The following is a 57,671-nucleotide window of genomic DNA, read 5'->3' as shown; positions in this document are numbered from 1 at the left end:
CCCACTCCGCTGGCGATGAGGCCCTTGGCCAGGGCCCGCACGTCCGCGAGGAAGTCTTTGGCACGGATGTCCTGCCACTGTCCACTGCCGTCCAACTTGGCAAAGAGTGCAGGGTTGGATGCCTTTTCCGCTTCTCGGATCACGAGGTCCGTGATGTTGGTTTCCGGGGCGATGTTCACGAGGGGAGGAACACTGATTTCACGCACGGTAGCTCCTTTGATATCCACGGGCCACGAGAGGGCTGCTTTCACTCTAGTATGCCCGCTCGCGGAGGTGTGTTCTATTTCACCTACTGGCGAGTAACTTTACGGATGTGCCGTCATTTCAAGCAACTTGGGGGCCATCCGGGGCTCGGTTGCCCGCTGGCGGCAACCGCGCGGAATAGGATGGTGGGATGCCCGCACCAAGGTCCAGTTTCCGCGCCCGACTCAGGCCGCCGGCCACAGCGTGGAAGGAAGTGCCCTGGGCGGCCCGCCGTAGCCACCTTGGCCGACGAGGCTTGGCGATCGGCATCGACATCGGCGGGACGAAGGTGGCTGCCGGCGTGGTGGACGCTGAGGGTCGCGTCCTCGCCGAGGCCCGCAGGTCCACGCCGGGTGCAGACCCCCGGGCGGTGGAGCAGACCATCGTGGAACTGGTGGATGAGCTGAGCGCGGACCATCGAATTGCATCTGTCGGGATCGGCGCGGCGGGATGGATGGACCTTGACGGCGGCACGGTTCTGTTCAGCCCGCATCTTGCCTGGCGCAACGAGCCTCTGAGGGAGAGCCTCCAGAAGCTGCTGAGGCGTCCCGTCCTCCTGACGAACGACGCCGACGCCGCCGCCTGGGCCGAGTGGCGCTTCGGCGCAGGCCAAGGTGAGAGCCGCCTTGTCTGCATCACCCTGGGCACCGGAATTGGTGGTGCCATGGTGATGGACGGAAGGGTGGAACGCGGACGCTACGGCGTGGCCGGAGAATTCGGGCACCAGATCATCTTCCCAGGGGGGCACCGCTGCGAGTGCGGCAACCGTGGCTGCTGGGAACAGTACGCCTCAGGCAACGCCTTGGGGCGCGAAGCCCGGCAGCTTGTGCGAACCAACTCTCCGGATGGCATGGCTCTCTTGGAGAAGGCCGGTGGGACTGCGGACAGCATCACCGGGGCCGCCGTGACGGCGTTGGCGCTCGATGGCGATGCGACGTCGAGGGAACTCCTGGCGGATCAAGGAGATTGGCTTGGCCTTGGCCTGGCCAATCTGGCCGCCGCCCTGGACCCTGGGATGTTCGTTATTGGCGGGGGCCTGTGCGATGCCGGTGAGCTGCTGGCAGGGCCGGCACGCGATTCGTTCGCCAAGAACCTGACGGGCCGTGGGTTCCGTCCCATGGCCAGGATCGAACTTGCGGCGCTGGGACCCCGGGCCGGAATGATCGGTGCCGCCGACCTTTCGCGGGTCAGCGGCAGGGCCCACAGCTAAGCCGCGCTGCCTGAAAGCCGACGTCGGCAGCTAGATGCGGGCGCCGTCGTCGTCCTCATTCTTTTCCTGCGGAAGCCGCATGATGAGGTAGACCACGGACGCCACGAAGGCGGCAACGATCCCCAGGATCGCCGCGAGCGGCGCTGACCGCCAGAACATAGCAGTGAAGAGCAGCGCGATGGGTCCGCCCACGGCTCCAACCCATGCCAGCATGATCAGTGGCTCAGTTCCCACAAGGCTCGGAGGGTCCTCAGGGACGAACGCATCTTCAGCATCGTCGACTTCGAAATCCCGGGGGCCCAGCGGGCGGCCCCTGGCTTCGGATACAGCCGGGACAGCTGCCGCGTCATCCGCTGGCTCCGCGGCCGGGGTGGACAAGCCCAGAGGGTCGAAGTCCCTGAATGTCTTGCCGGATTCCCGGGGTGCATTCGGGGCTTTTGGGGCATCGGGCCCGGCAGGATCGGATGCCGGGACGTCCCCTGCCGTGGATGACTCCGTTGCTTCCAGTCGGGCCACCAGATCCTGCCATACGGCGTCGTCGTCCTTGTTGGCGCTTTGATCGGCGGAATTGGGGTCAGGCCTGTTCATGGGCTGTGTCCTTTTCGGGGGAGGGCCCGTGTTCGGCCAGGGCCGCTACGGTCTTGTGGATGAAGTCGGCCGTGCCGGCGAAAATTTCCGGTGCGTCGTTGTCGAGGGTGGCAACATGGCGGCTGTTGTGAAGGTAGTTGATGTCCACAGATGCCTGCACGCGGTAACGGAGAAATTCGAGGCTGGCGTTCGATATGACGTTGTCGACGGTGGATTTGTAGACCAGGACAGGAGAGCTGATGCGGGGGAGGAGGCTGGCCGTGTCCTTATACATCTTCTTCAGCTGGTGTGCCGCCGCAACAGGTGTCCGTGCGTAGGCACCCTCGTCCTGATCCGGTTTGAGAATGTCGTTGGCAATGGCGGGAGTTGTCTTCACCACATACTTGAGCGCGGCAACGATGACGGCGCGGGGGTCATCGAGCACCAGTCCGGGGTTGACCACCACCGTTCCTGCCACGGGGCGGGTGGCTGCGATCCGCAACGCCAAGGTGCCTCCCATGGACAAGCCGGCCGCGAAGACGTAGTCGCATTCATTGGCAAGCTCAAGATAGGCGTCATCCACTGCACGGTGCCACTCCCGCCACGAGCGTGTCGCCATGTCCTGCCAGGTGGTGCCGTGGCCGGGCAGCAGCGGCAGCCTAACGGCGTACCCGGCCGCTGCCAGGTGTTCAGCCCACGGCCTGACGCTGTGCGGGCTTCCGGTGAACCCGTGGGACATGACCACACCGACGCGCGGTCCAGTTCCGCTCCAGCTGCTGAGGAACGGCGAGAAATCCGGAAGCATTTTCATGATGATTCTGAGGCTACTCTGTCGCCGGCGTGCTGACGGAAAAACGCAGCTGATTCTTCGAAGATGGTGGGGCCGTCAACATCAAGGGTGGCCACATGGCCGCTGTGTGGAAGGGTGACAACCTTCAAACGGGACGAAGCAAGGTGCCTGCTGATGGTGGCCACTGAGCTGGGCGGGATGACACCGTCCACCGCTGACTTGAAGACCAAGGCCGGGGCCTGCACCCTGGGCAACCCACGCGTAGCCGCACGGAAGAGCTTTTTGAGCTCATGCACCGACTTCAGCGGTGTTTTGGAGTAGTCGCCGGTCTCATCGGTGAGCGGGGCAGGGTTGTCTTCCACTATGGGAGTGGTGGTCGGCATGACGTATTTCAGGGCGCCCACGTACTTCACCCTGCGGTCGTAGAAACTCAGGCCCGGGTTGACCAGGACCAGCCCGGGCACATCGTGGAGTGACGCCACCCGGAGTGCCACGGCCCCGCCCATGGACAGTCCGGCCACGAAGCAGGTCTCAGTCTGTTCGGCAAGGTCCAGGTAGCTCTGTTCAAAGGTCCGGTACCAGTCCTGCCAGCGGGTGGTTGAGAGGTCCTGCCAGCTGGTGCCATGGCCGGGGAGCAGGGGAACAGAAACGGCGAAGCCCTGCCCCGCCAGGTACTCGGCCCAGGGGAGTATGCTGAGCGGACTTCCCGTGAACCCGTGGCAGATGGCCACGCCGATGGAGGCGTTGGGGCCATGCCCTGCGTGGTGGAAGGCCAGCGGCGCGGCTTGTGAGTGTCGATCCGTCATGCGTCCCATCGTGTCACTGTTCCGGAGATTTCTCACTGGAGTAGGGTTGCTGTTGAATGCCCGCCGGGTTGGCGGAGGCATGCCAGCCGTCGGCCGTGAGAGGACAAACGTGTTCTATTGGGTCATGAAGCGGATCTTTCTAGGTCCCATCCTCAAGCTCCTGTTCCGGCCATGGGTCAAGGGCCTGGACAACGTCCCGGAAAGCGGTGCAGCCATCCTGGCGTCCAACCACCTGTCGTTCTCGGACTCCATCTTCCTTCCGCTCATGGTCCACCGGCCGGTGATATTCCTTGCCAAATCCGAGTACTTCACCGGAAAGGGATTCAAGGGGCGGCTTACGGCGCTGTTTTTCCGTCTGAGCAACCAGCTGCCCATGGACCGTTCCGGTGGCGCGGCCTCGGAGATGTCGCTGCAGGCGGGCAAGGACGTGCTGACGTCCGGAGGCTTGCTGGGAATCTACCCCGAAGGTACCCGCAGCCCGGATGCCAGGCTTTACCGCGGCAAGGTGGGCGTCGCCAGGCTGGCCCTGCAGACGCGTGTCCCGGTGGTTCCGGTAGCCATGATTGGAACTGAGAAGGTTCAACCCATTGGCAAGAGGCTTCCAAGCATTCGCCGCATTGGCATCATTTTTGGGCAACCATTGGACTTCAGCCGCTATTACGGCATGGAGGACGACCGCCTGATCCAGAGGGCGGTCACCGACGAAATCATGTACGAACTGATGCGCCTGTCCGGCCAGGAATACGTGGATGAGTATGCGGCCGTGGTCAAGGCCCAGTTGGCCGGTAAAGGCCCCGAGCCGGTCCATAAGCTCGAGGTTGCAGAAGACGCCGCGGTGGACATTGCAGAGGACAGGGACGAACCCCGCAAGGACGGGACCGGATCACCGGAGAAACTGTGACGCGGGCGGCAGCATCAGTTACGGCTGCAGTCCCGCAACCTTGCCGGAGGCTACTACTCTTGAAGGGTGACTGAGCTAACCGCGAACACCGCAACCCCCGTAGCAGATCCCCTCGCCAGCACCGCCCAGAGCGGAGCAGCGAACTATCCCGGGCTCGACGCCTGGCGGGACCTGCCGATTTCCCAGCAGCCCACGTGGTCCAACGCCGATGTCTTCAAGGCTTCCGTCAAGGAACTTTCCGTGGTGCCGCCGTTGGTGTTCGCCGGGGAAGTGGATGTCCTTCGTGAGCGCCTCGCGGCTGCCGCCCAAGGCAAAGCCTTCCTTCTGCAGGGTGGCGATTGCGCAGAAACCTTCGAGGCCGCCACCGCTGACAAGATCAGCGCGCGAGTTAAGACGATCCTGCAAATGGCCGTGGTACTCACGTACGGCGCCGCCATGCCTGTCATCAAGATGGGGCGCATGGCCGGCCAATTCGCCAAGCCGCGTTCGTCCAATGACGAAACCCGTGATGGCGTGACCCTTCCCGCCTACCGCGGCGACATCGTCAACGGCTACGACTTCACTCCGGAGTCCCGGGCACACGACGCTGGCCGGATGCTGCAGGCCTACCACACCTCCGCTTCCACGCTGAACCTCATCCGGGCCTTCACCCAGGGTGGTTTTGCCGACCTTCGCCTGGTCCACCAGTGGAACAAGGGCTTTACGGAGAACCCGGCACACGCCCGCTACGAGTCGTTGGCACGTGACATCGACCGTGCCATCAGCTTCATGGACTCCTGTGGCGCGGACTTCGAGGCACTCAAGCGCGTTGAGTTCTTTGCCAGCCATGAGGCCCTGCTGCTTGATTACGAGCGCGCACTGACCCGCATCGATTCCCGGACGGGCTTGCCCTACGACACGTCCGCGCACTTCCTGTGGATCGGTGAGCGTACCCGTGAACTCGACCACGCCCACGTGGACTTCCTGTCCCGCGTCCGGAACCCCATTGGCGTCAAGCTCGGCCCCACCACCAGCGGGGATGACGCATTGCGCCTGATCGACAAACTGGATCCCAACCGGGAACCGGGTCGTCTCACCTTCATCACCCGCATGGGTGCCAAGAACATCCGCGAAAAGCTGCCGACCGTCGTCGAACGTGTCACTGCCTCCGGCGCCCAAGTGCTGTGGGTAACTGACCCAATGCATGGCAACACGGTGACCTCGCCCAACGGCTACAAGACCCGAAACTTCGATGACGCCATCGATGAAGTCCGCGGCTTCTTCGAAGTGCACCACTCCTTGGGCACTGTTCCCGGTGGCCTGCATGTCGAAATGACGGGCGACGACGTCGCAGAGTGCCTGGGTGGCGCTGATCCGATCGACCAGGACGCTTTCCTGGACCGCTACGAATCAGTCTGCGATCCCCGCCTCAACCACATGCAGTCGCTGGAGATGGCATTCCTGGTAGCAGGAGCCCTGTCCAAGCGCTAATGGCTGACAACAAAAGGCGCGGTCCGGATGAATCCGGACCGCGCCTTTTGTTGTTCCGTGTCTGCTAGACCACGGTCAAGGTGATGAGGGAGCCTTCCGGGACGTCGGTGTTCACCGGGTTCTGCACCAGAACGAGGTTCAAGATCACGACGTCCTTTTTTATGACCACCTCAAAACCGAGCTTCCTCAGTTCTCGCTCAGCAGCATCGGCATTCTTACCCACGAAGTTGGGCACCTTTACGATGATCGGCCCTTTGGAAACCGAAAGCGTCACGGTATCGCCCTTGAACAGGTTTCCGTTGGCCGGCGCCTGTGAGGCCACCGAACCCTTGGGTACCGTCTTGTCGTTCACGGTCTCCGGAGCGATGACGGCCTTCAGGCCGACGTCCTGCAGCGCCTTGGCGGCTGCGTCCTGTGCCAAGCCGCGCACATCGGGAACAGGTATCGGTTGAGGGCCCTTGGAGACCACCAGGGCCACAGGGGTGCCGTGCCTTACCTCGGTGCCCTTGGCTGGGTCCTGCGAGATGACGACGCCGGCAGGCACTTTCTCGTCGAAAGCTTCCGTGACGTTGCCGAGGGCCATCTCCGCTGCATTGAGAGCGGTCTTGGCCTCGGCCAGCGTGCCACCGGTCAACGTGGGCAAGGCGAACAGCTGTGCCCCCTTGGAAACGAAGAGGGTGATCGGCTGAAACTTCCGCACCTGGGCCCCGGACTCCGGCTCCGTCCCGACAGCAAGCCCGGCCAGGATATCGTCGTCGAAGACATCCCGCGGCTCGGACTGGAATCCGGCGGTGCGGAGCAGCTGCTGCGCCTCCGCGACGGTCTTGTTCTTGACATCGGGCACCGTCCCCGGCGAACCCGGCCCCATGCCGAAGAACCACCCCGCAGAACCTGCGAGCAGTGCCAGGATGACGATCACGATGGTCCAGATGACGCCCCGGCGACCGGGATTGCCTTCCCGGAGCGGGCGAACAGGTGTGGCAGCCGCCCGGGCCCTGTCCTTGGCCTGTTGCCGCTCGAGCCTTTTCAGCTCACGCTTGCCTGGCTGGCGCAAGTCTTGGTCCATGTCCGCACCGGCCATGGAGCCCTTGGCCAGCGAACGGGATGGACCATTCGCGGCCATGATGGTGGTGGGGTTGCTTTGGGGGGAAATGAATTCCGTGGGTGACACTGTGGTGGGCAGAGCTTCAGTGGGGTTACCGGCCGTGCTGCCCAACGTTGTTGTTGCAGCAGTGGGCACAGCAGGGGGGAACGGCAGGGGAGCCGGCCCCTGCCGGTGATCCAACTGCTCGTCAGTCAGCGTCGTCCGAATGTGGCGGAGTTCGGTCAGAAGAGCTGTCCCATCCACCGGCCTGTTCTCGGCGTCGGCCGCCGTGCACCATTGCACCAGCTCGTCGAGGTCTTCGGCCAAGCCGGGAGCGGCGTCCGAAGGGCGTCCCACCACTGCATTGACGTGCTGGTACGCCACTTGGATGGGAGTTTCACCCGCGTAGGGCTGCTTCCCGGTCAACATTTCGTAGAGCATGATGCCCGCCGAATAGATATCGCTGCGCGCGTCCGCCGCTTGGCCGAGGACCAACTCAGGGGCCAAGTAAGCAACGGTACCAATCAGGGCGCCGGTGCTGGTATTTGCTGAGACAGCCCGGGCCAGTCCGAAGTCACCCACCTTGATGCGACCGTCGTCGGCAATAAGGACGTTCTCGGGTTTGATGTCGCGGTGAATCAGGCCGGAGCCGTGGGCGGCGGCCAAACCCTCAATGACGGGATCGATCAGTGCCAGCGCGAGTCGGGGCGGCAACGCGCCTTGTTCGGTCAGGACGTCACGAAGAGTATGTCCCTTGACGTACTCCATGACCAAGTAGGCAATGTGTCCATCTTCGCCCTGGTCCAGCACACCGACGATATGGGGGTGAGAGAGGCTTGCGGCAGCCTTTGCCTCGCGGCTGAGCCGTTCCAGAAAGGTGGGATCGTTGGCCAGGTGCGGGTGCAGGACTTTGAGGGCCACGTCGCGCTCGAGGCGCTGGTCCGTGGCCAGGTATACGGTGGACATTCCACCCCTCGCGAGGCGTGAACGGACCATATAGCGCCCGTCCACAATGGTTCCGATGAGGTGGTCCTGCGTTGGCTCTTGCACCATACGATCCTAAACGAGGCAGGGAAGGGGCCCGAATCCACGCGGGATGCGGGCCCCTTCCGAGGTGCTGCAAAAAGGCTTAGCCAAAGGTGCGCTGGCGGGCCTTGATCGATTCGACGTAACGCTTCGTGTCGTCGTACATGCCGTACTTGCTGACCGAGTACTGGCCTTGGTAGTAGCCGGCGATCGCGGTGTCCAGATCCTTGCTGGTGGCGATCAAGGCACGGATGATGGCGACGCCCGCAGTGGCATTGTCATAAGGATCCAGCAGGTTGAGCTTTCGACCCACCAAATCCGAGGCCCACTGGCCTGACGAGGGAATGACCTGCATGGTGCCGATGGCGTTGGCCGGCGAGACAGCACGCTGGTCAAAACCGGATTCCTGCTCGGCGAAGGCCAGCGCCAGCGAGGGGCTGACGCCCATGCGACGGGCAGTATCGGCCACGATGCTCTTCATTTCGGCCCGGCTCGGAACCGGGGACGCGTTCAGCAGAGCCTTGTTTTCATTGGCTGAGCTGACAACGGCGGCCGGGTAGGTGAAGCCAAGGAACGTGCTGGGCACCAGCGGCTTGGTGTCACCGGCCGGCTGCAGGCTCGCGCCGGGGATGGTCAGCTTCTGGCCCGGGTAGATGACGGTGGTTGCTGTCACCTTGTTCGCCGACATCAGGGCGGCCAGGGAAACGCCGTGGCGGGAGGCGATGGAGCTGAGGGTGTCACCGGCTTTGATGCTGTACGAACCGGTGCTGGCCAGGGGAGCTGGTGCAGGTGCGGGGGCAGGCGTCGAAGTTGCCGGCGCTGACGGTGCGGATCCGCCACTGACCTTGATCTTTTGGCCAGGATAAATGATGGAGCTTCCGTTGAGGCCGTTCCAGCTGAAGACGCTGGACAGAGGGACCCCATGCTTTGCGGCGATGGCTCCCAGCGTGTCACCGGACACCACCGTGTAGACAGACGCGTTGCTGGGCGCAGCGGGAGCTGCGGGAGCCGACGGCTGGGCCGGGGCGGGCGTCGCCGTACCGGTGAGCTTGATGGTCTGTCCCGGATAGATCAACGTGGTGGCCGTGAGCTTGTTGAGCTGAAGGACTGCCGAAGTGTCCAAGTTGAATCGACGCGCGATTGCGCTGATGGTGTCGCCGCGAACAATTGTGTAGGTGTCCGGCGCTGACGGAGCCATGGGGCGAAGGGCGGCCGGAAGAGTGGTTGCAACCGACTGGGCGGGGATAACAGTACCGGCGTTGACTGCCTGAGCCTGCATGGCGGCTGCAAGTGTGGCCGGAATCTTGCGGGGCTGGGGCGCAGGCGCGGCCATGGTCGGTTGGGCCAGGGCAAGCGAGGACAAAACCACAGCGGGAAGCGCAGCCGTGGTCGCCGCGATGACCGGCATGCTCATGGTTCGTTTCGGCGGGCGGGGCGTCGTCATGAAAGTGTCCTCATCTCGAACAGCGGGGAGTGATTGTTAGCGCTGTTGTCAGTGTTACCAATGTTACTGATGTTATCAATGGTGCAAGTGTGATCAGTGTGAATCTCTCACACTTAATGAATCGGCACAAGAATTCCGGCGGTAGGGGATTATTGGCACCAAATTCTGGGAGTGAAATGGTGCCCTGGCAGCGGTCGTCAACTACCGGCGTCGGACTCCGGCTAGGCGCCGGGTGGGGCGGCGTGGCAACCTTGTTCCGTGAGTAATGTAGAAAGCCTTGTTTCCGACTGGCTGCCGCTGCCGGATGTTGCCGAACTGTTGGAAGTTTCCATCACCAAAGTCCACGGACTTCTGGACGAGCGTGCGCTGGTCGCCATCAGGCAGGGAGAGCGGAATATTCGCTCCATCCCTGCCCTCTTTATCCAGGATGGGCACGTCGTGGACAGCCTAAAGGGAACCGTTGCGGTTCTCAGCGACGCCGGTTATACCGACGAAGAACTGATTATCTGGCTTTTCACTCCTGACGATTCATTGCGAGGGCGCCCCATCGATGCCCTGCGCGAGGGGCGAAAGACGGAAATCAGGCGTCGCGCCCAGTCCCTGGCCTGGTAACAGCGCCTCCTCAAAGCGGGAGGCCGGACAAAAAACGCAGACGACGACGGTTCTCACCGTCGTCGTCTTCGTCAGGTCATGTTCCATCCGGGCCCGCGCCCATAATGCGTCGTCTGGATCAGGAGGCGCGGCTCACGGCAGCTTCCGCCAATTGGCGCAGGGCCATCAAGGGCACTTCCTGCAGGGGCAGCCGTTCCAAGGCTTCGAACGCCTTGTTGCTTAGATCCGCAATGAGAGATTCCGTGGCGTCCAAAGCCCCGCACTGAACAATGATGCTGCGGATACTGGCCACGTCGTCGGGCCCCAGGTCGGGATTGCCCAGTATACGGTCGACGTAATCCGCCTCGGCTGCAACCGCTTGGTTGATGGCAAAGCCCACAAGGACAGTGCGTTTGCCTTCACGGAGATCGTCACCAGCTGGCTTGCCGGTGGTTTCGGGATCGCCGAAGACACCCAGGACATCGTCCCGCAGCTGGAATGCCTCGCCAAGGGGCAACGAGAACTCCGAGTAGGCCTCCAGCAGGTCCGCCGGTGCACCTGCCAGCGCCCCGCCCAAAGCCAGCGGGTGCTCCATGGAATATTTCGCGGATTTATACCGGATGATCGACTTTGCGCGGTCCACCGATCCAGCCCGGTCACGAACCGGTCCTGCGACTTCTTCAAGGATGTCGAGATATTGGCCGGCCATTACCTCGGCCCGCATCACGTTGAAGATACGGCGCGCGGTACTTCCGGAGGCTGCCCTCGGGCCGATCTCGGTAAAGGATTCCTCGCTGAAGGACAGGCACAGGTCTCCGGTCAAGATCGCCGCCGCGTCTCCGAACCGTCCACTGTCCAGCGCCCACCCATTCAGCTCATGGAGCTGGCTGAACCGTTTGTGTACGCTGGGACCGCCGCGACGGGTATCGGAGCGGTCAATGATGTCGTCGTGGATCAGGGCAGCTGCCTGGAAGAGCTCGAGCGCGCAGCCCGCCGTGACAATGTCTTCGTCGTCAGCGACGCCACCAGCTCCACGCCAACCCCAGTAGCACATCAGCGCCCGCAGGCGCTTGCCGCCCGTGACCAGGTTCGAAATGGAACCGATGAGCGGCTCGACGTCAGGAGAAACTGTGGCCATCATGTCGCGTTGATCTGCCAGGAAGCCACCCAGCTTGCCGGACACGCCGTCGATGAACAGCATCTGCTCGGATGCTATTCGGGATGTCGCAGTCACGTGGGAAGAGGCCGTCACTTGACGGACCCGGCCGCCACGTTGGCACCAATGGTGAACGTGGAGACGCCCTCCTTCTGCCGGATGGACACATTGACTGTTTCGCCGTCGCCACGAATGAAGTCAAGCGAGGTGACATTGCCCACCGCTTCCGGCCCGGGGACAAGTTTGAAGCCCTGCGCCTCGAGTGATGTCTTGTAGTAGTCCACCACCCCTTCCGGCGGGGCTTTAACTGTCCCAACGAGCGCAACTGTGGCCAGGGAAGCGTCCTTATCAAAGCTGCTCGAACGGACCGACGTCTTAGGCATGACGGGAATGAGCTGCTCCGGGAAGCCGGGAACGAGCGCGTTGACCGTGGCCGTGGCGTTGGGCACTGGTGCCGTCTCCGTGCTGCCCGTCGTTTCCGGTGTGGGGGTGGCACTGGAAGGTGCCGGCGATGTAGTGGACGACTGCGAGGAAGCACCCGTAGGGGACGGCGCAGCCGAACCACTTGGCGACGGCGTGCATGCCGAGGCCGCCACCGCGACAGTTGCTGCGAGCAGGGCAAACCCTCGCGCTTGAGGAGTTCCAAAGAGCTTCACAGGGGACCCTTCCTGGGGCTGAGTCGAATGGTGCCTCCAGTTTAGTCAGTGGTCGGGCATAGTATTGCCGTTGTGAGGCAGGAACCGTTCGGTGGCGCCCCAGGTGCCGGCCATCAGCCCGCCCGCAGCGCTGGAGACGCCCTGCGGGAACTGAGGCGAACCAGCATACTTCATGTGGATATGGACGCTTTCTTTGTCTCCGTGGAACTCCGCAGCCGTCCAGAACTTCGAGGAAAGCCCGTAATCGTAGGGTTCCCGGCGGAACGGTCAGTAGTGCTATCCGCTTCGTATGAGGCTCGCGCCACCGGAGTGAAGTCCGCCATGCCGATGTCGATCGCCATGAGGCGGTGCCCCGCCGCCGTCATCATCAACCCTCGACACACCGTGTACTACGAGGTCTCGGCCCAGCTGATGGAAATTTTCGCGTCTATTACGGATTTGGTGGAACCGCTCAGCGTGGACGAAGCCTTCCTGGACGTAGGTGGAGCAATTCGCAGGCTGGGTTCACCGTTGGACATCGGTCACCTCATTCGCCGGAGGGTCCAGTCGGAACTTGGCATTACGGCATCCGTGGGAATCGCCGGCACCAAGTTTGTGGCCAAGATCGCCTCCACGCGATGCAAGCCCGACGGCATCCTCCAGATCGATGCCGCGGACACCATCCCGTATCTGCATAGCCTGCCGGTCAACGCGCTCTGGGGTGTCGGAGGGAAAACGGGCGAGGTGCTGGCGCGGTTGGGTATCCGCACCGTGGCTGACGTGGCAGCTACTCCGTTGGCGTCCTTGAAGAAGGTCCTGGGTGCCAGCGGAGAACACGTTCACCGGTTGTCCATGGGAATCGATCCCCGGCCCGTGACACCCACCAGGCTGGAGAAGAGTATTGGTGCGGAGGAAACGTTCTCTGTGGATACTGCGGATAATGCGCTGCTGCACCGGGAGTTGTTGCGGTTGTCCCACCGAACTGCTGCCCGCTTGAGGAGTTCCGGCATGCTGGCCAGGACCGTGGCTCTCAAACTGCGGTACTCCGACTTCTCCACGGTGACCCGGAGCCGAACCGTCCATGCCCCGGTGGACAGCGCACAGTTGATTTACCAGGTGGCCGTGCAGCTCCTCGATTCCCTGGGAACACGATCCATGAGCGTCCGATTGGTGGGGGTGCGGGCCGAACAGCTGGAACCCGCGGGCCAAACGTCCATGCAATTGAGCCTGGATCGTCGGGACGACAATTGGCGGGCGGCTGAGCAAGCCTTGGATCGCGTATCAGAACGGTTTGGCTCCAAAACCCTGCTTCCGGCGCGACTTTTGGAGCCCGGTAAGCCCTCGAACGGCAAATAGCACCTGCGGGTGGCCCGGCCGGGCTCCGGTGCGTCTTTCAGATCGGCCTCGGACAAACTATTCTATTTATTACAGAGATTTAGATCGTCTGGACAAACTGTTTCCTGAACAGTCGGCCCTGAGATGCCCACTGAACCCAGAGGGAATTTTGGGAACGATTTTCTTGGTCCGATCGTTTTGGTAACAGACGCACAGGACGCGTTTTGTCCAGACGCTGGCTGACTAAAGGAGGTCGCGATGCCCCTCTCGGAGCATGAACAGAAGCTGCTTGAGCAACTTGAGAAGCAACTTCATGAGGACGATCCGAAGTTTGCCAACACCATGGGTTCGGATCCCATCCGCAGCTGGTCCACCCGGCACGTCATAATCGGCGTACTAGGCGCGATTGCCGGCATACTCCTCCTGCTTGTTGGCGTGTCCATGCAGGCGATACCTGTTGGCGTCCTGGGGTTTGTTGTCATGGGCGCAGGCGTGTATTTCGCCACACTGCGGGGCGCGGCGTTCGGCAAGGCAAACAAGGGAAAGCCCGGTAAGGCCAAGTCGAAGAGTTCCTTCATGAGCAGCTTGGAAGAGCGCTGGGACGAACGGCGCCGCGACGACAATTGACGGACCACGAAGGTTTCGTAGCGCACAACGGACGAGCATCCTGAATCAGTCACGCTCCTGAAGCTCTTCAGGGGATAACGAAAGACCCGCCTTGCGGGTCTTTTCGCGTTTAAGCGTAGTTTCCCCCCATCGCCGCAGAACCCCACTTCCCACCATTCACTCCACTTTCCGCCACCCAGGTCCCGTTTCCGCCACCCAGGTCCCGGAGTCGCGCCGTCCGCTGGCCGCGCAGCAGTTCCCAGCGGAAGGAGTGGCTATTCGGTCCCCGGCCTATGCACCCTCCCTCCACTTCGCCCCACGGCCGAGAAATCCGCGCGGATTCAGGGCGCTTGATTCTCAAAGTGGTGGAGAAACGCCTTCGATTGCGTTGACTGTGGGGCGTTGTGGAGTAAAGTGGAGTGCATAAGAGGGTAGTGGCAGCGTTGGGTATGTGCGGGCACCTTGACTGAGGGGCGGTGGGGCCAGTGTTTTTGGGTACTCACTCGCCGCGTCTCGATGAAAAGGGCCGGATCATACTTCCCGCCAAGTTCCGTGAGGAGCTTGCCGATGGATTGGTCCTCACCAGGGGGCAGGAACGCTGCATCTACGTCTTCAGCCAGAAGGAATTCGAACGCATTCACGAGTCGATGCGGGAGGCGCCATTGTCTTCCAAGCAGGCTCGTGACTACATCCGGGTTTTCCTGTCCGGGGCCTCTGACGAAGTACCTGACAAGCAGGGGCGAGTGACGATTCCTCCGGCGCTACGGGCATATGCAGGCCTTGGCCGGGAGCTGGCAGTTATTGGTGCCGGAACCCGGGCGGAGATCTGGGATGCCGAAGCTTGGAATGAGTACCTCAACGAGAAGGAAGCAGCCTTCTCGGAAACGGATGACGACAATCTGCCCGGGTTCATCTAACCGGTCGGAGGGAGCAGTAGTCCCGCTTCTTGAATGGGATCTCCAGCCGCCCATCGAACAGTCTTCCTGGCTCAACTTCCCCTGAGCCAGGCCGACCGAACGATAGGCGCGGATGGGGATCCGATTCAAGAAACAGCATGCAAGCGATTAGGAAAGAGGAGGCAGCGTGGAAGAGCAGGACGCGGCAAGGCCCACATCGGAACGCCACGTACCCGTCCTCAAAGACCGCTGCATCAATTTGCTTGCCCCTGGTTTCGAAGCAGCCAGGAAGCGTGGCGAGACGCCAGTGGCCATCGATGCCACGTTGGGTATGGGAGGCCATTCCGAGGCCATGTTGCAGCGATTCCCGGACCTTCATCTGGTGGGCATTGACCGCGATGAGGAAGCCCTCGCCTTGGCTGGCGCCCGCTTGGAACCGTTCTCGGCAAGGACCGACCTCGTTCATGCGGTCTACGACGAGATCGAGGACGTCCTGGCGGATCTGGGTATTCCTGAAGTCCACGGCATCCTCATGGACCTGGGTGTGTCCTCCCTGCAGCTGGATGAGCGCGAACGTGGATTCGCCTACTCTTACGATGCTCCCCTCGACATGCGCATGGACACCAGCCGCGGGCAAACCGCGGCCGATGTGGTCAACAACTACAGCGAAGACGAGTTGGTGCGCATAATCCGCAAGTGGGGCGAAGAAAAGTTTGCCGGGCGGATCGCCAACCGGATAGTCAACGCCCGGGCAGACAAACCGTTCGCAACCACAGGGGAGCTGGTGGAACAGATCCGCAGCGTTGTTCCCGCTGCTGCTGCTAAGAGCGGCGGACACCCTGCCAAGCGGACGTTCCAGGCGTTGCGGATTGAGGTCAACGAGGAACTCGATGTCTTGGAACGTGCAGTTCCGGCGGCTGTGGCAGCCACAGGCATGGGCGGGCGGATCGTGGTGATGTCCTATCACTCGCTGGAGGACAAGATCGTCAAGTCGGTCTTCCAGGCCGGATCCAAATCCTCTGCTCCGCTCGGGTTCCCCGTTGAGCTCGAGGAGCACAAACCTGAACTAAAGACCATTACCAAGGGCACGGAAGTGCCGACGGCAGCAGAGATAGCCGAAAACCCACGCGCGGCGTCTGCCCGCTTGAGGGCCGTGGAGCGCATCAAACCGAGGAGAGACGCATGAGCAACGCCGCAGCGAAGACATTGCCCTCCGTGGTGGGCAACACCGCCCGCGCTCTTCCGGCTCCTGCAGGAAGGCCCGACACCGGTCGAAAGTCCCGCACACCGCTGTCCGTTGTGCGAAGTGCACCGGGTAAGCGAAGGACACCATTCGTCGTACTGTGCTTCGTGGCCATGGCGGCCGCCCTTCTGACGGTCCTCGTCTTGAACATCTCAGTCTCGACGGCCCAGTACCAGCTGGTGCAACTGAAAGCCGAGGCCGCGACCCTCAACAAGGAAAACCAGGACCTGACACAGAGGAAGCAGAACTTCGAAGCTCCCCAGAATCTGGCAGCGAAGGCTGCAGAATTGGGGATGGTACCTTCCACTGTTAAAGGCCAGATCGACCTCAATACCATGGCAGTTACCGGAAAGGCGACGCCTGCGGTCAAGGGAGACAACCCCGGCGCCCAGTTGGCCCCGCCTGCCGTGGCGGGCATGCTCGATGTGGTGCCGTCGGTGACTACCAAGGATCCGTTGGAGAACCTCAAGCCCGTCACTCCGGTTGCACCGGTCACGCCGGCGGCCCCGGCCGGAACGCCGTCGGCCCCGGCATCAGCACCGCCGGTTGAACTCAACGGAGGGTCAGTCCCGGCCCCCCAGCAAAAGGCACCAGGGCAGTAGTCCATCAGTCCACTGAAGCAAGGCCAGCAGCAAGGAATCAACGTGGCGCAGAACCCCGGCAAATCGAAAAAGACGAAGACGCCGGCGGCAAGAAAGCGGTTGCGGGTTGGCCTCGGCATCATGCTGACGCTGCTGCTGGTGGTGGGCGGAAAGCTCTTCATGGTCCAGGGCCTGGACGTCGGCGGTATGGCTGAGGCTGCGTTGGCCAAGCGCCTGACGCCAATGGTCCTCCCCGCAGAGCGTGGAAAGATCGTCGATGCAAACGGCACCGTTCTTGCCAGCAGCGTCATCCGCTACAACCTCGTGGTGGACCAAGTGCTGAACACCAACACCCCCACCTTCAAGCGGTACAACGAAAAGACGGAGGAGATCGAGGAGATCTCCAGGGACCAGGGAATTTCGGAGCTCGCCGCGCTGCTGGGCTCGGACGTGGAGAAGATCCGCGAGGCAGTGACCGGCGACAAGAAGTACTTCGTGGTGGCCAAGGACGTCAAGCCCGAACTGGAGGACCGGATCTCCAAGCTCAATATCCCCGGTATTGTTCCGGAGGGTGTCAGCAAACGCGTGTACCCCAACGGCAGTGTGGCCGGCGGGGTGGTGGGTTTCCTCCAGGACGGTACCACTGGGCAGGCGGGCATCGAGCAGACGCAGGACGAGATTCTCCGGGGCACGGAAGGCAAGCGTGTCTTCGAGATCGGAGCCGATGGCCTCAGAATTCCGGTGGCCACTGATGAGCTGACACCCGCTGTGGATGGCAGCGACGTAAAGCTGACCCTCAACACGGACATCCAGTATTTCGCGCAGCAGGCCATCCAGAGCCAAGTGAACAAGATGAACGCCGAATGGGGCTCCATCATTGTGATTGACACCAAGACCGGCAACCTCGTGGCCCTCGCGGACACCAACTCACCTGATCCCAACGACCCCGGCAAGGTGGACGCCAAGGACCGTGGAGTGCGCTCCGTAACGGCAGCCTACGAGCCCGGTTCCGTTCAGAAGATGATTACCGCTGCTGCGGCCATCGAAGAGGGAAAGTCCTTCCCCCTGGACCATTTCACCATTCCGACGTCCTACACCATCGACGGCCAGACGTTCACCGACGCATTCGAGCATGGCACTGAGGAACGTACCCTCGCGGGCATCCTGGGATGGTCCATGAACACCGGCACGGTGATGGTCGGCAGCCGGCTCACCAAGGAGCAGCGCTACGATTGGTTGAAGAAATTCGGCATCGGCGAGCAGACGGACATCGGCCTGCCCGCCGAAGCGACGGGCATCCTCGCCAAGCCAGATCAATGGGATGAGCGCCAGCAGTACACGGTGCTTTTCGGGCAAGGTGTGTCGCAGTCCACGCTGCAAACAGTGCGGGCCTTCCAGTCGATTGCCAATGACGGCGTGATGCTGCAGCCCAGGCTTATCGACAGCTACATCACTCCCGATGGTGGGGAGCAAAAAGTTCCGGCAAAAGACTCCCGCCAGGTGGTGTCCAAGGAAACGGCCCAGCAGGTGCGGGACATTCTGGAAAGCGCTGTGACCGAGGGCCAGATCAAGGATGCCGCCATCGACGGTTATCGCGTGGGCGCCAAGACGGGAACGTCACAGGCTCCCCGTGAGGACGGACTGCCCGGGTTCGACGGCTACACCGCCTCCATGGTGGGTATGGCACCCATGGACGACCCCCGTTTCATCGTCGAGGTCGTCTTACAGCGCCCCAAGGGAAACATCTACGGCGTCACCAATGGGCCGGTGTTCCGGTCCGTCATGTCGCAGGTCCTGCGGACCTACAATGTGCCGCCATCCACGGGGACACCCGCGCGGTTGCCCCAGTTCGTCAAGTAAGCTTCTTGGGCGTCTGTTTCGGCCTAAAAGTAGATCCACCACTAACGGCCCGGGCGCCGCTGGCCCCCAGCCGGTCGTTTCACGAGCACCAACGGAGAACCACGTGTCAGAGCACAATGAGGCAGCTGTCAATGCCACGACGACGGACGCCGGCCGGTCCGGCTTCCGTCCAGAGTCTGTGGCTGCGGTGTCCTTGGCCACCATTGCCGAAACGCTGGGCATTGCAGCTCCGGACGGCAGCCACCACAAGGGAGTGACGGGCATAACGCTCAACTCCAGGGCTGTCGAAGCCGGCGACCTCTATATGGCCTTGCCGGGCGCTTCTCGCCACGGTGCCGACTTCGTTCCGCAAGCCATCGACGCCGGTGCGGTCGCCGTCGTCACGGACGACGCCGGAGCGCGCCAGCTCGCCCTGGCCGGTGAGCAGCCGGTTCCGGTACTCATCGTCGAGGAGCCTCGTGCCGCCGTCGGGCGCTTGGCCGCATTGATTTACCGCAGCCAGCCTGCGGATGGCGGCTTCCCGTCGCTGTACGGCGTCACCGGCACCAACGGAAAGACCACCACCACCTACTTCATCAACTCGCTGCTGCGAGCCCTCGGCAAGACCGCCGGGCTTATTGGAACCATCGAGATTGTTGCCGGCGGCGAGCCCATCCCGAGTCTCTTGACCACGCCGGAGTCCACGGACGTCCATGCTTTGCTTGCCCTGATGCGTGAACGTGGGCTGGACGCGGCTTCCATGGAAGTTTCGTCCCATGCGATCTCTTACCACCGCGTGGACGGAGTGATGTTCGACGTTGCAGGCTTTACGAACCTCACACGAGACCACCTTGACCTGCACGGCAGCATGGAGGAGTACTTCCGAACCAAGGCAGAACTTTTCACTGCCGGCCGGGCACGGCACGCTGTGGTTACAGTTGACGACGACTGGGGGCGCAAGCTGGCGGAGGTGGCAGACATCCCGGTGACAACCCTCTCGGCAAAGGACGGCACCGACGCCCACTGGCGTGTGGCTTCCGTGTCGGCGCGCGGGCTGGGTTCGGAATTCGAACTCAGGCACGCGGACGGCAGGACGTTGCGCGTCCACACCGGCCTGCCGGGCGACTTCAATGTGGCCAACGCTGCGTTGGCCACCATCATGGTCCTGGCGTCGGGCGTGGAGATGGCGACGCTGCAGGCTGCTTTGGACGCCCATGACCCTTTCACCGTCGCAGTGCCCGGACGCATGCAGCTGGTCTCCACCGAACCGGCGTCGGTGGTTGATTTTGCCCACAATCCTGATGCCTTGGCGCGCGCCCTGGAAGCCGTTCGTTCCCCCGTGGAGGGTTCCCGGGTCATTGTGGTCTTCGGAGCGACGGGCCAGCGCGACCAAGGCAAGCGGCCCACCATGGGAGCCATCGCCGCACGTTTGGCTGACGTCGTGATCATCAGCGATGACGATCCCCACGATGAAGATGCTGCGGCTATTCGCGCCGATGTCCTGCAGGGCGCAGAGGCGGCGCGGGAATCTGAGCACCTGACCAGCCAGATCATCGAGTCCCACCCGAGGGATGCCGCCATCCGGTTGGCCGTCGAGATGGCCACTGCCAAGGACACGATCCTCATCGCCGGACGCGGCCACGAGGTGTGGCAAGAGGTTAAAGGGGTTAACTTGGCCTTGGATGACAGGGTTGAGTTGCGTGCCGCCTTGACATCCAAGGGATTCAGCGTTTCAACGGACCAGCGGATAGAGTCCTAAACCGAGATGATTGCACTAACTGCGGCGGAGATCGCCAACATCACCCATGGCCGATTGACCGGAGATACGGACATCGTCCCGACCTCTGTCGTCACTGATTCACGGGAAGCGACACCAGGTTCGCTGTACGTGGCCAAACCCGGCGAGAACGCCGACGGCCACGACTTCATGGACGCCGCTTTCGAACGTGGTGCCGTTCTGGCCCTCGCCGAACGCGAAGTGGCCGATGCCCACGGCAGCCCCTATCCCGCCGTCGTGGTTGACGACGCTGTCCTCGCCATGGGTGCGTTGGCAGCCGAAGTCGTCCGCCGCATCCGTGCTGTCCGGACGCAACGCGGCGAGGATTTTACCGTCATCGGCATCACCGGGTCCGCAGGCAAAACCACCACCAAGGACCTGCTTGCCGGCATACTGTCCACGGCGGGCGCTACTGTGGCGCCCCAGGGTTCCTACAACGGTGAGGTGGGTGTCCCGCTCACGGTTTTTGCCGCTGATGCCGATACCCGCTTCCTTGTCATCGAGATGGGCGCCACCGGCTTGGGCCATATCAAATACCTCGCAGAGATGGTCAAGCCGGACATCGGCGTGGTCCTGGTGGTTGGTACGGCGCACGCCGGGGAATTTGGCGGCGTGGAGAATATCGCCAAGACCAAGGGTGAACTGGTGGAAGCCCTTAGCGAACATGGCACCGCCGTGATCAACCTCGACGATGGCCGCGTGGCTGCCATGCGCTCCCGAACCAAAGCCAAGGTCCTCGGGTTCACGGCCTCGCCCGCCACCACTGAGGAAGTGGAAGCCCGCAACGTGGTGGTCAACTCCCAGGGCTACCCTGACTTCGACCTCATACTGCCCGACGGCGGCCCTGCAGTTCAGGTGCGAAGCCGCCTGATAGGCGGCCATCATGTGACCAATCTGTTGGCGGCTGCGTCGGCCGCGTTCGCGGCCGGCATCCCGGCAGCAGACATCGCCTCCTCGCTCAGCTCCCAGTCGGCGGCCAGCCGTTGGCGCATGGAGCGGATCGAGCGCGCTGACGGCGTCACCATCATCAACGATGCCTTCAATGCGAACCCGGAATCCATGCGGGCAGCCCTTCGTACCCTGGCCGATCTCGGCCAAGGCAGAAGGACCTGGGCTGTCCTGGGAGCCATGCTCGAACTGGGGGAGGACTCCATCCGCGAGCACACCGCGGTAGGCACCCAAGTGGTGCGGCTGAACATCTCCAGGCTGGTGGTGGTGGGCCGCGAGGCCCGTGCCCTCTACGTATCCGCCATCCAGGAAGGCTCCTGGGGCGATGAGTGTTCGTTCACCGAAACGGTGGATGAGGCATACGAACTCCTGCAGAAGGAACTGGAACCCGGCGACCTGGTCCTGTTCAAGTCCTCAAAGCGCGTCGGGCTAAGGCACCTGGGTGATCGGATAGCATTACCTCCACGGGCCGAGCCCACCGGAGAGAACGCGGCCGAAGACGCCGCAAGCGAAGGGAACGAGCTGCTGTGATTGCACTTTTGATCGGCGCCGGCGTCGCCCTTCTGGTGGCCTTGATAGGGACACCCCTGTTCATCAGGTTCCTCGTGGCTAAAAGCTACGGGCAATTCATCCGCGACGACGGACCAACCTCGCATCACACCAAGCGCGGCACGCCAACCATGGGCGGAACCGTGGTGGTTGCGGCCGTGCTCATCAGCTACTTCGTGACGCACCTGATCATGTGGATGATGAACCCCCGGTCTCCCGGGCCGTCCGCGTCCGGGCTCCTGCTGCTTTTCCTGATGGTCGGTATGGGCTTTGTGGGCTTCCTTGACGACTACATCAAGATCTCGAACAAGCGCAGCCTGGGGCTCAACGCCCGCGCAAAGCTGATCCTTCAGGCGGCCGTTGGCATTATCTTTGCGGTCTTGGTCCTGCAGTTCCCCAACGAGGACGGACTGCGTCCCGCATCAACGCAGATCTCGCTGGTTCGTGACATTCCCTGGTTGGATCTGGCCTTCGGCGGCACCGTGGTTGGCGCCATCCTGTTCGTGCTGTGGTCCAACCTGATCATCACCGCCGCCACCAACGGCGTAAACCTGACCGACGGGCTGGATGGCTTGGCCGCGGGCGCGTCCATCATGGTCTTCGGTGCCTACACCATCATGGGAATCTGGCAGAGCAACCAGGCGTGCGGTTCGCCGCGCCAGGCCGGCGGAGGGTGCTACCAAGTCCGTGACCCCATGGATCTTGCGCTGCTGGCTGCCATCCTCAGTGCGGCATTGGTGGGGTTCCTCTGGTGGAACACTTCGCCCGCCAAGATCTTCATGGGTGACACAGGTTCGCTGGCCATCGGAGGCGCCGTGGCTGCATTCGCCATCCTGTCGCGCACTGAACTCCTGCTGGCCTTCATCGGCGGCCTCTTCGTCCTGATCACTTTGTCCGTGATTATCCAGGTGGGCTTCTTCAAGCTCAGCGGCGGTAAACGTGTCTTCAAGATGGCACCACTTCAACACCACTTTGAACTCAAGGGTTGGGCGGAAGTCACCGTAGTTGTCCGCTTCTGGATTCTGGCCGGTCTCTTCGTGGCCGCCGGCCTGGGAGTTTTCTACGCTGAATGGGTGGTGCTGCTGTGAACGCAACCCCGGAGACACCAACAACGTCCGCCGAAAGGCTCAAGGACCTTACAAGCTGGGATGCTGACTGGAGGGGCCTGCGCGTCGTCGTCACAGGGATTGGCCTGTCCGGCTTCTCCGCGGCGGACACGCTGATCGAGCTTGGTGCCAAGGTGGTGGTGGTGGACGCCGCCACCACCACCAAGGCCGAAGCCCAAGCCGACACCCTGAAGATCGTGGGTGCCGTTGATGTGTTGCTCGGGGCGGAGGCAGTCAATGCCCTTCCCTTGATCGACGGTGCCTTGCCGGAGCTGGTGGTCACCTCGCCGGGATGGCGGCCCGACCAAGCCCTCCTGGCAGCTGCCAAGCGTAAGCACATAGCCGTCTGGGGCGACGTGGAACTGGCATGGCGGCTTCGGGTCCGTGCGGGACGCAAGACGGCCGATTGGCTCACGATTACGGGTACCAACGGCAAGACCACCACAGTAGGCATGACCGAATCCATGCTGCAGGCTGCCGGGCTCAAGGCAATCGCGGTCGGCAACGTCGGCACCCCTATCCTGGACGCCCTTCGGGACCCGGTCGACTACGACGCGTTCGCTGTTGAGCTCTCCAGCTTCCAGCTGCACTGGAGCCACTCGTTGTCCCCGGTGGCAAGCGTCTGCCTCAACGTTGCTGAAGACCATGTGGACTGGCACGGGTCCTATGCCTCATACCTTGCCGACAAGGCCAAGGTGTACGAGAACACGCAAAAGGCTGCCATCTACAACGCCGAGCAAATCGAAACCGAACGCATGGTTGAGAACGCGGATGTTGTGGAAGGGTGCCGGGCCATCGGGTTCACCACCAACACTCCGGCCATCAGCATGCTCGGGGTGGTTGACGGCCTGCTGGTGGACCGCGCCTTCATTGCCGAGCGCAAGGACTCTGCCGCGGAACTGGCTGCCATGACCGATCTTGGTCCCGTGGCACCGCGCCATATGGTGGCCAACGCCCTGGCGGCTGCGGCACTGGTCCGCGCCTATGGGGTTGAGCCTGCTGCCGTGAAACAGGGCTTGGCAAATTTCCTTCCGGGGGCCCACCGTATCCAGCTGGTGGCCAACCAGAACGACATCCTGTGGATCAATGACTCCAAGGCAACGAATCCGCACGCAGCATCCGCTGCGCTGTCCGCGTTCCAGCAGGTGGTGTGGATTGCCGGTGGGCTTTCCAAGGGCGTCAACTACGACGACCTGGTCAAGGAACATACATCCAGGCTGAAAGCCGTGGTGCTGATCGGAACCGACACGGAGGCGCTTGAAGGCTCCCTCCAGCGACACGCACCGGATGTCCCCGTGATAGCACCGCCCAAGGGCGACACTGAAGAGGTGCAGACCGCAGCCGGTAACGCAGCATCGCCGATCTATGGCGAGACCATCATGGCCCAGGCCGTGGCATCGGCAGCCGGCGTGGCAACCGCAGGCGATACCGTCCTGATGGCACCCGCTGCTGCATCCATGGATCAGTTCTCTTCCTACGCTCACCGTGGCGATGCTTTTATCCAGGCAGTTCGCGAGCTTGTGGAAGGGCAGGCAACGACCACCGAGGAGTAACAATGGTCAGCACGCCCACCCGCACCCGCGGCAAGGATCCCCGGGACGGGAAACCCAAGGCCACGCCGACGGCGGACAAACAGCCTTCCGGGCTCCGCAGGCACCTGCGCGGCTTCTGGGACGGCCTTGAAGGCAAGGGCTCAGCTCCCAACAGTTCCACCTACTACCTCATTCTTGGTTGTGCCCTGGCCTTGACAGCCATCGGCATCATGATGGTGTTGTCGGCCTCCAGTGTGGAAGCGATCTCCGAAGGCAAGTCGCCCTACGCGGATGCCCTCAAGCAGGCCATGTTCGGCGTCATCGGCCTCGTTGGCATGTACGTGATCTCACGGACCAACGTGAACTGGATGAAGAGGTTGTCGTGGTGGGCGCTCGGCGCCGTCATTGTCCTCCTCGTCCTGGTCCAGGTCATGGGTAACAGCGTCAATGGCAACAAGAACTGGATCGACATCGGCGGAGTGACGCTCCAGCCTTCCGAGACGGCCAAACTCATTCTCTGTGTTTGGATTGCCGCGGTACTGGCGCGCAAGCAGAAACTCCTCAACCGCTGGTGGCATGTGATCATCCCCGTGGTGCCGGGCGCAGGCCTCGTCATTGGCCTCGTGATGCTCGGAAACGACCTTGGAACCGTGATCGTCATTGCCGCCATCACAGCGGCGGGCCTCTACTTTGCGGGCGTGCCCGGACGGATGCTGGCCATTGCCGGTGCCGTGGGAGTGGTGGGCGCCGTGCTGGGCACCATCAGCAGTGCCAACCGGATATGCCGCATCACCTCCTGGCTCGGGACGGCGTCCGCATCATGTACCGAGCAGTTCGATTTCGACTTCCAGTCCACCAACGGCATGTACGGGCTGGCGCAAGGAAGCTGGACGGGGCTGGGCCTGGGCCAGAGCCGACAGAAATACAACTGGTTGCCGGAAGCCCACAACGACTTCATCTTCGCCATCATCGGCGAGGAACTTGGCTTGGTGGGGACCATTGTGGTCTTGGTGCTTTTCGCGATTCTTGGCATCGCCATCTTCCGTGTGGTGGTCCGGCAGACGGATCCGTTCCAGCGCACCCTTGCGGGTGGAATCATGGTGTGGCTGCTGGGCCAGGCAAGCATGAACATGGCGGTGGTGACCCAGTTGCTTCCGGTGGTCGGTGTGCCGCTGCCCTTCATCTCCTACGGTGGCTCTGCACTCGTGATGTCGCTGTGCGGGGTGGGCGTAGTGTTGTCCTTGGCCCGCGGCCAACTGCCACCGCAGCAGCGTTCAGGGTTCCTTCCGCGCCTCATGTCCAAGACCGCACGAAAGCGTAAATAGCACTTCATGACTTTTGACTCCAACGCGTCCAAGCCTTTGTCCGTCGTCCTGGCCGGCGGCGGAACCGCCGGGCATATCAGCCCGCTGTTGGCCATCGCCGACGCCATCAAGGACAAGCGTCCGGACGCTGCCATCCTGACTGTTGGCACGCCGTCGGGCATGGAAACGCGGCTCATCCCGGCCGCCGGCTACGAGCTCGCCACCATCGACCGGGTTCCGTTTCCGCGACGACCCTCCGTAGACCTCCTGAAGCTTCCCGGACGACTGAGTGGAGCGGTACGCCAGGCCCGGCGCATCCTGGAGGAAGCGCAGGCTGATGTCCTCGTGGGGGTGGGCGGCTATGTCTGCACACCCATGTACCTTGCTGCCCGGAAACTCGGGATTCCCATCGTTATCCATGAAGCCAACATGAAGGCCGGCCTCGCCAACCGCGTGGGCGCCCGGTTCAGCAACTACGTTGCTGTGGCGTTTGCCGGAACACGGTTGCGGGGAGCACGCCACGTGGGCATGCCCATGCGCCGGGCCATCTCCGGCCTCGACCGGGCCAAGGCTGCACCTGCGGCCAAGTCCCTGTTGGGGTTGGATCCGGAAAGGCCGGCTTTGATCGTCACGGGAGGCTCGTCCGGGGCGTTGAGCATCAATCGTTCCATAGCGGCCGCACTTCCGGCTCTGGCAGCTGCCGGAGTCCAAACCCTGCACATTACGGGCAACGGGAAGTCTGTCCTCAATGACGACGGCGAACTGCTGGCTGCCGACGGCTATCGCCAGGTTGAGTACGTGGACGGGATGGAGAGCGTCTACGCAGCTGCCGATGTGCTTCTGGCCCGCGCGGGTGCTGGAACCGTCAGCGAAGCAGCGGCGGTAGGAGTTCCGGCCGTGTTCGTGCCGCTGCCGATCGGAAACGGGGAGCAGGCACTGAACGCGGCTCCGTTGGTGAACGCCGGTGGCGCTCTCCTGGTGGACGATAAGGACCTCAGCCCGGAATGGCTCGAAAGCGAACTCATTCCACTGCTGTCCGACCACGGCAGGCTCCGCGAAATGGCCCGCAAGTCCGAGGCCCTCGGTATCAGAAACGCCGATCAGCGCATGGCTGATCTTGTCTTGGAAGCGGTAAACGCATGACCACCAGCATCGCCCCCCTCGAATCCCTGGGACGCGTCCACTTCATTGGCATCGGCGGAGTGGGAATGTCCGCCGTCGCCCGGATCATGGTGGCGCGGGGTGTCCCTGTCAGCGGAACGGATGGCAAAGACTTGCCGGTCATGCACGACCTCGCTGCGGCTGGTGCGCGCATAGCCGTGGGATACGACGCAGAAAACCTGGGCGATGCGCAGACGATCGTGGCCGGCTCGGCCATCCGCGCCGATAACCCGGAGCTCACGGCGGCGCGGGCTGCAGGACTGCCCGTGTTGCACCGGTCCGAAGCCCTGGCTGCCACTATGGCCGGTCACCGGGTGGTTACAGTGGCGGGTACGCACGGTAAGTCCACCACCACCTCCATGATCGCCGTCCTGCTCAAGGAAGCAGGCGTTGATCCCTCTTTTGCCATTGGAGCGAACGTCCCGGCTCTCGGTGTGAACGCCGCGCACGGGGCTTCGGACATCTTCGTTGCCGAGGCCGACGAGTCGGATGGTTCCTTCCTCAACTATCGGCCGCTGATCGCCGTCGTCACCAACGTCGAGGCCGACCACCTGGACCACTATGGAACTCCCGAAGCAGTCTTTGCCTCGTTTGACAGCTTCGCGGCCCTGCTGCCGCCCGAAGGTATTCTCCTGGTTTGCGCCGATGATGCCGGCGCCCGCGCGCTGGCGGACCGTACTGGTTCGAAGGGAACCACCCGGGTACTGACGTACGGAACAGCGGACGACGCCGACATCCGGCTTCACGACGCTGGTCCAGGAGATGTCTCGGTGGCTGTCGCGGGCGAAGTCCACCGGCTCGAACTGCAGGTACCCGGGCGCCACAATGCCCTGAATGCGGCAGCGGCGTTCGCGGTCGCCGTCGAACTCGGGGTGGCACCTGATGCCGCAGCAGCGGCGTTGGCCCACTTTACAGGGGCCTCGCGGCGGTTTGAACTCAAAGGCCAGGGCAGGGGAGTGCGGGTCTACGACGACTACGCCCACCACCCCACGGAAGTTCGGGCGGCACTCTCGGCGGCGCGTTCAGTCGCGGCCGGCAACAAAGTGCATGTCCTCTTCCAACCGCACCTGTTCTCGCGCACCCGTGAATTCGCCGACGAGTTTGCGGAGGCCCTGAACTCAGCGGACACGGCTCTGGTCCTGGACATCTATCCGGCCCGCGAAGATCCCATTCCGGGGGTCACCAGTGCATTGATCGCCGATCATTTGTCCACGGGCCGCCTTGTTTCCGCAGACGAAGCCGTGAGGGCAATAGCCACAGTCGCAGGCGAAGGTGACGTGGTCCTGACAGTGGGCGCGGGAGACGTTACTGCGTACGGACCCGTGATCGTGGAGGCGCTGGGTGGCTAGTACCCGCAAGCCGACGTATAAACCGGCCACGGATACGGGCCAGCCGACCGCCGGCCGCCCCCGGAGCAAAGACTCCGGGACCGTCATCAGCGCCCAGCGTTCCCTTGAACCTGGAGTGACGCCAGCAGTTAAATCAACAGGTTCCGCCAATCCGGTAGACAAAAATTCGAAGTCCGGCAAGGCAACTCCACCGGGCAACGTCATTGCCTTTCCGGAGCCAAAGGGAAAACGCCAGCGGAGGCTGGTGCTGTGGACGATTTCCATCGTCGCGGCGTTTGTTGCGGCGCTCATCGCCGGTGCCGTGTATTCGCCGGTCCTCGCAGTCCGGACCGTCACTGTGGACGGAACCACCCTGTTGACTCCTGATGCCGTGCAGAAGGCTCTCTCGGAGCTGGAAGGCAAGCCACTGCCCCAGGTCAGCGAGCAGGAGATCAACGAGCTCCTGAAGCCTCTGGTCCAAGTTCGGTCGGCCACTATGGAGGCGCGGCCACCTTCGGAATTGTTGGTTCATGTCAACGAACGTGTTCCGGTAGCGCTGCTGAAACAGGGCGACTCTTTTGTCATGGTTGACGTGGACGGCGTTCAGCTCGGTGCCACCAAGGACCAGTCCGCGGTGGCCCTGCCGTTGATCGACGCCGGCGCGGGTGCGACCAACACGGAGCTCTTCAAGGCAATTGCTGCTGTCCTGGACACCTTGCCGGCCGACGTACTGGCCAGGATGTCCACCGCTTCGGCAGCCTCCGCGGATGCGGTGGAGCTCAAACTGGTGGACGGAAAGACGGTAGTGTGGGGCAATGCCGAGGACAGGGAATTGAAGGCGAAGGCACTTGAAGCGCTGCTCAAGATGCCAGCAGATCCGAAGGTTCCCGTGCGTGTCTACGACGTCAGCGTCCCACGGCATCCATTCACCAAATAAGCAGTTTGAGAACGTAACCTCCGGCCGTCGGTGGCCTTATTTCGCGACAATCACACGACACGCGCAAGCGGTCATTGCATGTGCGAACCATAGGAAATACCGTCGCAGTAGAGTTACTTGACATAACTATAACCTTCAACTAGAGGGTTAAGGTCCAAGAATTCAAGTTGGACTCGATCAGTTTCGCTATAGGACACAAGCAAGGGGCACGAAACGTGGCAGCACCGCAGAATTACTTGGCCGTCATCAAGGTCGTCGGCATCGGCGGCGGTGGCGTGAACGCAGTCAACCGCATGATCGAGGTCGGCCTTCGGGGCGTCGAGTTCATCGCCATCAATACTGACGCGCAGGCGCTGCTCATGAGCGACGCCGACGTCAAGCTTGACGTCGGACGTGAACTCACGCGTGGACTCGGAGCCGGCGCCAACCCCGAAGTCGGCAAGCAGGCCGCCGAGGACCACGCCGACGAGATCGAAGAAGTTCTCCGCGGCGCTGACATGGTCTTCGTCACGGCCGGCGAAGGCGGTGGCACCGGTACCGGTGGCGCCCCCGTGGTGGCGCGCATCGCGCGTTCCCTGGGTGCGCTGACCATTGGTGTGGTGACCCGTCCGTTCACCTTCGAAGGCCGCCGCCGTGCAGGTTCCGCCGAAGCCGGCATTGACGCGCTTCGCGACGAAGTCGACACCCTGATCGTCATCCCCAACGATCGCCTCCTGTCCATCAGCGATCGCAACGTCTCCGTCCTGGACGCTTTCCGCTCCGCGGACCAGGTGCTCCTCTCCGGCGTGCAGGGCATCACCGACCTGATCACCACCCCGGGCTTGATCAACCTCGACTTTGCCGACGTCAAGTCGGTCATGCAGGGTGCAGGATCAGCCCTGATGGGCATCGGTTCCGCCCGCGGTGAAGACCGTGCGGTCAAGGCTGCCGAACTTGCCATCGCCTCCCCGCTCCTGGAGGCCTCCATTGACGGCGCCCACGGTGTCCTGCTCTCCATCCAGGGTGGTTCGGATCTCGGCCTGTTCGAAATCAATGAAGCAGCCCGACTGGTGCAGGAAGTGGCGCACCCCGAGGCCAACATCATCTTCGGTGCGGTCATTGACGACGCCTTGGGCGATGAGGCCCGTGTGACGGTCATTGCTGCAGGTTTCGACGACGTCAAGGCAACCTCGCCCTCCATGGACCAGTCGCGTCCGGCGCAAAACCCAGTGCCCTCGGATCGTCCGGCTGCACCGAGCAGCGCACCTTCCAGTGCCGCTGCACCCCAGCACGCGACGGCAGGTATCGGTGCCGCGGGCTTGAGCAATTGGGGTCAGCAGCGCCCGTCCGCGCTGCCTGCTGACTCGGGCTTCGACGTCGACCTTCCGGCCGTGGTGGAGCCCGACCTGTCGGGTAGTCGCTCGGACGACCTCGACGTCCCCGACTTCCTGAAGTAAGCCGCGTTCGGAGAGTCAGTTCCTGGTGTTTTGGTGGCGCAATGAAGTTCGGCCCGGCGTTTCTGTAGCCTTCACGGATGCAGGCGCCGGGAACCTGGCTCTCCACGTAGGGGACAACCCTGAGCAAGTGAGCGCACGGCGAACCCGCCTCGCGCACGCGGCGGGGTTGGGTGCGCGGCAGTTCCAATACATGAATCAAGTCCATGGCAACACCGTGGAGTTCATCGCTGCCATTGGGCCCGGACCCACTGCCGACGCCATGGTTTCAGCTGCCACGGATTCCCCGGGGGCGGCGCAGCCGTTGGCTGTCATGGTGGCCGATTGCGTGCCCGTGGTGTTCGCAGGCGTGGACGCCAACAATGACCCCATCATTGCCGTGGCCCACGCGGGACGCCCCGGCGTTGCTTCGGCCATCGTGGGGGCCACTGTCGCTGGAATGCGTAGCCGCGGCGCCGTGGACATCAGCGCCTGGCTGGGTCCTTCAATTTGCGGTTCCTGCTACGAGGTGCCGGAACAACTGCGTACCGACGTCGCGGCGAAAGTCCCGGCCACCTGGTCCACCACGTCGTGGGGGACTCCCGCCCTGGACCTGCCCGCGGGTGTGCGGGCGCAATTGGCTGCATTGGATGTTCCTGTGGCTTATGCGGGGGAGTGCACCCTCGAAAATGATTCCCTTTTCTCTTACCGGCGCGAGTCCCGCACCGGTCGATTCGCAGGTTTGGTGTGGACGCATGACTAGCACTGGACACGACCACCGGCCGCAGGCTGCCGGTGGCGATGCCCGTACCGCTGAGCTCGCTGGGCGGCTGGAGGTGGTCAGGAGCCGGATCGAGGCAGCGGCGGCCGCTGCCGGACGAAGTGACGTCCCGCAGTTGATCGTCGTGACCAAGTTTCATCCGGCTGCCGACGTCCGCCGCTTGGCTGCACTTGGCGTTGGCGACTTCGGTGAGAACCGCGACCAGGAAGCAGCGTCCAAAACCGCGGAGCTGGCCGACCTTGAAGTGCGATGGCATTTCATCGGGCAGCTTCAAAGCAACAAGGCAAAGTCCGTTGCCAAGTATGCGGCGTCCGTCCAGTCGATTGATCGGCCCCAGCTTGTTGACGCGTTGTCCAAGGCCGTCGCCCGGGAGCAGGATTCTACGGGGCGGAGCGACCTTGACTGCTTCGTTCAGGTCAGTTTGGAGGACGACGCCGGTGCGCACCGCGGCGGTGCCGCTCCGGCCGACGTGGAACTGCTTGCAGCCAGGATCGAGTCGGCCATTGGCCTGCGGTTGGCAGGGCTGATGGCCGTGGCACCCCTCGGTGCCGATCCTGAGGCGGCATTCAACAAGCTGGCCGCAATTTCAGAGGCGCTCCGCGTGGCGCATCCGGCTGCTGCCGGCATCTCCGCCGGAATGAGCCAGGACCTGGAAGCAGCCGTGAAGTTCGGGGCGACACACCTGCGAATTGGCTCCGATATTCTGGGTTCGCGTCCGGCCGTGGGGTAGCGTCAAAGTATTGGAATGACGGGCCGGGGTTCCAATATGTCAAGTCATGGCGGCCCGCCTACTGCAGAAACGATAGGAGTGCACCATGGCTGGCGCTCTGCGCAAGACAATGATCTATCTTGGGCTCGCCGACGGCGATGAACACTACGAATCTGAGCAGGCCGTCGCCTCGCACCACGACGAAGAACGCCCCCAGGCACAGGAACGGGAAGAGCGCCGGGCGCCTGCTCCCGTCCGGGAAGTTGTCCGTGAAATGCCCACTGTTGATGCCGAAGAGGAATACCGCGCACCCGTGACACCCATCAAGCGTGCGGCGTCCAGCCGCGAAGATGCCTCGGGCCTGAGGCAGATCACCACCGTTCATCCCCGTTCGTACAACGATGCCAAGGTCATCGGTGAAAGCTTCAGGGATGGCATTCCGGTCATCATGAACGTCACCGACATGGGAGAAGCCGACGCCAAGCGCCTTGTGGACTTCTCGGCCGGGTTGGTCTTTGGCCTGCATGGGAGTATCGAAAGAGTGACCAATAAGGTCTTCCTGTTGTCGCCGTCGTACGTCGAGGTCATCGGAGATGACAAGAAGGCCAGCGAAACGCAGGCCAGCTTCTTCAACCAGAGCTGACACCAGATTTTTTCGCGGATGCCAGGCGGGTCAACCTGCCTGGCATCTGTGTTGCAATAGTAGGGACCGATCGGCATTCCGGAACAAGTGGGAGATCTGAGCTAACTCGTGGGCATTGTTTTCGGCCTTATCTATATTGTGTTGTTGCTGTTCTTCATTGCCTTGATCATCCGACTCATCTTTGAGTGGGTGCAGATGTTCGCCCGCCAGTGGCGTCCGCGGGGTGTGGCATTGGTAACAGCCCATGTGGTCTACTCCGTGACGGATCCTCCGCTGGGGAGGCTCCGCAAACTGATACCGCCCCTCCAGCTGGGTGGAATTTCCTTGGACTTGGGGTTCCTGATCCTGATTGTTGTAGTTGTAATCGCCATGAACGTGGCTGGCGGCTTGGCATAGCTGCCCGCGGAACCCGGACCACCGATGGTCCAAAGGCCGCAAATTCTCCAATTCAACACGATGGTGTTGAATTGGAGGAACCAGATGATATTTAGGTACCGTAGTTTTGAACGGCCGGAAGGCCTACTGACTAACTAGACCAACGAGGTGACCAGATGGCTTTGACGCCAGAAGACGTTGTCAACAAGCGCTTTCAGCCGACCAAGTTCCGCGAAGGCTACGACCAGGACGAGGTAGACGACTTCCTCGACGAGATCGTGGTGGAACTTCGCCGCTTGAACCAGGAGAATGACGAACTTCGCAAGAAGCTCGGCGAAGCCGGTTCGGCTGTGCCTGCTGCAACTGCTGCGGCTCCGGTCGTCGAGAAGGTTCCGGCCCCGGTCAAGGTCGACAAGGAAGCTGAGGCCAAGGCGGAAGCCGAGGCCAAGGCTGCCGAAGCTGCCAAGAAGAAGGAAGCCGAGCAGGCCGCCGCTGCCGCTGCTGCTGCAAAGGCTCCCGCTGCAAGCAACGGTGTCACCCCCTCCGCTGAATCCGCTGCAGGACTGCTGGCCATGGCTCAGCAGATGCACGACAAGCACGTTTCGGACGGCGCGCAGCAGAAGGAAAAGATCATTGCCGAGGCTCAGATCGAGGCTTCCAGCCTCGTCAACGATGCCCAGGAAAAGTCCCGCAAGATCCTTGGTGCCCTCGAGCAGCAGCGCTCCGTTCTCGAGCGCAAGGTGGAACAGCTCCGCGGCTTCGAGCGCGACTACCGCTCCCGCCTGAAGGCTTACATCGAAGGCCAGTTGCGCGACCTCGACGCCCGTGGTTCCGTCGCTGCCCCTGAGGTCGGCGAAGCTACCGCAGACGTTTAGCAAGTATTCTGAAAGCCGGTGGCTGAGGACTCCTCGGCCGCCGGCTTTTGCTGTTAACTACCCTGATGGCAAACCTCCACGCTTCACGAATGAAAGCACTATGACCGACGACTTAACCGATGACGCCTCGCAGCCGGAGCCAACCGTCCGCCGCAAGTGGCGTCCGGCCATGCTCTGGCTTTTTGCCGGCTTCGCCGTGTTCGCCTACGCCTTTGACCAGCTCACCAAGCTCTGGGTGACCAGCACCATGACGGAGGGTGAACGCATTCCGGTGCTGCCCCCGTTGCTGCACTGGTACTACATCCGGAACTCCGGGGCGGCGTTCTCCATTGGGGAAAACGTGACGTGGGTTTTCACTATCGTCATGGCTGCCGTATCGGTGGCAATCCTCTTCCAGTTGCGACGTCTGGGCTCGGCCTGGTGGGCGCTGTCCCTTGGCCTGCTTCTGGGCGGGGCGCTGGGCAACCTGACCGACCGCCTGTTCCGGGAGCCGTCCTTCGCCATGGGCCACGTGGTGGATTTCATCCAATTGCCCAACTTCGCCATCTTCAACATCGCGGACTCGGCGGTGGTGTCCGGCGTCGTCATTATCTGCCTCCTCACCCTTCGCGGCATCGGCATGGATGGAAAGCGCCAATCAGCGGCGGCCAAACCAGCCAGTGATGCCAAGCCTGCTGCCGGATCCGCGGGGGAGACTGCCGGTGAGTAACACGCTGGTGATTCCCGAAGAACTGGCCGGGGTGCGCGCCGATGCCGGCCTGGCGCAACTGCTGGCCATCTCCCGCTCGGCGGCAGCGCTGCTGATTGCTGAAGGAAACGTGACCAGCGGCGGTGTGGCACTCGGCAAGTCGGCAAAGCTCGTGGCCGGCGCAGTACTGGACGTTACTGTTCCCGAGCGGCCGGACCCCTTGGAAGTCGTGGAGGAAGTTGTGGAAGGCCTGAAGATCCTGCTGGATGACGAGGAATTCGTTGTCATCGACAAGCCCGTGGGGGTTGCAGCGCATCCCTCGCCAGGCTGGGTGGGACCAACGGTGGTCGGTGGCCTCGCCGGGGCCGGGTACAGGATTTCGACGTCCGGAGCACCCGAGCGTGCAGGCATCGTGCACAGGCTCGACGTCGGGACCTCCGGCGTCATGGTGGTGGCGAAGACCGAGCATGCCTACACGGTCCTGAAGCGCGCTTTCAAGGAACGCACCGTGGACAAGGTGTACCACGCTGTGGTCCAAGGACTGCCCGATCCGCTTGAAGGCACCATCGATGCCCCGATCGGACGCCACCCGGGCCACGACTGGCGTTTCGCCGTGATCGAGGACGGACGGCCATCAGTAACGCACTACGAGGTGCTGGAAGCGTTCGGCAAGGCCACCTTGGTGGAGGTTCACTTGGAGACCGGCCGTACCCATCAGATCCGAGTCCATTTCTCGGCCTTGCGGCACCCCTGTGCTGGAGATCTCACGTACGGGGCCGATCCCCGGCTCGCGGCAACACTGGGGCTCACAAGGCAATGGCTGCACGCCCGCCAGCTCGGGTTCACTCACCCCCGAACCGGTGACTGGGTGGAGGTCAGCAGTGACTACCCTGCCGATCTCCAGTACGCCCTGGATCTGCTCGCAACCGGCTCTGCATAGGGGCCTCGCCGTCCGGGTCCGCTTCCTGTCGGACCCGGGACGGTAGACTGTCGTGGTGACTTCCAGCAATGATTCGTTCGTCCACCTGCACACCCACACCGAGTACTCCATGCTGGATGGAGCGGCCAGACTGGGTGAGTTGTTCGACGAAACCGAGCGGCTGGGAATGCCCGCGCTGGCCACCACGGACCACGGCTATTTGTTCGGCGCCTTCGACTTCTGGCGCAAGGCGACTGACAAAGGCATCAAGCCCATCATCGGCGTCGAAGCCTATGTGACGCCGGGAACTGCCCGCGGTGACAAAGAGCGTGTGCGCTGGGGCGACGAAAGCCAGCGCAAGGACGACGTCTCCGGCGGTGGCTCGTACACGCACATGACGCTCCTGAGCTACAACAATGTGGGCATGCGGAACCTGTTCCGGGCATCGTCCATAGCCTCCCTCGACTCTGTGTTCGGTAAGTGGCCCCGACTGGACCGGGAGCTGCTCAACACCTACTCCGAAGGCCTGATCGCCACCACCGGCTGCCCGTCCGGTGAAGTCCAAACCAAGCTTCGTCTTGGCCAGTATCGCGAGGCCGTTGAGGCCGCTGCTGAGTTCCGGGACATTTTCGGGGCGGAGAACTACTTCTGCGAGCTGATGGACCACGGGCTGGACATCGAACGCCGCGTCACAGGAGACCTCCTCCGCCTGGCCAAGGAGCTCAACCTGCCGCTGGTGGCCACCAACGACCTCCACTACACGCACGAACACGATGCCAAGGCCCACGAGGCCCTGCTGGCCATTCAGTCCGGCTCCACCCTCCTTGAACCGACGTATGACAACGGCGGCTCCCGCTTCGCCTTCTCCGGCAGTGGCTACTACCTGAAGTCGCCGCAGGAAATGCGTGAACTGTTCCGCGACCACCCGGAGGCTTGTGACAACACGCTGCTCATCGCTGAGCGTTGCGAAGTCTCGTTCAATACCGGTGCCAACTACATGCCACGGTTCCCCTGCCCGCCAGGGGAGGATGAGACGTCCTGGCTGGTCAAGGAAGTGGATGCCGGCCTCAAGTACCGGTACCCTCAAGGCATTCCGGACAAGGTACGCAAGCAGGCCGACTACGAACTCGGCGTCATCACGTCCATGGGATTCCCCGGCTACTTCCTGGTGGTTGCCGACTTCATCAACTGGGCCAAGAACAACGGGATCCGTGTGGGTCCGGGCCGCGGTTCCGGTGCAGGCTCCATGGTGGCCTACGCCATGCGTATCACCGACCTCGACCCCCTGCAGCATGGCCTGATCTTCGAACGCTTCCTTAACCCGGACCGCGTCTCCATGCCCGACTTCGACGTCGACTTCGATGATCGCCGCCGCTCCGAAGTGATTGACTATGTCACCAAGAAGTACGGCGACGAGCGCGTGGCGATGATCGTCACGTACGGCACTATCAAGACCAAGCAGGCACTCAAGGACTCCTCGCGCGTGCTGGGCTACCCGTTCAGCATGGGGGAGCAGCTGACCAAGGCACTTCCGCCTGCCGTCATGGCCAAGGACATCCCGCTTGCGGATATCCAGAACCCCGAGTCCAAGCGCTACAGCGAAGCCGGAGACTTCCGCCAGCTGATCGCCACCGATCCTGAGGCCGCCAAGGTCTTCGAGACCGCGCTGGGTATCGAGGGCCTGAAGCGCCAGTGGGGTGTCCACGCGGCTGGCGTCATCATGTCCTCGGACCCCATCATCGACGTCATTCCGATCATGCGCCGCTTCCAGGACGGCCAAGTCATCACGCAGTTCGATTATCCGACGTCCGAAGGCCTTGGCCTGATCAAGATGGACTTCCTGGGCCTCCGAAACCTGACGATCATTTCGGATGCCCTGGAAAACATCAAGATGAACCGCGGCGTTGACCTGGACCTGGAAAACCTCGAACTCGACGACGCTGCGTCGTATGAGCTCCTGGCGCGCGGCGATACCCTGGGTGTGTTCCAGCTGGACGGTGGCCCCATGCGGTCCCTGCTCAAGCTCATGAAGCCTGACAACTTCGAAGACATCTCCGCTGTGCTGGCCCTCTACCGGCCTGGGCCCATGGGCGCCAACGCCCACACCGACTACGCCCTGCGAAAGAACGGGATCCAAGAGGTCATCCCCATCCACCCTGAGCTGGAAGAACCGCTCAAGGAAATCCTTGGCGGCACCTTCGGCCTGATCGTGTACCAAGAGCAGGTTATGGCCGTGGCGCAGAAGCTTGCCGGCTACTCACTCGGTCAGGCAGACATCCTCCGCCGCGCCATGGGCAAGAAGAAGAAGTCCGAGCTGGACAAGCAGTTCGCTGGCTTCTCCCAAGGCATGCAGGACAACGGTTACTCCATGGCCGCCGTCAAGACCCTCTGGGACATCTTGCTCCCGTTCTCCGACTACGCCTTCAACAAGGCGCACTCGGCAGCGTACGGGGTAATTTCCTACTGGACCGCCTACTTGAAGGCGCACTATGCCCCGGAGTACATGGCTGCCCTGCTCACCTCGGTGGGCGATGACAAGGACAAGTCGGCCATCTACTTGAACGAGTGCCGCCGTATGGGCATCACGGTTCTTCCGCCGGATGTCAACGAGTCGTCGCTGAACTTCACTCCAGTGGGCACGGACATTCGCTTCGGCATGGGCGCAATCCGTAACGTCGGCGTCAACGTGGTGGATGCCATGGTCTCCGCCCGTACCACGGAGGGCAGCTACACCTCGTTCAAGGACTTCCTCCTGAAGGTGCCCGCGGTGGTGTGCAACAAGCGCACCATCGAATCCCTCATCAAGGCCGGTGCGTTCGATTCGCTCGGCCACCATCGCCGAGCCCTTGCGATGATCCACGAAGAAGCCATCGACTCCGTCATCACCCTGAAGCGCAACGAGGCCATTGGCCAGTTCGACCTCTTCGCAGGGTTCGAGGATCAGGAGCCGGAAGCGTCGCTGACCACCGAAATTCCGGACCTTCCGGAATGGGAGAAGAAGGACAAGCTATCGTTCGAACGGGACATGTTGGGCCTCTATGTGTCCGACCATCCCCTCCAAGGACTCGAGGGCGTCCTCAGCCAGCACGCTGAACAGTCCATAACGTCGATCATCGCGGAAGACGGACCACACGACGGCGCAATAGTCACCATCGCCGGCATGATCACCTCGTTGAGCCGGCGAATCGCGAAGGCCAGCGGCAATGCCTATGCCCGGGCCGAGATCGAGGACCTCGGCGCTTCCATGGAGGTCATGTTCTTCGGTCAGGTCTACGGCCCCATTGCTTCGGTCTTGGCAGAGGACTTGATTGTTGTGGTCAAGGGACGGTTGCAGCGCCGGGATGACGGGGCAGTGACACTGAACTGCATGGAGCTCTCGGTTCCGGACCTCAGCGAAAGCGTGAACGGCCCGGTCGTGATCACCATTCCCACGTTCAAGGCCACGGAATCAGTGGTGACTGACTTGCGCGACGTCCTGCGAACCCACCGTGGAAACTCCGAGGTCCGCCTGAAGCTGATGGGTGACACCAAGGTGGAGGTCATGGGGCTGCCCGTTCATATGCGGGTAAACCCGAGTCCTTCGCTTTTCGGTGATCTCAAGGTGCTTCTGGGTCCTGCGTGCCTGGATAACTAGGAGTTCGGAGCCCGTTCGGGACTGGTCCGTCAGATCTCGTAGTCGAGCGGTGCCGGCTGGCTGTAGCCGCCGCTGTGGTAAAGCAGGGGAGTGCCGTCTTCGCCCACCTGGCCGTCGATGACTTCCACCACGATCACGGCGTTGTTCTCGAATGACAGGCGCATTTGAATCTTGCCCACCAGCCAGCCGCTGACATCCTTGAGAATCGGGACGTCATGGGGACCCGGCTCCCAGTGGTCGCCTTCGAAACGATCCCGGGTCCGCGCGAACCGGTTGGCAAGGGCTTGATTCTCAAGCCCCAGCATGTGAACACCGATGTAGTCAGCGCCGGCCACGGCGGGCCATGAACTCGAGCTCCTGGCCATGTTGAAGGTGAAACGAGGCGGCTCGGCGGACAATGATGCCACGGACGTGGCAGTAAAGCCGAAGGGCTTCCCGTTGAGGTTGGCCGTAATGATGGCAACCCCGGCGGCATGCCTGCGGAACATCTCCCTGAAAGTCTGCTCAAATCCGGATTGTTCGCTTGCCACGTGGGTGTTTCTCCTGCGCTGGGGGCTGTGCTTCTCTCCTCAGGGTATTCCTCCTCCGCAGTGGTCCCTTATTTTGTTGAGCCCGCGTGAACGTTTGTTAATGTGAGTTGCATGACCGAGCCCAGAGTAAGCCTGCCCGCAGTTCCCGAACCTGCCCCCGAGGCCGCTCACCGGCGCCCAAGGGACGTGTTCTGGCTGGTGGTTCCAGCAGCCTCGGGCGTGGTGCTTGGCGTGCTGTGGTGGTTGCTTGCCCCGGGCGGACTCAATCTGGTCTCGGGCAACCCGGACCTGGCGGATCCAGCCAACACCGAGTCCTGGCTCCCGCGCGATTTGGTCCTCGCGGCGTTGATGCTGGTGGCCGGAATCGTCACCGGACTCATGCTCGACGGAAAGCTGCAGGGCGTGTACGCAACGCGCCGGCTGGTATTGGCACTCCTTGGCGGGGCAGTGGGAGCTGTCATCGCTTGGTTGGCAGGCCTGCTTGCCGCGCAATGGTGGGGCCCGGCTCAGGATCCTGCCGTTGACCCGGCGTTTGGCTTCACGCTCCGGTCTTACGCGGTGCTGGTGCTGTGGCCTGGTGCCACGGCCTTCATCACGTTCGTCCTGGCACTGTTCGGGGTTCTGTCCAAGAAACCCGTAAAATAGCCGGGTGACCACTTCTTCGGATACTTCCGCCCCCGCAGCTGCCTCCCTCGACTTCCGGAGCATCGACTTCCGGGGGCGACACCTTTCGCTGGCCGAACTGCGCGCAGCAGTGCCCAGGGCGCGCCACCAGACCATGGCCGACGCGGAACAGAAGGTCCAGGACATTATTTCGGCCGTGCGAAGCCAGGGTTTTGCCGCCTTGTCAGACTTGGCGAAGACATTCGACGGCGTAGAACAGTCCCACCCCCGAGTCCCGGCGGAGGCACTGACTCAGGCCTTGGCCGAGCTGGACCCGGCGGTCCGGGCTGCGTTGGAAGAGTCGATCAGCCGCGCACGACAATTTGCCGATCAGCAGCGCCCGGCAAACGTGGACGTCGGGCTGGCCGATGGCGCCGTAGTGAGCCAGAATTGGATTCCCGTGGGACGCGTCGGACTGTATGTTCCCGGCGGCCTCGCTCCCTTGGCGTCCTCAGTGATCATGAATGTGGTACCCGCAGTGGCGGCCGGTGTTGAGTCGATTGCGCTGGCTTCCCCTCCGCAAAAGGACTTTGGTGGACTGCCGCACCCCACCATCCTGGCTGCAGCCAAACTCCTCGGCATCGACGAGGTGTATGCGATTGGTGGAGCGCAGGCAATCGTTTCGTTTGCCTATGGCATCCCAGGATCAGGGGATGAATTGCCCATCGAACCTGTCGACGTCGTCACCGGGCCAGGCAACATTTTCGTTGCCACGGCCAAGCGGCTGGTCAAAGGCGTGGTGGGCATCGACTCGGAGGCCGGAACCACCGAAATCGCCATACTCGCCGACTCCACGGCCCACGCCCCGCTGGTAGCAGCCGACCTCATCAGCCAGGCCGAGCACGATCCCAAAGCAGCTTCCGTCCTGGTGACTGATGACGCAGAGTTGGCTGACGCCGTCGTGATTGAACTCGAACGGCAAGCCGCCGCTACGAAGCACAGCGCCCGCGTGCTGGAAGCGTTGTCCGGACCGCAGTCCGGCGTCGTGCTGGTGGACGATCTTGAGCAGGGGATCGCCGTGTGCAACGCCTACGCCGCAGAGCACCTGGAGATCATGACTGCCGATGCTGCAGCAGTTGCGTCTCGCATCCGCAATGCCGGAGCGATTTTCGTGGGCGACTACAGCCCTGTCAGCTTGGGCGACTACTGTGCCGGTTCCAACCACGTATTGCCCACCAGCGGAACTGCCGCCTTCTCGTCCGGACTGAACGTCACCACGTTCCTGCGTGCTGTGCAGGTCATTAATTACAACCGTGCGGCGCTGGAGCAGGTCAGCGGCCATATTGTGAGCTTGTCCGGGGCCGAGGACCTTCCCGGTCACGGGGATGCCGTGCGAATCCGCTTCGCAAATGACCTCTAACCACTACATATAAGGGTGGTAACTACTACATGTAGTAGTTACACGCTTGTCATTACGGTGCGAACAAACGTAAACTGGTGCCGGAAGTGAATCTTCCGGCACCTTTTGCGTATCCGGCGTCCTGCTGGTTCCGGTACCGTGCCGGAGCTGTCAGGGGAGGCCCAGCGTGTATTGTCCGTTCTGCCGGAATCCCGACTCCCGCGTCGTCGACAGCCGTATGGCGGACGACGGATCTTCCATTCGACGCCGCCGTCAGTGCCCCGAATGCGGCCGCCGCTTCACCACGGTGGAAACCACCAGCCTCTCTGTCATCAAGCGGTCAGGCGTGGGGGAGCCGTTCAGCCGTATCAAGGTGATCAGCGGAGTCCGTAAAGCCTGCCAGGGCCGCCCGGTCACTGAAGACGACCTCGCCATGCTGGCGCAGGAAGTCGAAGAGAACATCCGGTCATCGGGCGCCGCTGAAATTGATGCCCATGAAGTGGGCCTGGCAATTCTGGGGCCCCTGCGGAAGCTCGATGAAGTGGCTTACCTCCGCTTCGCCAGCGTGTATCAGGCTTTCGAATCCTTGGAGGACTTCGAGTCTGCAATTTCGCTTCTTCGCCACGAGGCCGAGGCACATGCGAAGACTGGCGACAAAGAAGCCAAGGGTTCAGAGAAGAGCCAACTCTAGCTCCGGTGGCGGCAGCGGAGGGGAAGCCGCAGCCGCCACCGGCACCACGGCGGGGTTATCGCCCGCCTGAGACTGGGAGAACTGCGCCGGTAATATAGCCGGCCTCATTCGACAACAGCCACATGACTGCCGCAGCTACTTCTTCCGGCTCGGCTCCACGGCCCATGGGAATGGTCGGGTTCAGCCGCTCCACACGGTCCGGCATTCCAGCTGCTGCGTGGAGGCCAGTGTTGGTGCTTCCAGGCGCCACCGCGTTGACCCGGATGCCCTGCTTGGCCACCTCAGCCGCCAAACCGACCGTCAGGACATCCACGGCACCCTTGGTGGCGGCATAGTGGACCCAGGTTCCAGGGGAGCCGGCTTTGGTTGCCGTGGACGAAATGTTAACGATGGAACCGCCGACGCCGCCGCGGTCCGTCGAAAGCCTCCGGACGGCTTCCTGGCACATGAAGATCATGCCGGCAACGTTGACGTCCACAACGCGTTGTAGTGTGTCCGCGGGCACGTCCACCAGAGGACCGATCCGGTTGCCCGTGATTGCAGCGTTGTTGATGACGGCAGTCACCGGGCCCAGGAACGCGGCTTCCTCAAACAAACGCACGACGTCGGCCGGCTGGCTGACGTCGGCCTGGACAGCTTGCGCCCTGCCGCCGTGGTCAACAATGTCGTCGACGACGCTTTTGGCGCCGGCGCTGTCCGCGGAGTAGTTGACGACGACGCCGTACCCGGCACGGGCCGCAGCGTACGCGACCGAAGCACCGATCCCACGGCTGGCCCCCGTGACAATCGCGATTCCGGATGCGGCGTTATTGCCCTCAGACATCCCAGGACTACTTGGCAAGCTTGTGGTGCAAAGCGACCTCAAGCGCTGCGCCAACAATACCGGCGTCGTTCTTCAATTTGGCGGTGACGATCTTGGTGCGCAGCTCGAGGTGCGGGAAGTACTCGTCGGACCGCTTCGAGATGCCGCCACCCACAATAAAGAGCTCAGGGGAGAACAGGAACTCAACGTGCTGGAGGTAGCGGTTGAGGAGGACGCCGTATTGATCCCAGCTGAGGCCGTCGCGCTCCCGGGCCACGGCTGATGCCTTGGTCTCGGCGTCGTGTCCGTCCACCTCGAGGTGGCCGAGCTCGGCATTGGGAACCAACTGCCCGTTGAAGATGAAGGCGGACCCAATGCCGGTGCCCAACGTGATCACGAGGACGGTGCCGTCTACGCCTTCCCCCGCGCCGTAGCGGGCTTCGGCCAGGCCCGCCGCGTCGGCGTCATTGATGACCTCGACGGGGCGGCCAAGGCGTTTGGTGAAGGTGGCATCAATATCGGTGCCGAGCCAGGTCTTGTCTACGTTTGCCGCAGAGTTGACTACGCCGTGCTGGATGATCCCGGGGAAGGTCACGCCCACCGGCGAATCGGCAGCGGGTGCGTCGGGACGGTTGGAAAGTTCCTCAACGATTTGGGCGACGACCTCGGCAACGGCCTCCGGTGTTGCCGGCTGCGGAGTGGGCACGCGGAAGCGGTCGCCAATCAGCTTGCCCTTCTTCAGGTCGACGATGCCGCCCTTGATGCCGGTGCCGCCGATGTCGATACCGATCAGCGGGGCGTTCTTGTGGGTCTTCTCATCCTTCTTGGACAATGCATTTCCGATCATGGCAGGAGGGGATGGGCATGGCGCAGCCGCCCGGGCTGCAAAGACCTTCCGAGGAGCTTAGGGAAGGGTCAGGATTTCCGCGCCGGTCTCTGTGACCAACAGGGTGTGTTCGAATTGGGCCGTGCGTTTGTGGTCCCTGGTGACGACCGTCCAGTCGTCGGCCCACATATCCCATTCGATGGTGCCGAGGGTCAGCATGGGTTCGATGGTGAACACCATGCCTGCCTCGATCACGGTGTTGTACGCCGGGGCTGCGTCGTAATGCGGAATGATGAGGCCCGTGTGGAAGGCCTCACCCACGCCGTGGCCAGTGAAATCCCTCACCACGCCGTAGCCGAAGCGTTTGGCGTAGGACTGGATGGCGCGGCCGATTACGTTGATTTCGCGGCCCGGGGCCACGGCCTTGATGGCCCGGTTGAGCGACTCCTGCGTACGCTCAACCAGCAGACGGGATTCTTCATCCACGTCGCCAACAAGGAAAGTGAAATTGGTGTCCCCATGCACGCCGCCGATGAAAGCGGTGATGTCGATGTTCAGGATGTCGCCGTCCTGCACCACGGTGGAGTCCGGGATACCGTGGCAGATGACCTCGTTGAGGGACGAGCACAGGGACTTGGGGAAGCCCCTGTAGCCAAGGGTCGACGGGTAGGCCTTGTGGTCCAGGAGGAATTCGTGCCCCACCTTGTCCAGTTGGTCCGTGGTGACACCCGGCTGGATATGCTTGCCGACCTCAACGATTGCTTGTGCCGCGATTTTGCCGGCGATCCTGATCTTTTCGATGGTCTCCGCGGACTTCACTTCGGAGCCGGTGAACTTGGCGGGTGCCTTCTTGCCGACGTACTCGGGCCGGGGGATCGACGCGGGGACGGGTCGTTCAGGGCTGATGGTTCCCGGGGTGAGGGCGCCAATGGGTGCAGTCGAAGCAAGAGAAGGCATAGATTGATCATATAAGGCACACAAGAGACGTAAGTAACAATGCGTGGCTGGGTTTCCGTGACCCCGCCAACGTTACGCGTCCAGAGGCCCGAGGATCGAGGAGGAGACGTGACGGAGTACTGGTACAACGTCAAGACGCACGAGATCGAAGAGGACGCCATGTCCGATTGGACCCAGCTGATTGGCCCCTATAAAACCAGGGAAGAAGCCGAGCACGCCTTGGAAAAGGTCAAAGCACGAAATGATGCCTGGGACGCCCAGGACGACGACTAGAAGGAGTGTTCCGGTCCGGGGAAATGCCCGGACCGGACATCCTCGCCATAGGCGGCCGCTGCATCACTCAACGTTGTGCGAAGGTCTGCGTACTGTTTGACGAACTTGGCCATCTTGCCGCCCCGCAAACCGGCCATGTCCTGCCACACGAGGACTTGGCCCGTGGTGCTCTTGCCGGCCCCGATGCCGACTGTCGGTACCCGCAACGCGGCGTCGACGACTGCTGCGGTTTCCGTGGGGACCATCTCCATGAGGACGCTGAAGGCGCCGGCGTCCTGCAGTGCCACGGCGTCGTCCACCAAGCGCTGTGCGTCATCGCCGCGCCCTTGCACCCGGTAACCGCCCAGGGAGTGTTCGCTCTGTGGGGTGAAGCCAATGTGGGCCATGACGGGAATGCCGGCCTGGACCATGGCCTTGACGGTGTTGGCGTAGTACGCAGTGCCCTCGATCTTGACGGCATGCGCCAGTCCTTCCTTGAGGAAGCGGACACCGGTAGCAACGGCCTGCTCAGCCGAAACTTCATAGCTGCCGAAGGGCAGGTCCGCGACGATGAGTGCTCGCTTGGCCGACCTGCTCACGGCCCGACACAGGGGAAGAAGCTCGTCCACCGTCACGGGAAGGCTCGTTTCGTTTCCGAACACGTTGTTGGAAGCGGAGTCGCCCACCAGGAGGACTTCGATTCCAGCCTGGTCAAAAATCTCAGCGGTGTACTGCTCGTAGGCGGTCAGCATCGCGAAGTGTTCGCCGTTGTCTTTTGCCTGCTGGAGGTGGTGTATCCGGACCCTGCTGATCGGCTTCCTGCCGGACGTCGAAGGCGTCTGTGCCGTAGCTGCTGGACCGGTGCCGTAGGGTGCGGAAACTTCGGCGGGCGTAGTGGACTCAGGAAGGTTGCTTGGGGCCATGGATAGAGCCTAAGCGGTGCCGACGGCGCCTGCCACCAGTGTGCCCAGCGTCACCTTATGTAAACGCTGTGTTACGCACAGGTACTGCTGCGGCATTAGCACGGAACTCTTAGTAGAGTGAAGGCTGAGCTGTCGTGGTTTCAATCCATTGAAACCAGCGGCATGGACACCGAATCGGAAAAGAGGCCCTATGGACCGCCAGCAAGAGTTCGTTCTGCGGACGATCGAAGAGCGTGACGTGCGCTTCGTACGCTTGTGGTTCACCGACGTCGTGGGTTCCCTCAAATCGGTGGCCCTTGCGCCTGCCGAGGTTGAAGGCGCCTTCGAGGAAGGCCTTGGCTTCGACGGTTCAGCCATCGAAGGGCTTGCCCGCGTTTTTGAGTCAGACATGCTCGCCCAGCCGGATCCCTCCACGTTCCAGATCCTGCCGTGGCGTGGTGAGACGGAACAGACCTCACGGATGTTCTGCGATGTTCTGACTCCCGATGGTGAGCCTTCGGCGGCCGACCCCCGCAATGTCCTTAAGCGCACCCTGGCCAAGGCTGCGGACATGGGATTCACCTGCTACACACACCCCGAGATTGAGTTCTACCTACTCAAGTCCAAGGACCTGGGCCCGGACGGCTCGCCTGTTCCGGTGGACGAGGGTGGCTACTTCGACCACGTCCCGGGTGGCGTCGCACAGGACTTCCGCCGCACAGCCGTCACCATGCTGGAGTCGGTGGGCATTTCCGTGGAGTTCAGCCACCACGAAGGTGGACCGGGCCAGAACGAGATCGATCTCCGCTATGCGGATGCCCTCCAGACCGCGGACAACATCATGACCTTCCGTACGGTCATCAAGGAAGTTGCGCTCCAGCAGGGTACGTATGCCACTTTCATGCCCAAGCCGTTCACCGACCACCCCGGCTCCGGCATGCACACCCACTTCTCGCTGTTCGAGGGCGACACCAACGCGTTCTTCGAAGCTGGAGCGGAGTTCCAGCTCTCCAAGACGGCACGCCAATTCATTGCAGGGATCCTCAAGCACGCGCCGGAATTTACGGCTGTCACCAACCAGTTCGTGAACTCCTACAAGCGGCTCTGGGGCGGCGGTGAGGCCCCGAGCTACCTGAGCTGGGGCCACAACAACCGCTCCGCACTGGTTCGCGTCCCCCTGTACAAGCCCGGCAAGGGCCAGTCGGCGCGGATTGAGTACCGCGGCATCGACTCCGCCACCAACCCCTACCTGGCGTATGCGGTCCTCCTTGGCGCCGGCCTGAAGGGCATCGAGGAAGGCTATGAGCTTCCCGCCGCCGCTGAAGACGACGTCTGGTCGCTGACCACTGCCGAGCGGAAGGCCATGGGACATGCTCCCTTGCCTGCCAGCCTGCACGATGCCATCCGCGCGATGGAGGAATCGGAATTGGTTGCCCAGATCCTGGGTGAGCAAGTCTTTGAGCACTTCCTGCGCAACAAGCGTGCAGAGTGGCAGGACTACCGCCTCCAGGTCACTCCGTATGAGTTGCAGCGCAACCTCGGCATTCTGTAGGCAGGGCCAGTGAGCCTTGCACGTCGGCTCATTTCAGCCGGATTCAGTGACCTCGAGAAAGGGGAACGTTTCCTCGCTGCCCCGGAACTTGAGGGGGTCGACCAGGACGCCCTGTTTGCCGGACTGTCCATGTCCGCCAGTCCGGACACTGCGCTCCAATCGCTGGTTCGGCTCATTGAGAAGAACCCGGGGCTGAAGAAGCTGGCGGCAACGGACCAGGACACCAGTGAGCCCATGTATCGGTTGCTGGGTGCATCCGAAGCCTTGGGCGAGTTCCTCATGCGGAGGCCTGAGCATCTGGATGTCTTTGATGTCCGGGTGAGTCCGGAACCTGTCCAGGCCTCCAGCGAGGAACTGCGGGCCCTACTCCTTCGTTCCGTGAAGGCGGAGCCGGGTGCCCAGCGTCCCGTCGCGGGAATCACCGGGCTGCCCGCCTATGCGGCCTTGCGGACTGCTTACCGCCGTGGACTCACGGAGCTGGCCATTAAGGACCTCTGCGCGGCATCCCCCCAGGACTTTATGCCGGCCGTCGGTGCCGAACTCGCGGATCTTGCCGGAGCTGCGATCGAGGCTGCCCTGGCAGTGTCCAGGGCAGAGGCAGCGGGCCAGTACGATGCCGATGAGATCGCTGACGTTGGCTTGGCCGTCATTGGCATGGGCAAGTGCGGCGCCCGCGAGCTGAACTACATCTCCGACGTCGATGTCATTTATGTCATTGAGTCCGGAGACCTGGACGACGCACGTGCCTCAACCATCGGCACTGCCTTGGCCTCGGGTATTTCCCGGGCGATTTCCTCTTCGGCGCCCGAGCCCGGGCTATGGGAGGTCGATGCCAACCTCCGTCCGGAAGGCAAGTCCGGGCCGCTGGTACGAACCCTCCCTTCGCATTTGAGCTACTACGCCAGGTGGGCCGAAAGCTGGGAGTTCCAAGCACTGTTGAAGGCCCGCACCATCGCGGGCGACCGGGAACTGGGCCAGCGCTACGAGAAAGCTGTGGAGCCCCTGGTCTGGTCCTCCGCGGGCCGGGACGGTTTTGTAGAGTCAGTCCAGGCGATGCGGCGCAGGGTGACGGACTACATCCCGGCGGCCGAGGAGCAGCGCCAAATCAAGTTGGGCCGCGGCGGCCTTCGTGACGTTGAATTCACAGTCCAGTTGCTGCAGTTGGTGCACGGTAAGTCCGATGAGTCGCTACGGTGCAGGGACACCACATCAGCGATTGCCGCGCTGTCTGCCGGTGGGTATATCGGCCGCACGGACGCAGCGGCCTTCGATAACGCATACCGCTACCTTCGCCTTCTGGAGCATCGGATACAGCTGTTCCAGCTGCGCCGGACCCACCTCATGCCTGTGGCAGAGGACGCCCAGCGTTTCCTCGCCAAGGCCGTCCTGGGACCCTTCTCGCTGGAGCGCCCCCATCCGGACCAGCTGATGGGGACGTGGCAGAAGACCAAGAAAGCTGTCCGGGAACTGCACGAGCGGATCTTCTACAGGCCGCTGCTGAACACCGCGGCCAAGCTGAGCAGCGAAGACGCCAAGCTCAGCCCGGAGGCAGCGCAGGGCCGCCTTGCCGCTCTGGGTTACTTGGATCCCCAAGGAGCGATGCGCCATATTGAAGCGCTCACGGCGGGTGTCAGCCGTCGTGCAGCATTGCAGCGCCAACTCCTTCCCATCCTTCTGGGCTGGCTCGCTGAGGGCGTCGATCCCGACGCCGGGCTGCTGGCGTTCCGCCGGGTCAGCGAGGCCCTTGGAACCACCCATTGGTATTTGGGATTGCTCAGGGATTCACAGGCGGCAGCCGAGCGGTTGTGCCAGGTCTTGTCGAACTCCCGCCTGATCTCGGATCTGTTGGAAGTTTCACCGGAGTCAGTGGCTTGGTTGGGCAGCGACAAGGATCTGGCTCCCGTCCGTTTCGAAGCCCAGTGGCAGGAAATCCAGTCCAAGCTGTCCCGTCATGCTGATCCGGAGAGCGCCATGCGGCTGATCCGGTTGATCCGTCGCCGCGAGATACTGCGGACGGCCATTGCGGACAGTTCGGGATTGCTGGATCAGGACGCCGTTGGCCTCGCTTTGGCGGAGACGGACCGCGCAGCGGTGCTCGGAGCATTGCACGTGGCGGAGTCCGTGGTGGCTGCAACCGAACCGTTGAAGACGGACGTGCTGGTCGTAGCCATGGGCCGGCAGGGCGGCCGGGAAATCGGCTATGGTTCGGATGCAGACGTGATCTACGTCCACCGTGCCCGCCCCGGGTTCAGCGACGCGGAGGCGCAGGAACAGGCGACGGCGATTGTCGCCAAACTGTCGAGCTTCCTCACCCAACCGCTCAAGCCGGCGATCATGGCCGAGCGCGTCCTTATGGTGGACGCCGACCTTCGGCCCGAGGGCAAAAACGGCGCCATGGTGCGTTCCCTTGAATCGTATGCCGAGTATTACCGACGATGGTCGCTGATCTGGGAAGCCCAGGCACTCTTGAGGGCCCGCCCGATGGCCGGCTCGGACGAGTTGGCTGCGGATTTCGTTAGCCTCATTGATCCCATCAGGTACCCGGACGAGCTCCCGGAGCAAGATGTTCGTGAAATCCGACGCATCAAGGCCCGTGTGGAGTCCGAGCGGTTGCCCCGCGGCGCTGATCCAGCCCGACACGTCAAGCTCGGACGCGGCGGCCTCAGCGATGTCGAATGGCTGGTCCAGTTGATCCAGTTGCAGCATGCCGGAAATCACCCCGAATTGCGGACCAGTTCCACCTTGGAAGCTCTTGCCGCCGCAGAGAAAAACGACTTCATTGGCGAAGAGGACGCTGCACTGCTGCGCGAGGCATGGCGGTTGGCCAGTCGCATCCGTTCGGCCAATGTCATCGTCACAGGCCGTGCTTCAGACGTGCTGCCATCGTCGCGGAAGGACCTCGAAGCTGTGGCGCGTTGGTGTGGCTACGCACCTGGCAACGCCGGCCACTTCGAAGAGGATTACCTGCGGCTTAGCCGCCGCGCCAGGGGAGTGTTTGAGAAGAAGTTCTACGGCAACTAAGCGGTGGCGGCTGCAGCCCTTTCGCGAGCGTGCCGCAGCATGGCAACGACCGGAGCTCCCGGTGTGAGTGTGCCGCCCTGTACGTAACCTTCTTCACGGTCTTGTAGGGCTTCCACCATGCGTTGCCGCCACATCTGGAGTTCGCCCTGGTGCGCTGCGTCGTCGGCGAGGTTATGGCACTCCTGCGGGTCGTCGTCGAGGTTGAACAGTTCTTCCGTACCCCTCCCGGAGCCCCAAATGTATTTGTGGTGCCCGTCCGTCAACCAATGCAGGTTCTGGCCCCAGTACACATGTTCGCCGTGCAGGACATCCCGGACGGCTTCGGTGCTCTGGCCCCGGACAATACTGGCCAAGGACTTGCCGTCGACAACTTCCGGGATGGGTAATCCAGCGAGGTCCAGCAGGGTGGGCATGATGTCCCTGAGTTCCACCACGTGGTCCACCACAGTTCCACGAGCTGACCGCTCCGCCGACGGCGCGTTGGCGATGATGAACGGCACGCGGGCAGATCCTTCGTAAGGCACAGCCTTGCGGAACATGTGGTGATCGCCCATCATTTCCCCGTGGTCACTGGTGAAGGCGATCACCGTGTTGTCCGTGAGGCCGAAGTCCGCCAGTGACTCCTTGATGCGATTGATCTGGAGGTCAATCTGCGCCATCAGGCCGTAGTATCCGGCCCTGGCCCTGTGGACCACATGGTCCGGCATACGGCCGTAGCTGGCCTGATAGTCACCGTCCTGCCGATGCTCGTCCCAATGGTGTTCCCAATTGCCCTCCACTGCTTTGTAGGCGGGAATGTTGAGGTACTGCTCGAAAGCCCACGACGGTGGGTCGTACGGCGGGTGGGGGCGGTGGAAGGAGAGGTAGAGGAAAAACGGCTTCACTGGGTCGCGGCGGTGCATCCATTCAATGGCTTGCGTGCCGATCCAGTGCGTGGGGTGCAGGCTTTCGGCTTTGTCCCAGGGGCGGGCCACGATGGAATTGCAGTTGACCCCGTGGTCGAAGTATTCGGCGTCAGGACCCATCCCGGGTTGCCTGCGGAGCCAGGGAACGTAGTCGTCAAACATGGCGAAGTGCTGTTGGTGTTCCCGGCGGGCGTGATGGAGGTACCCGTCGTGGAGGATGACGTCGTCGAAGCCCAACCGTGAGCGTTCGGGCCATACGTGCATCTTGCCGATGGCCTGCGTGTGGTAGCCACCCTTTCTGAACTCGTCCTGTACTGTCACCGGGTGGACTGCGTGGAACGGTACGCCGTCGTTGTAGCCAACGCGCCCGTGCCGTTCCTGCGATTGACCGGTGAAGAGTGCCGCACGGGCTGGTACACACGAGGGCGTAGCAGAATAGCCTTTGGAAAACCGGACGCCGTTTCTGGCCAGTTCGTCGAGGTGGGGAGTCTCCACATGGGGGTGGCCTTCCGAGGACAGGCAATCGCCCCTCCACTCGTCGACGCAGATCAGAATGACGTTTGGCTGGCTCATGGGAGGGGTTCCTCTGACGTAGGAAACTATTGAGATAACCCTAAGGGGAGGACGCTGGAAAATGCTTGAATATGACTCAGGTGAAGCATTTTCAATCGGAAAAAATCAGTTTGGGTGGGGAGATGTCTGGCTAATACCGTTGAAGATGCTGGACGATGACTCCCGCGCCATCCAGCTGGGCGCGGTGGCTGAGCTGGCCGTGGAGGACGGTCAGCGCCGATTCGTGGGCGACCCCTTGCGCATGATGCTCACTGGTCTTGAAGAGGAATCCCGCTTGCCCTATGTCATCGAATCCGGGGGAGTGGCCGTCGGCGTTCTGACCCTCCAGTCCGGCGCGGCGCGGCTGGCGGGTTGGGGCGATGACGATAGCGCGTGGCTGCTGCGGGGCTTCCTCATCGACACCGCCAGCCAGGGGCGCGGTCTGGGCACCAGGGCCGCAGATGCCGCAGTGGACGAAGCCCGCAAGCTCACGGCGAGGCTGGGAGGCGGGCAGATCGGCGTCGTGCTTTCCGTTAACGAACTTAATCCTGCGGGGCAGGCTGCCTACGCCAAGGCGGGTTTCGTTGATGAGGGACCGTATCTTGGTGGGAACTCCGGTCCCCAACGGACAATGTTCAGGGCTTTCGAATGAGCCAACCTTCGTCAACGGCGGTTGACGTCCACCAAGGCGTCAACTATGGTTGACGACATGGAGGTGGACCGCATGAAAACGTTGGTTGGATCGATGGATGGCATGGGACCGGCTGAGGCACTCTATGCCGTGGCGGAGCTGCAGAAGGAAGTAGGCCGGAGGGAAGCTTCTCTGGTGCGGGCCGCCCGCCGGTCGGGCTTGTCGTGGGAGGCCATAGCCCTCTGCCTTGGAGTGAGTAAGCAGGCTGTGCACAAGAAGTACGGCAAGCAGTAGCGGGCGGGGCGGCCGGGGGCTGTTCCCGGCCGCCCCGCGTCGTCTACGATTCTCCCGTGACGGTGATGCTGGATCCTGAAGGCGCGACCTTTTCCGATGCGTCCTGCTTCCGATGTGAGCAGCCCGGGCCGCACTGGTCCTCACGTCATGGTCGGGCCGGAACCTTTGCGTGCCGTCGATGCTTCGCGACCTTCGTCGACATGGAACCCGGTGGGGCAAGCGCCGGTGTCCCGGTTGGTCATTCTGTGCCCGCCGAGACTATGGCTCGTTGTGAAACCAAGTAGTCGCCGCTGCCGGTCGGCGAAAAAACGAGTACACACTACTCGTGTCCCCAGGCTCCGGTGCGGGCAGCATATTCGGTATGACAGCCTATGTGATTGAACCAGCGGCATTGCTCCACCGCTGCCAGTGCTGCGGTGAAGAAACTGATCGGGTGTTCTGCCCGGACTGTGCGGCTCCGGAGCCGCCAGGCCTAACGCCCTCTACCAAACATTGATTCGTTCGGATACCCGGACGATAAGTATCCTTATAGACTTCTTCTGTATCTGATCTCAAGGCATAGGGGAACTACATGGAATACAACGGAAGTTCGACCGAAAAGGCCATTCCTGCCGGAGAGCTGGATCGACGTCACGTGGGTCAGTCCGTGAGCTTTCAGCCCAACGACTTCACTGTTGTCTTCGGCACCATCGCAGGAATTGCACGGACCGAGGCGCTCGTCTATCTGTCCCTGAACGGAGTGGCGGGTGGCACCCATCTGAAGGATGAGTACGACCTCCCAATCGATAAGAACGTCTACCTTCAGTTGGACCCGCTCGGCAGCGCGGAGAAGGGGCTTTCCGAGGCCGCCGGCTTCGTCAAAGACAAACTGGATGAGATCACCAGGAACATTCGCGAACGCGAGCACGACAAGTCGGAGTAGTCCGCAGGCATAAAATCGACCAGCCCCAGTGACTTGTGGGGCTGGTCGATTTTTTCTCTCCGCTATTGGACCGTGGAAGCCCGTCGCCGGTGGGTATGCCGCCTCGTGATGAGCTGTGTTTGTCGACGCCCCGGAAAGCGGGTGGGATGTTCAACGACGTGGTGCGCGAAATGGCGCCATTTGGTTTTGGCCCGGCGTTGCTTGTGATCGAGGGCGGTCAGCATGGTCAGGGTTACTCCAACCCATAAAACCGCCGCCGCGAGGAGGATACCCATCAGCATGAGGGGCTGCATGCTTGAAGTGTAAACCTTGACGATCCCGTGAAGAAGAGCGGGCAGGCCGCTGATTCCATCCAGTCGAACCCTCCGCAAAGCCAGTGTTTCCACGACCTGAGGCAACATGTCCGGACACCCAAGGCATATGTGGCCGGACAAGGAAGATACGGCACGCGCTGCTGTCGCCTGTGTCCTCACGGACCGGCTCGATTCGCGAGCGGAGAAGCACGCAGAGGCGACTGGCCGCTAAAGACAATAGGCCGGTCCCGAGGTGGTGAAACCTCGGGACCGGCCCTGTCTGCTTCTTGATTCCTGCGGACTGTCTGCGGACTATGCCCGCTTCTGCCGCATGATCCAGCTAGACGCCGTAGTAGAGCTCGAACTCGTACGGGTTCGGGCGCAGCGACAGCGGACGGATCTCATTCTCGTACTTGTAGTCAATCCAAGTGTCGATGAGGTCCTGTGTGAAGACGCCGCCGGCCTGGAGGAACTCATTGTCCTCGCGCAGGGCCTCAAGGGCCTCTTCCAGTGAGCCCGGAGCCTTGGGGATGTCCTTGGCTTCCTCGGCCGGGAGCTCGTAGAGGTCCTTGTCAATGGGTGCCGGGGGTTCGATGCGGTTGCGGATACCATCGATGCCAGCCATGAGCTGTGCAGCGAATGCAAGGTACGGGTTGGACGAGGGGTCCGGAGCGCGGAATTCGATGCGCTTGGCCTTCGGGTTGGTGCCCGTGATCGGGATACGGATACCGGCCGAGCGGTTACCCTGCGAGTACACCATGTTCACGGGGGCTTCGAAGCCCTTGACCAGGCGGCGGTAGGAGTTGACCGTCGGGTTGGTGAAGGCGAGCACTGCGGAAGAGTGCTTCAGGAGGCCGCCAATGTACCAGCGTGCGGTGTCGGAAAGGCCAGCGTAGCCCTTTTCGTCGTAGAACAGCGGGTCGCCGTTGCTCCACAGCGACTGGTGGCAGTGCATGCCCGAGCCGTTGTCACCGAAGACCGGCTTCGGCATGAACGTGACGGACTTGCCCCACGCGTCAGCGGTGTTCTTGATGACGTACTTGAACTTCTGCAGGTCATCAGCGGCTGCGGTCAGCGTGGTGAACTTGTAGTTGATCTCAGCCTGGCCGGCGGAGCCAACCTCGTGGTGGGAGCGCTCCACTTCAAGGCCTGCCTTATCCAGCTCGACGCACATGGCGTCGCGCAGGTCAGCCTGCTTGTCGGTGGGGGATACCGGGAAGTAGCCACCCTTGACGGGGGTCTTGTACCCGAGGTTGCCGCCTTCTTCCTTGCGGCCGGTGTTCCAGTGTGCTTCTTCGGAGTCGATCTTGTAGAAGCTGCCCTGCGGGGAGGACTCGTACTGGATGTTGTCGAAGACAAAGAATTCTGCTTCGGGAGCGAAGAAAGCGGTGTCCGCGATGCCTGTGGAGGCGAGGTAGGCTTCTGCCTTTTCTGCCACGCCACGGGGGTCGCGGTGGTATGGGTCACCCGTGCGGGGGTTCACGATGGAGAAGTTAAGAGCGAGCGTCTTCTCGATGCGGAACGTGTCGATGAAAGCCGAGGTCACATCCGGGATGAGCTGCATGTCGGACTCTGCGATGCCCTGGAAGCCGCGGATGGATGATCCATCGAAGAGCTGACCGTTCACGAAGAAGTCGAGGTCAACGCTCTTGGCCGGCACATTGAAGTGCTGCTGGACACCAGGGAGGTCGGTGAAGCGGATATCGACGAATTTGACGTCTTCGTCTTTGATGAACTTGAGGACTTCGTCCGCAGTCTTGAACATCTATGCTCCTTATGCATATCAAGTAACAGGCCCGGAAGGCCGCGTGGTGCAGCCCATACCAAGGGTCCGGAGACACAAAAAGATCCCCATGCCGTGGCGGCTGGCAACTCATACCACCATAGGGAGATGGGATTTCCCGGGGGTGTCAGTATTGTTTCCGGCAGGTTACAGAATCATCTGTTGTGTAAACGGTAGTCGGCTTTGCAGTGTCCGGTCCAAGTGGGTCCGCTGGGCGAACACCCGGATCTGTTGGCGTCGGACAGCGAGCACCCCAGCCGTTAGGCTTGGAGTGTGGTTGATCGAAAAGATATTGGCTCCTGGTTGAGCGGCCCTGATACGTCCGGAATCTCCAAGTATCCCGGAGAAAGGCTCGGGTTGCCTGAATCGGGCCCCGGTTCCATTGCTCGGGCGGGCCGCCGTATCCTGGGCATCGTGGTGGACTGGACCATTGCACTGGTCATCAGCAACTTTGCCTTTGGCGGCAACCAATGGGCGACGCTTGCGATTTTCGCCGTCGAGCAGATTCTCTTGATCGGGACCTTGGGCTACAGCATCGGTCACAGGGTGGCGGGAATCCATGTGGTCCGTCTGGGAGGGGCGCCCGCCGGCCCGGTAGCGGCCATCGTGCGGACGTTGCTTCTTTGCCTTGTGATTCCCGCAGTCGTCTTCGACCCCGACCAGCGCGGACTGCACGATAAAGCCATGAATACGATCTTGATCCGTATGTAGCCGCTGGTGTGTCCGCCTCAACGACAGAAACCAAAACCGCCCCTGTCTCTGACTCAGAGACAGGGGCGGTTTAGTTTGATGCTTAGCGTCCGCGGGCGGCCTTGCGGTCCGGGCGTGCTTTGTAAGGATCGATGCCCTTGGGGATGGGGAGTCGGTTGCCCAGGGAATTGATGCGCTTGCTGACGGCGTTGACCTCCACCTTAGTGAGTTCCTTCTTCAGTTTCCCCATGGTCTTGGCCAACTTGTTCAGCGGCACCTGTCCCTCTCCGCGCCCGGACTCGAGAACGTGGATGGTGACGTTCGGGAGAATGCGTGCCAGGCGCTTGCGCTCTGCATCCACGAGTGGCTTGACGCGGTGCGTGGGCCCTTCGGAGACCAGGACGACACCGGCACGGCCAATAGCCATGAACACGGCATCCTGCGTACGGGGGTTGACGGCGACGGGCTGGTCCTGGGTGACCCAGCCGCGGCGGAGGGTACCAAGTGCGGCACCCGAGGCGCCCGGCTGGTTTTCGATCTGGGCGAAGGCCGCCTTTTCGGCACGGCGGGAAAGGATGAACACCGCCGCCAGGAGACCGAGGGGAATACCGATGATCAGGCCAGTGACCCAGTTCTCCAAGAGGTAGCCAATAAGGAAGGCCACCGCCACCACGGCAAGGAACGCCAGCAGCATGATCCATACGACCTGAGGGTCGTTCCGTCGGGTCATTTTGAAGACTTCAGCGATCTGCTTCAGCTGGCTAGGCTTCTTTGCCTTGGCTTCCTTGGGCTTGCGCTTGAACAGCCCACGCTTGGGAGCGTCGGCCGAGGGGGTCGATTTGCTGGAATCAGGGGAGTTCGCCATAGTGCCTTAATTCTACGTGATGTACGTCGAAGGACCGGACGCCGTTACGCATGGCATCCGGTCCTTCGGTACTGCTGGTGTGTGGTTCGGGGGTTTAGCC

Annotated in this window: 55 protein-coding genes (1 of these 55 running past the window's edge); 38 read left to right on the top strand and 17 right to left on the bottom strand. The window is 62.4% G+C overall.

Features of this window, described 5'->3' with window-relative positions; genetic code table 11:
- Positions 1–206, bottom strand: partial view of an AMP-dependent synthetase/ligase gene (locus tag FQP90_RS19995; RefSeq protein ID WP_144652816.1) — the 5' portion only. The gene continues 1,606 nt to the left of window position 1, outside the view; the window shows 206 of its 1,812 coding nt (coding positions 1–206); its start codon is at positions 204–206; the stop codon falls past the left edge of the window.
- Between the two features lie 188 nt (positions 207–394).
- Here FQP90_RS19995 and FQP90_RS19990 point away from each other — a divergent pair, with 188 nt between their 5' ends.
- Positions 395–1,453, top strand: a complete 1,059-nt coding sequence (locus FQP90_RS19990; RefSeq protein ID WP_144652815.1) for an ROK family protein — start codon at positions 395–397, stop codon at positions 1,451–1,453.
- A 30-nt stretch (positions 1,454–1,483) separates the two neighbouring features.
- On the opposite strand, the gene FQP90_RS19985 is transcribed toward FQP90_RS19990, so the two are convergent.
- Genes FQP90_RS19985 through FQP90_RS19975 form a run of 3 tightly spaced genes read right to left on the bottom strand, consistent with a single transcriptional unit; the run spans position 1,484 to position 3,616 of the window.
- A complete protein-coding gene (locus tag FQP90_RS19985) occupies positions 1,484–2,041 on the bottom strand; it encodes a hypothetical protein (protein WP_144652814.1) in 558 nt (185 codons plus the stop codon).
- Entirely contained in the window at positions 2,028–2,831 is an 804-nt protein-coding gene (locus FQP90_RS19980) for an alpha/beta hydrolase (protein ID WP_144652813.1), read from the bottom strand. The genes FQP90_RS19985 and FQP90_RS19980 overlap by 14 nt, the downstream gene beginning before the upstream one ends.
- Positions 2,828–3,616, bottom strand: coding sequence for an alpha/beta hydrolase (locus FQP90_RS19975; protein WP_144652812.1), 789 nt, complete (start codon positions 3,614–3,616; stop codon positions 2,828–2,830). The genes FQP90_RS19980 and FQP90_RS19975 overlap by 4 nt, the downstream gene beginning before the upstream one ends.
- Before the next feature lie 109 nt (positions 3,617–3,725).
- On the opposite strand from FQP90_RS19975, the gene FQP90_RS19970 reads away from it, so the two are divergent.
- Complete coding sequence (locus FQP90_RS19970; protein ID WP_144652854.1) at positions 3,726–4,517, top strand: lysophospholipid acyltransferase family protein; 792 nt, start codon at positions 3,726–3,728, stop codon at positions 4,515–4,517.
- Positions 4,518–4,583: 66 nt separating this feature from the next.
- Positions 4,584–5,987 (top strand): class II 3-deoxy-7-phosphoheptulonate synthase, encoded by a 1,404-nt coding sequence (locus tag FQP90_RS19965; protein ID WP_144652811.1) that lies wholly within the window; start codon positions 4,584–4,586, stop codon positions 5,985–5,987.
- A gap of 64 nt (positions 5,988–6,051) precedes the next feature.
- Here FQP90_RS19965 and pknB read toward each other — a convergent pair whose 3' ends face one another.
- Both pknB and FQP90_RS19955 read right to left on the bottom strand, forming a co-directional pair.
- A complete protein-coding gene (gene pknB / locus FQP90_RS19960; RefSeq protein ID WP_144652810.1) occupies positions 6,052–8,124 on the bottom strand; it encodes a Stk1 family PASTA domain-containing Ser/Thr kinase in 2,073 nt (690 codons plus the stop codon).
- Positions 8,125–8,200: 76 nt separating this feature from the next.
- Positions 8,201–9,541 (bottom strand): LysM peptidoglycan-binding domain-containing protein, encoded by a 1,341-nt coding sequence (locus FQP90_RS19955; RefSeq protein ID WP_144652809.1) that lies wholly within the window; start codon positions 9,539–9,541, stop codon positions 8,201–8,203.
- Between the two features lie 258 nt (positions 9,542–9,799).
- Here FQP90_RS19955 and FQP90_RS19950 point away from each other — a divergent pair, with 258 nt between their 5' ends.
- A complete protein-coding gene (locus FQP90_RS19950) occupies positions 9,800–10,153 on the top strand; it encodes an Rv2175c family DNA-binding protein (RefSeq protein ID WP_144652808.1) in 354 nt (117 codons plus the stop codon).
- 118 nt (positions 10,154–10,271) lie between these two features.
- Here the strand turns inward: FQP90_RS19950 and FQP90_RS19945 are convergent, their stop codons facing one another.
- Positions 10,272–11,366 carry a polyprenyl synthetase family protein gene (locus FQP90_RS19945; RefSeq protein ID WP_144652807.1) on the bottom strand — a complete coding sequence of 365 codons (1,095 nt, stop codon included), beginning with the start codon at positions 11,364–11,366 and terminating at the stop codon, positions 10,272–10,274.
- Between the two features lie 14 nt (positions 11,367–11,380).
- Complete coding sequence (locus FQP90_RS24015) at positions 11,381–11,737, bottom strand: hypothetical protein (protein ID WP_434374598.1); 357 nt, start codon at positions 11,735–11,737, stop codon at positions 11,381–11,383.
- Here FQP90_RS24015 and FQP90_RS24010 point away from each other — a divergent pair.
- The 24 genes from FQP90_RS24010 (at position 11,724) to dnaE (ending at position 39,101) form a co-directional block, all read left to right on the top strand.
- Positions 11,724–11,924 (top strand): hypothetical protein, encoded by a 201-nt coding sequence (locus FQP90_RS24010; protein ID WP_434374597.1) that lies wholly within the window; start codon positions 11,724–11,726, stop codon positions 11,922–11,924. The genes FQP90_RS24015 and FQP90_RS24010 overlap by 14 nt on opposite strands.
- 92 nt (positions 11,925–12,016) lie before the next feature.
- A complete protein-coding gene (gene dinB, locus FQP90_RS19935; protein ID WP_144652805.1) occupies positions 12,017–13,279 on the top strand; it encodes a DNA polymerase IV in 1,263 nt (420 codons plus the stop codon).
- Positions 13,280–13,516: 237 nt separating this feature from the next.
- Entirely contained in the window at positions 13,517–13,885 is a 369-nt protein-coding gene (locus tag FQP90_RS19930) for a DUF3040 domain-containing protein (RefSeq protein WP_144652804.1), read from the top strand.
- A gap of 464 nt (positions 13,886–14,349) precedes the next feature.
- A complete protein-coding gene (gene mraZ, locus FQP90_RS19925) occupies positions 14,350–14,781 on the top strand; it encodes a division/cell wall cluster transcriptional repressor MraZ (RefSeq protein WP_144652803.1) in 432 nt (143 codons plus the stop codon).
- A gap of 166 nt (positions 14,782–14,947) precedes the next feature.
- On the top strand, positions 14,948–15,946 hold the full coding sequence (gene rsmH, locus FQP90_RS19920) for a 16S rRNA (cytosine(1402)-N(4))-methyltransferase RsmH (RefSeq protein WP_144652802.1): 999 nt from the start codon (positions 14,948–14,950) through the stop codon (positions 15,944–15,946).
- Entirely contained in the window at positions 15,943–16,605 is a 663-nt protein-coding gene (locus FQP90_RS19915) for a hypothetical protein (protein WP_144652801.1), read from the top strand. The genes rsmH and FQP90_RS19915 overlap by 4 nt, the downstream gene beginning before the upstream one ends.
- A gap of 42 nt (positions 16,606–16,647) precedes the next feature.
- Positions 16,648–18,444 (top strand): peptidoglycan D,D-transpeptidase FtsI family protein, encoded by a 1,797-nt coding sequence (locus FQP90_RS19910; protein ID WP_144652800.1) that lies wholly within the window; start codon positions 16,648–16,650, stop codon positions 18,442–18,444.
- A 103-nt stretch (positions 18,445–18,547) separates the two neighbouring features.
- The gene (locus FQP90_RS19905) at positions 18,548–20,182 is read left to right on the top strand and encodes a UDP-N-acetylmuramoyl-L-alanyl-D-glutamate--2,6-diaminopimelate ligase (protein ID WP_144652799.1); all 1,635 of its coding nucleotides are present in this window, start codon (positions 18,548–18,550) and stop codon (positions 20,180–20,182) included.
- A 6-nt stretch (positions 20,183–20,188) separates the two neighbouring features.
- Positions 20,189–21,679, top strand: coding sequence for a UDP-N-acetylmuramoyl-tripeptide--D-alanyl-D-alanine ligase (locus FQP90_RS19900; protein WP_144652798.1), 1,491 nt, complete (start codon positions 20,189–20,191; stop codon positions 21,677–21,679).
- Positions 21,676–22,785, top strand: a complete 1,110-nt coding sequence (mraY, locus tag FQP90_RS19895; protein ID WP_144652797.1) for a phospho-N-acetylmuramoyl-pentapeptide-transferase — start codon at positions 21,676–21,678, stop codon at positions 22,783–22,785. The genes FQP90_RS19900 and mraY overlap by 4 nt, the downstream gene beginning before the upstream one ends.
- On the top strand, positions 22,767–24,356 hold the full coding sequence (murD, locus tag FQP90_RS19890; protein ID WP_144652796.1) for a UDP-N-acetylmuramoyl-L-alanine--D-glutamate ligase: 1,590 nt from the start codon (positions 22,767–22,769) through the stop codon (positions 24,354–24,356). Before mraY ends, murD begins: the two co-directional genes overlap by 19 nt.
- Positions 24,357–24,358: 2 nt before the next feature.
- Positions 24,359–25,660 (top strand): putative lipid II flippase FtsW, encoded by a 1,302-nt coding sequence (ftsW, locus tag FQP90_RS19885; protein ID WP_144652795.1) that lies wholly within the window; start codon positions 24,359–24,361, stop codon positions 25,658–25,660.
- Positions 25,661–25,666: 6 nt separating this feature from the next.
- Entirely contained in the window at positions 25,667–26,782 is a 1,116-nt protein-coding gene (gene murG, locus FQP90_RS19880; protein ID WP_144652794.1) for an undecaprenyldiphospho-muramoylpentapeptide beta-N-acetylglucosaminyltransferase, read from the top strand.
- Positions 26,779–28,149 carry a UDP-N-acetylmuramate--L-alanine ligase gene (murC, locus tag FQP90_RS19875; RefSeq protein WP_144652793.1) on the top strand — a complete coding sequence of 457 codons (1,371 nt, stop codon included), beginning with the start codon at positions 26,779–26,781 and terminating at the stop codon, positions 28,147–28,149. The genes murG and murC overlap by 4 nt, the downstream gene beginning before the upstream one ends.
- The gene (locus tag FQP90_RS19870; RefSeq protein WP_144652792.1) at positions 28,142–29,065 is read left to right on the top strand and encodes an FtsQ-type POTRA domain-containing protein; all 924 of its coding nucleotides are present in this window, start codon (positions 28,142–28,144) and stop codon (positions 29,063–29,065) included. Before murC ends, FQP90_RS19870 begins: the two co-directional genes overlap by 8 nt.
- A 215-nt stretch (positions 29,066–29,280) precedes the next feature.
- On the top strand, positions 29,281–30,501 hold the full coding sequence (ftsZ, locus tag FQP90_RS19865) for a cell division protein FtsZ (RefSeq protein WP_011774419.1): 1,221 nt from the start codon (positions 29,281–29,283) through the stop codon (positions 30,499–30,501).
- A gap of 25 nt (positions 30,502–30,526) precedes the next feature.
- Complete coding sequence (locus FQP90_RS19860; RefSeq protein WP_144652791.1) at positions 30,527–31,240, top strand: polyphenol oxidase family protein; 714 nt, start codon at positions 30,527–30,529, stop codon at positions 31,238–31,240.
- Complete coding sequence (locus FQP90_RS19855) at positions 31,233–31,988, top strand: YggS family pyridoxal phosphate-dependent enzyme (RefSeq protein WP_144652790.1); 756 nt, start codon at positions 31,233–31,235, stop codon at positions 31,986–31,988. The genes FQP90_RS19860 and FQP90_RS19855 overlap by 8 nt, the downstream gene beginning before the upstream one ends.
- Before the next feature lie 85 nt (positions 31,989–32,073).
- Positions 32,074–32,610 carry a cell division protein SepF gene (locus tag FQP90_RS19850; protein ID WP_026542515.1) on the top strand — a complete coding sequence of 179 codons (537 nt, stop codon included), beginning with the start codon at positions 32,074–32,076 and terminating at the stop codon, positions 32,608–32,610.
- 108 nt (positions 32,611–32,718) lie between these two features.
- Positions 32,719–33,006 (top strand): YggT family protein, encoded by a 288-nt coding sequence (locus FQP90_RS19845; RefSeq protein ID WP_144652789.1) that lies wholly within the window; start codon positions 32,719–32,721, stop codon positions 33,004–33,006.
- A gap of 155 nt (positions 33,007–33,161) precedes the next feature.
- Complete coding sequence (locus FQP90_RS19840) at positions 33,162–33,860, top strand: DivIVA domain-containing protein (protein ID WP_144652788.1); 699 nt, start codon at positions 33,162–33,164, stop codon at positions 33,858–33,860.
- 100 nt (positions 33,861–33,960) lie between these two features.
- Positions 33,961–34,569 carry a signal peptidase II gene (lspA, locus tag FQP90_RS19835; protein ID WP_144652787.1) on the top strand — a complete coding sequence of 203 codons (609 nt, stop codon included), beginning with the start codon at positions 33,961–33,963 and terminating at the stop codon, positions 34,567–34,569.
- On the top strand, positions 34,562–35,488 hold the full coding sequence (locus FQP90_RS19830) for an RluA family pseudouridine synthase (RefSeq protein ID WP_144652786.1): 927 nt from the start codon (positions 34,562–34,564) through the stop codon (positions 35,486–35,488). Before lspA ends, FQP90_RS19830 begins: the two co-directional genes overlap by 8 nt.
- A gap of 55 nt (positions 35,489–35,543) precedes the next feature.
- Positions 35,544–39,101 (top strand): DNA polymerase III subunit alpha, encoded by a 3,558-nt coding sequence (dnaE, locus tag FQP90_RS19825; protein WP_144652785.1) that lies wholly within the window; start codon positions 35,544–35,546, stop codon positions 39,099–39,101.
- Between the two features lie 29 nt (positions 39,102–39,130).
- Here the strand turns inward: dnaE and FQP90_RS19820 are convergent, their stop codons facing one another.
- Positions 39,131–39,631 (bottom strand): flavin reductase family protein, encoded by a 501-nt coding sequence (locus FQP90_RS19820; protein ID WP_306439417.1) that lies wholly within the window; start codon positions 39,629–39,631, stop codon positions 39,131–39,133.
- Between the two features lie 111 nt (positions 39,632–39,742).
- On the opposite strand from FQP90_RS19820, the gene FQP90_RS19815 reads away from it, so the two are divergent.
- The 3 genes from FQP90_RS19815 (at position 39,743) to nrdR (ending at position 42,324) form a co-directional block, all read left to right on the top strand.
- Entirely contained in the window at positions 39,743–40,276 is a 534-nt protein-coding gene (locus FQP90_RS19815) for a hypothetical protein (RefSeq protein WP_144652784.1), read from the top strand.
- A gap of 4 nt (positions 40,277–40,280) precedes the next feature.
- Positions 40,281–41,654 (top strand): histidinol dehydrogenase, encoded by a 1,374-nt coding sequence (gene hisD / locus FQP90_RS19810; protein WP_144652783.1) that lies wholly within the window; start codon positions 40,281–40,283, stop codon positions 41,652–41,654.
- A gap of 166 nt (positions 41,655–41,820) precedes the next feature.
- Entirely contained in the window at positions 41,821–42,324 is a 504-nt protein-coding gene (nrdR, locus tag FQP90_RS19805; protein WP_144652782.1) for a transcriptional regulator NrdR, read from the top strand.
- A gap of 55 nt (positions 42,325–42,379) precedes the next feature.
- Here the strand turns inward: nrdR and FQP90_RS19800 are convergent, their stop codons facing one another.
- The 3 genes from FQP90_RS19800 to map form a co-directional block, all read right to left on the bottom strand.
- Entirely contained in the window at positions 42,380–43,147 is a 768-nt protein-coding gene (locus FQP90_RS19800; RefSeq protein WP_144652781.1) for an SDR family oxidoreductase, read from the bottom strand.
- A gap of 7 nt (positions 43,148–43,154) precedes the next feature.
- Positions 43,155–43,958, bottom strand: coding sequence for a polyphosphate--glucose phosphotransferase (gene ppgK / locus FQP90_RS19795; protein WP_144652852.1), 804 nt, complete (start codon positions 43,956–43,958; stop codon positions 43,155–43,157).
- Between the two features lie 72 nt (positions 43,959–44,030).
- Positions 44,031–44,909: a type I methionyl aminopeptidase gene (gene map, locus FQP90_RS19790; protein WP_144652780.1), complete on the bottom strand. Its 879-nt coding sequence runs from the start codon at positions 44,907–44,909 to the stop codon at positions 44,031–44,033.
- A gap of 108 nt (positions 44,910–45,017) precedes the next feature.
- On the opposite strand from map, the gene FQP90_RS19785 reads away from it, so the two are divergent.
- Positions 45,018–45,182 carry an SPOR domain-containing protein gene (locus FQP90_RS19785; RefSeq protein WP_011774435.1) on the top strand — a complete coding sequence of 55 codons (165 nt, stop codon included), beginning with the start codon at positions 45,018–45,020 and terminating at the stop codon, positions 45,180–45,182.
- Here the strand turns inward: FQP90_RS19785 and panB are convergent.
- Positions 45,179–46,084, bottom strand: coding sequence for a 3-methyl-2-oxobutanoate hydroxymethyltransferase (gene panB, locus FQP90_RS19780; protein WP_144652779.1), 906 nt, complete (start codon positions 46,082–46,084; stop codon positions 45,179–45,181). The genes FQP90_RS19785 and panB overlap by 4 nt on opposite strands.
- A gap of 190 nt (positions 46,085–46,274) precedes the next feature.
- Between panB and glnA (FQP90_RS19775) the strand changes: the two genes are divergently transcribed.
- Positions 46,275–47,615, top strand: a complete 1,341-nt coding sequence (gene glnA, locus FQP90_RS19775; RefSeq protein WP_144652778.1) for a type I glutamate--ammonia ligase — start codon at positions 46,275–46,277, stop codon at positions 47,613–47,615.
- Positions 47,616–47,624: 9 nt separating this feature from the next.
- Positions 47,625–50,636, top strand: a complete 3,012-nt coding sequence (locus tag FQP90_RS19770; RefSeq protein ID WP_144652777.1) for a bifunctional [glutamine synthetase] adenylyltransferase/[glutamine synthetase]-adenylyl-L-tyrosine phosphorylase — start codon at positions 47,625–47,627, stop codon at positions 50,634–50,636.
- Here FQP90_RS19770 and FQP90_RS19765 read toward each other — a convergent pair.
- The gene (locus tag FQP90_RS19765) at positions 50,633–52,114 is read right to left on the bottom strand and encodes an arylsulfatase (protein ID WP_144652776.1); all 1,482 of its coding nucleotides are present in this window, start codon (positions 52,112–52,114) and stop codon (positions 50,633–50,635) included. The genes FQP90_RS19770 and FQP90_RS19765 overlap by 4 nt on opposite strands.
- 61 nt (positions 52,115–52,175) lie before the next feature.
- On the opposite strand from FQP90_RS19765, the gene FQP90_RS19760 reads away from it, so the two are divergent.
- The 3 genes from FQP90_RS19760 to FQP90_RS19750 all read left to right on the top strand — a co-directional run bounded on the left by FQP90_RS19760 (position 52,176) and on the right by FQP90_RS19750 (position 53,940).
- Positions 52,176–52,745, top strand: coding sequence for a GNAT family N-acetyltransferase (locus FQP90_RS19760; protein WP_144652775.1), 570 nt, complete (start codon positions 52,176–52,178; stop codon positions 52,743–52,745).
- Positions 52,746–52,802: 57 nt separating this feature from the next.
- Positions 52,803–53,018: an AsnC family protein gene (locus tag FQP90_RS19755; protein WP_144652851.1), complete on the top strand. Its 216-nt coding sequence runs from the start codon at positions 52,803–52,805 to the stop codon at positions 53,016–53,018.
- A gap of 571 nt (positions 53,019–53,589) precedes the next feature.
- Positions 53,590–53,940: a hypothetical protein gene (locus FQP90_RS19750; protein ID WP_144652774.1), complete on the top strand. Its 351-nt coding sequence runs from the start codon at positions 53,590–53,592 to the stop codon at positions 53,938–53,940.
- Between the two features lie 62 nt (positions 53,941–54,002).
- Here the strand turns inward: FQP90_RS19750 and FQP90_RS19745 are convergent, their stop codons facing one another.
- Both FQP90_RS19745 and glnA (FQP90_RS19740) read right to left on the bottom strand, forming a co-directional pair.
- Complete coding sequence (locus FQP90_RS19745; protein ID WP_144652773.1) at positions 54,003–54,233, bottom strand: hypothetical protein; 231 nt, start codon at positions 54,231–54,233, stop codon at positions 54,003–54,005.
- A 340-nt stretch (positions 54,234–54,573) separates the two neighbouring features.
- On the bottom strand, positions 54,574–55,998 hold the full coding sequence (glnA, locus tag FQP90_RS19740; RefSeq protein WP_090825712.1) for a type I glutamate--ammonia ligase: 1,425 nt from the start codon (positions 55,996–55,998) through the stop codon (positions 54,574–54,576).
- A 291-nt stretch (positions 55,999–56,289) separates the two neighbouring features.
- Here glnA (FQP90_RS19740) and FQP90_RS19735 point away from each other — a divergent pair, with 291 nt between their 5' ends.
- On the top strand, positions 56,290–56,727 hold the full coding sequence (locus tag FQP90_RS19735; RefSeq protein WP_144652772.1) for an RDD family protein: 438 nt from the start codon (positions 56,290–56,292) through the stop codon (positions 56,725–56,727).
- Between the two features lie 82 nt (positions 56,728–56,809).
- Here FQP90_RS19735 and FQP90_RS19730 read toward each other — a convergent pair whose 3' ends face one another.
- Positions 56,810–57,571, bottom strand: a complete 762-nt coding sequence (locus FQP90_RS19730; RefSeq protein WP_144652771.1) for a DUF4191 domain-containing protein — start codon at positions 57,569–57,571, stop codon at positions 56,810–56,812.
- Between the last annotated feature and the right edge of the window lie 100 nt (positions 57,572–57,671).

The organism is Paenarthrobacter nitroguajacolicus, from assembly GCF_007786235.1.
GTDB classification, from domain to species: Bacteria; Actinomycetota; Actinomycetes; order Actinomycetales; family Micrococcaceae; genus Arthrobacter; species Arthrobacter nitroguajacolicus_A.
The sequence above is the reverse complement of the archived record's forward strand: the minus strand, read 5'-3'. Positions and strand labels throughout refer to the sequence as shown.

Coding starts and splice junctions, on each gene's coding strand:
- FQP90_RS19990 (WP_144652815.1), top strand. CDS start 395: ATGCCCGCACCAAGGTCCAGTTTCCGCGCCCGACTCAGGCCGCCGGCC.
- FQP90_RS19985 (WP_144652814.1), bottom strand. CDS start 2,041: ATGAACAGGCCTGACCCCAATTCCGCCGATCAAAGCGCCAACAAGGAC.
- FQP90_RS19980 (WP_144652813.1), bottom strand. CDS start 2,831: ATGAAAATGCTTCCGGATTTCTCGCCGTTCCTCAGCAGCTGGAGCGGA.
- FQP90_RS19975 (WP_144652812.1), bottom strand. CDS start 3,616: ATGACGGATCGACACTCACAAGCCGCGCCGCTGGCCTTCCACCACGCA.
- pknB (WP_144652810.1), bottom strand. CDS start 8,124: ATGGTGCAAGAGCCAACGCAGGACCACCTCATCGGAACCATTGTGGAC.
- FQP90_RS19955 (WP_144652809.1), bottom strand. CDS start 9,541: ATGACGACGCCCCGCCCGCCGAAACGAACCATGAGCATGCCGGTCATC.
- FQP90_RS19930 (WP_144652804.1), top strand. CDS start 13,517: ATGCCCCTCTCGGAGCATGAACAGAAGCTGCTTGAGCAACTTGAGAAG.
- FQP90_RS19915 (WP_144652801.1), top strand. CDS start 15,943: ATGAGCAACGCCGCAGCGAAGACATTGCCCTCCGTGGTGGGCAACACC.
- FQP90_RS19900 (WP_144652798.1), top strand. CDS start 20,189: ATGATTGCACTAACTGCGGCGGAGATCGCCAACATCACCCATGGCCGA.
- murD (WP_144652796.1), top strand. CDS start 22,767: ATGGGTGGTGCTGCTGTGAACGCAACCCCGGAGACACCAACAACGTCC.
- ftsW (WP_144652795.1), top strand. CDS start 24,359: ATGGTCAGCACGCCCACCCGCACCCGCGGCAAGGATCCCCGGGACGGG.
- murG (WP_144652794.1), top strand. CDS start 25,667: ATGACTTTTGACTCCAACGCGTCCAAGCCTTTGTCCGTCGTCCTGGCC.
- murC (WP_144652793.1), top strand. CDS start 26,779: ATGACCACCAGCATCGCCCCCCTCGAATCCCTGGGACGCGTCCACTTC.
- FQP90_RS19855 (WP_144652790.1), top strand. CDS start 31,233: ATGACTAGCACTGGACACGACCACCGGCCGCAGGCTGCCGGTGGCGAT.
- FQP90_RS19850 (WP_026542515.1), top strand. CDS start 32,074: ATGGCTGGCGCTCTGCGCAAGACAATGATCTATCTTGGGCTCGCCGAC.
- FQP90_RS19840 (WP_144652788.1), top strand. CDS start 33,162: ATGGCTTTGACGCCAGAAGACGTTGTCAACAAGCGCTTTCAGCCGACC.
- lspA (WP_144652787.1), top strand. CDS start 33,961: ATGACCGACGACTTAACCGATGACGCCTCGCAGCCGGAGCCAACCGTC.
- FQP90_RS19815 (WP_144652784.1), top strand. CDS start 39,743: ATGACCGAGCCCAGAGTAAGCCTGCCCGCAGTTCCCGAACCTGCCCCC.
- FQP90_RS19800 (WP_144652781.1), bottom strand. CDS start 43,147: ATGTCTGAGGGCAATAACGCCGCATCCGGAATCGCGATTGTCACGGGG.
- map (WP_144652780.1), bottom strand. CDS start 44,909: ATGCCTTCTCTTGCTTCGACTGCACCCATTGGCGCCCTCACCCCGGGA.
- panB (WP_144652779.1), bottom strand. CDS start 46,084: ATGGCCCCAAGCAACCTTCCTGAGTCCACTACGCCCGCCGAAGTTTCC.
- glnA (WP_144652778.1), top strand. CDS start 46,275: ATGGACCGCCAGCAAGAGTTCGTTCTGCGGACGATCGAAGAGCGTGAC.
- FQP90_RS19765 (WP_144652776.1), bottom strand. CDS start 52,114: ATGAGCCAGCCAAACGTCATTCTGATCTGCGTCGACGAGTGGAGGGGC.
- FQP90_RS19760 (WP_144652775.1), top strand. CDS start 52,176: ATGCTTGAATATGACTCAGGTGAAGCATTTTCAATCGGAAAAAATCAG.
- FQP90_RS19755 (WP_144652851.1), top strand. CDS start 52,803: ATGGAGGTGGACCGCATGAAAACGTTGGTTGGATCGATGGATGGCATG.
- FQP90_RS19750 (WP_144652774.1), top strand. CDS start 53,590: ATGGAATACAACGGAAGTTCGACCGAAAAGGCCATTCCTGCCGGAGAG.
- FQP90_RS19745 (WP_144652773.1), bottom strand. CDS start 54,233: ATGCAGCCCCTCATGCTGATGGGTATCCTCCTCGCGGCGGCGGTTTTA.
- glnA (WP_090825712.1), bottom strand. CDS start 55,998: ATGTTCAAGACTGCGGACGAAGTCCTCAAGTTCATCAAAGACGAAGAC.
- FQP90_RS19730 (WP_144652771.1), bottom strand. CDS start 57,571: ATGGCGAACTCCCCTGATTCCAGCAAATCGACCCCCTCGGCCGACGCT.